The 57,671-nt window shown below is 45.4% G+C and carries 44 protein-coding genes (1 of these 44 running past the window's edge); 15 read left to right on the forward strand and 29 right to left on the reverse strand.

The window, feature by feature from the left end; all coding sequences use genetic code 11:
* Positions 1-500 precede the first annotated feature (500 nt).
* The 7 genes from uvrD to lptM form a co-directional block, all read right to left on the reverse strand.
* The gene (gene uvrD / locus K6Y31_RS14990) at positions 501-2,672 is read right to left on the reverse strand and encodes a DNA helicase II (protein WP_232802594.1); all 2,172 of its coding nucleotides are present in this window, start codon (positions 2,670-2,672) and stop codon (positions 501-503) included.
* An 88-nt stretch (positions 2,673-2,760) separates the two neighbouring features.
* On the reverse strand, positions 2,761-3,471 hold the full coding sequence (locus K6Y31_RS14995) for an HAD-IA family hydrolase (protein ID WP_233053765.1): 711 nt from the start codon (positions 3,469-3,471) through the stop codon (positions 2,761-2,763).
* A complete protein-coding gene (gene xerC, locus K6Y31_RS15000; RefSeq protein WP_345790264.1) occupies positions 3,471-4,370 on the reverse strand; it encodes a tyrosine recombinase XerC in 900 nt (299 codons plus the stop codon). The genes K6Y31_RS14995 and xerC overlap by 1 nt, the downstream gene beginning before the upstream one ends.
* 26 nt (positions 4,371-4,396) lie before the next feature.
* Entirely contained in the window at positions 4,397-5,107 is a 711-nt protein-coding gene (locus K6Y31_RS15005) for a DUF484 family protein (protein ID WP_233053767.1), read from the reverse strand.
* Positions 5,104-5,931: a diaminopimelate epimerase gene (gene dapF, locus K6Y31_RS15010; protein ID WP_233053768.1), complete on the reverse strand. Its 828-nt coding sequence runs from the start codon at positions 5,929-5,931 to the stop codon at positions 5,104-5,106. Before dapF ends, K6Y31_RS15005 begins: the two co-directional genes overlap by 4 nt.
* Before the next feature lie 13 nt (positions 5,932-5,944).
* Positions 5,945-7,198 (reverse strand): diaminopimelate decarboxylase, encoded by a 1,254-nt coding sequence (gene lysA, locus K6Y31_RS15015; protein WP_233053769.1) that lies wholly within the window; start codon positions 7,196-7,198, stop codon positions 5,945-5,947.
* A 10-nt stretch (positions 7,199-7,208) separates the two neighbouring features.
* Complete coding sequence (gene lptM, locus K6Y31_RS15020) at positions 7,209-7,388, reverse strand: LPS translocon maturation chaperone LptM (protein ID WP_233053770.1); 180 nt, start codon at positions 7,386-7,388, stop codon at positions 7,209-7,211.
* 74 nt (positions 7,389-7,462) lie between these two features.
* Between lptM and cyaY the strand changes: the two genes are divergently transcribed.
* Together cyaY and K6Y31_RS15030 are read left to right on the forward strand one after the other, a co-directional pair.
* Entirely contained in the window at positions 7,463-7,783 is a 321-nt protein-coding gene (cyaY, locus tag K6Y31_RS15025) for an iron donor protein CyaY (RefSeq protein ID WP_233053771.1), read from the forward strand.
* Complete coding sequence (locus K6Y31_RS15030; protein ID WP_233053772.1) at positions 7,776-8,444, forward strand: alpha/beta hydrolase; 669 nt, start codon at positions 7,776-7,778, stop codon at positions 8,442-8,444. Before cyaY ends, K6Y31_RS15030 begins: the two co-directional genes overlap by 8 nt.
* A gap of 25 nt (positions 8,445-8,469) precedes the next feature.
* Here K6Y31_RS15030 and K6Y31_RS15035 read toward each other — a convergent pair whose 3' ends face one another.
* A complete protein-coding gene (locus K6Y31_RS15035; RefSeq protein ID WP_233053773.1) occupies positions 8,470-10,986 on the reverse strand; it encodes a class I adenylate cyclase in 2,517 nt (838 codons plus the stop codon).
* Between the two features lie 304 nt (positions 10,987-11,290).
* Here K6Y31_RS15035 and hemC point away from each other — a divergent pair, with 304 nt between their 5' ends.
* Genes hemC through K6Y31_RS15055 form a run of 4 tightly spaced genes read left to right on the forward strand, consistent with a single transcriptional unit; the run spans position 11,291 to position 15,410 of the window.
* Complete coding sequence (gene hemC, locus K6Y31_RS15040; RefSeq protein ID WP_233053774.1) at positions 11,291-12,223, forward strand: hydroxymethylbilane synthase; 933 nt, start codon at positions 11,291-11,293, stop codon at positions 12,221-12,223.
* Positions 12,220-12,972, forward strand: coding sequence for a uroporphyrinogen-III synthase (locus tag K6Y31_RS15045; protein ID WP_233053775.1), 753 nt, complete (start codon positions 12,220-12,222; stop codon positions 12,970-12,972). Before hemC ends, K6Y31_RS15045 begins: the two co-directional genes overlap by 4 nt.
* A gap of 16 nt (positions 12,973-12,988) precedes the next feature.
* The gene (locus K6Y31_RS15050) at positions 12,989-14,239 is read left to right on the forward strand and encodes a uroporphyrinogen-III C-methyltransferase (RefSeq protein ID WP_233053776.1); all 1,251 of its coding nucleotides are present in this window, start codon (positions 12,989-12,991) and stop codon (positions 14,237-14,239) included.
* Complete coding sequence (locus K6Y31_RS15055; protein ID WP_233053777.1) at positions 14,232-15,410, forward strand: heme biosynthesis HemY N-terminal domain-containing protein; 1,179 nt, start codon at positions 14,232-14,234, stop codon at positions 15,408-15,410. The genes K6Y31_RS15050 and K6Y31_RS15055 overlap by 8 nt, the downstream gene beginning before the upstream one ends.
* A gap of 145 nt (positions 15,411-15,555) precedes the next feature.
* Here K6Y31_RS15055 and K6Y31_RS15060 read toward each other — a convergent pair whose 3' ends face one another.
* Positions 15,556-19,308, reverse strand: a complete 3,753-nt coding sequence (locus tag K6Y31_RS15060; protein WP_233053778.1) for a response regulator — start codon at positions 19,306-19,308, stop codon at positions 15,556-15,558.
* Between the two features lie 3 nt (positions 19,309-19,311).
* Positions 19,312-20,235, reverse strand: coding sequence for a diguanylate cyclase (locus tag K6Y31_RS15065; protein ID WP_233053779.1), 924 nt, complete (start codon positions 20,233-20,235; stop codon positions 19,312-19,314).
* 328 nt (positions 20,236-20,563) lie between these two features.
* Between K6Y31_RS15065 and K6Y31_RS15070 the strand changes: the two genes are divergently transcribed.
* Positions 20,564-22,678 (forward strand): bifunctional diguanylate cyclase/phosphodiesterase, encoded by a 2,115-nt coding sequence (locus K6Y31_RS15070; protein WP_233053780.1) that lies wholly within the window; start codon positions 20,564-20,566, stop codon positions 22,676-22,678.
* Positions 22,679-22,730: 52 nt separating this feature from the next.
* Here K6Y31_RS15070 and K6Y31_RS15075 read toward each other — a convergent pair whose 3' ends face one another.
* Both K6Y31_RS15075 and hspQ read right to left on the reverse strand, forming a co-directional pair.
* Positions 22,731-23,327 (reverse strand): hypothetical protein, encoded by a 597-nt coding sequence (locus K6Y31_RS15075; protein ID WP_233053781.1) that lies wholly within the window; start codon positions 23,325-23,327, stop codon positions 22,731-22,733.
* A 202-nt stretch (positions 23,328-23,529) separates the two neighbouring features.
* Positions 23,530-23,841 carry a heat shock protein HspQ gene (gene hspQ / locus K6Y31_RS15080; RefSeq protein ID WP_233053782.1) on the reverse strand — a complete coding sequence of 104 codons (312 nt, stop codon included), beginning with the start codon at positions 23,839-23,841 and terminating at the stop codon, positions 23,530-23,532.
* 135 nt (positions 23,842-23,976) lie between these two features.
* Between hspQ and K6Y31_RS15085 the strand changes: the two genes are divergently transcribed.
* The gene (locus K6Y31_RS15085; protein WP_233053783.1) at positions 23,977-24,747 is read left to right on the forward strand and encodes a phosphatase PAP2 family protein; all 771 of its coding nucleotides are present in this window, start codon (positions 23,977-23,979) and stop codon (positions 24,745-24,747) included.
* 193 nt (positions 24,748-24,940) lie between these two features.
* Positions 24,941-26,047, forward strand: coding sequence for a substrate-binding domain-containing protein (locus tag K6Y31_RS15090; RefSeq protein ID WP_233053784.1), 1,107 nt, complete (start codon positions 24,941-24,943; stop codon positions 26,045-26,047).
* Positions 26,048-26,114: 67 nt separating this feature from the next.
* Here the strand turns inward: K6Y31_RS15090 and K6Y31_RS15095 are convergent, their stop codons facing one another.
* The 3 genes from K6Y31_RS15095 to K6Y31_RS15105 form a co-directional block, all read right to left on the reverse strand.
* Positions 26,115-26,498, reverse strand: coding sequence for a hypothetical protein (locus K6Y31_RS15095; RefSeq protein ID WP_233053785.1), 384 nt, complete (start codon positions 26,496-26,498; stop codon positions 26,115-26,117).
* Between the two features lie 300 nt (positions 26,499-26,798).
* Positions 26,799-27,245, reverse strand: coding sequence for a PA2169 family four-helix-bundle protein (locus K6Y31_RS15100; protein ID WP_233053786.1), 447 nt, complete (start codon positions 27,243-27,245; stop codon positions 26,799-26,801).
* A 261-nt stretch (positions 27,246-27,506) separates the two neighbouring features.
* Positions 27,507-29,138: a diacylglycerol kinase family protein gene (locus K6Y31_RS15105; protein WP_233053787.1), complete on the reverse strand. Its 1,632-nt coding sequence runs from the start codon at positions 29,136-29,138 to the stop codon at positions 27,507-27,509.
* Between the two features lie 452 nt (positions 29,139-29,590).
* Between K6Y31_RS15105 and K6Y31_RS15110 the strand changes: the two genes are divergently transcribed.
* Positions 29,591-30,475, forward strand: coding sequence for a LysR substrate-binding domain-containing protein (locus K6Y31_RS15110; protein ID WP_233053788.1), 885 nt, complete (start codon positions 29,591-29,593; stop codon positions 30,473-30,475).
* 219 nt (positions 30,476-30,694) lie between these two features.
* Here K6Y31_RS15110 and K6Y31_RS15115 read toward each other — a convergent pair whose 3' ends face one another.
* The 10 genes from K6Y31_RS15115 to malQ all read right to left on the reverse strand — a co-directional run bounded on the left by K6Y31_RS15115 (position 30,695) and on the right by malQ (position 48,536).
* Positions 30,695-31,660, reverse strand: a complete 966-nt coding sequence (locus tag K6Y31_RS15115) for a TDT family transporter (protein WP_233053789.1) — start codon at positions 31,658-31,660, stop codon at positions 30,695-30,697.
* 111 nt (positions 31,661-31,771) lie between these two features.
* The gene (radD, locus tag K6Y31_RS15120; protein WP_233053790.1) at positions 31,772-33,520 is read right to left on the reverse strand and encodes a DNA repair helicase RadD; all 1,749 of its coding nucleotides are present in this window, start codon (positions 33,518-33,520) and stop codon (positions 31,772-31,774) included.
* A gap of 397 nt (positions 33,521-33,917) precedes the next feature.
* Positions 33,918-36,380: a glycogen/starch/alpha-glucan phosphorylase gene (locus K6Y31_RS15125; RefSeq protein ID WP_233053791.1), complete on the reverse strand. Its 2,463-nt coding sequence runs from the start codon at positions 36,378-36,380 to the stop codon at positions 33,918-33,920.
* A 26-nt stretch (positions 36,381-36,406) separates the two neighbouring features.
* On the reverse strand, positions 36,407-37,324 hold the full coding sequence (locus tag K6Y31_RS15130; RefSeq protein ID WP_233053792.1) for a MalM family protein: 918 nt from the start codon (positions 37,322-37,324) through the stop codon (positions 36,407-36,409).
* A 124-nt stretch (positions 37,325-37,448) separates the two neighbouring features.
* Positions 37,449-38,729: a maltoporin gene (locus K6Y31_RS15135; RefSeq protein ID WP_233053793.1), complete on the reverse strand. Its 1,281-nt coding sequence runs from the start codon at positions 38,727-38,729 to the stop codon at positions 37,449-37,451.
* Positions 38,730-38,829: 100 nt separating this feature from the next.
* Positions 38,830-39,981 carry a maltose/maltodextrin ABC transporter ATP-binding protein MalK gene (malK, locus tag K6Y31_RS15140; RefSeq protein ID WP_233053794.1) on the reverse strand — a complete coding sequence of 384 codons (1,152 nt, stop codon included), beginning with the start codon at positions 39,979-39,981 and terminating at the stop codon, positions 38,830-38,832.
* Between the two features lie 306 nt (positions 39,982-40,287).
* Positions 40,288-40,770, reverse strand: a complete 483-nt coding sequence (locus K6Y31_RS15145; protein ID WP_233053795.1) for a YegJ family protein — start codon at positions 40,768-40,770, stop codon at positions 40,288-40,290.
* A gap of 227 nt (positions 40,771-40,997) precedes the next feature.
* A complete protein-coding gene (gene malT, locus K6Y31_RS15150) occupies positions 40,998-43,694 on the reverse strand; it encodes an HTH-type transcriptional regulator MalT (protein ID WP_233053796.1) in 2,697 nt (898 codons plus the stop codon).
* Between the two features lie 273 nt (positions 43,695-43,967).
* Positions 43,968-46,286 carry a 1,4-alpha-glucan branching protein GlgB gene (gene glgB / locus K6Y31_RS15155; RefSeq protein WP_233053797.1) on the reverse strand — a complete coding sequence of 773 codons (2,319 nt, stop codon included), beginning with the start codon at positions 46,284-46,286 and terminating at the stop codon, positions 43,968-43,970.
* 60 nt (positions 46,287-46,346) lie between these two features.
* A complete protein-coding gene (gene malQ / locus K6Y31_RS15160) occupies positions 46,347-48,536 on the reverse strand; it encodes a 4-alpha-glucanotransferase (protein ID WP_233053798.1) in 2,190 nt (729 codons plus the stop codon).
* A 196-nt stretch (positions 48,537-48,732) separates the two neighbouring features.
* Between malQ and malE the strand changes: the two genes are divergently transcribed.
* The 3 genes from malE (at position 48,733) to malG (ending at position 52,431) form a co-directional block, all read left to right on the forward strand.
* Positions 48,733-49,917, forward strand: a complete 1,185-nt coding sequence (malE, locus tag K6Y31_RS15165; RefSeq protein ID WP_233053799.1) for a maltose/maltodextrin ABC transporter substrate-binding protein MalE — start codon at positions 48,733-48,735, stop codon at positions 49,915-49,917.
* Positions 49,918-49,983: 66 nt separating this feature from the next.
* A complete protein-coding gene (malF, locus tag K6Y31_RS15170) occupies positions 49,984-51,531 on the forward strand; it encodes a maltose ABC transporter permease MalF (protein ID WP_233053800.1) in 1,548 nt (515 codons plus the stop codon).
* Between the two features lie 9 nt (positions 51,532-51,540).
* Positions 51,541-52,431, forward strand: coding sequence for a maltose ABC transporter permease MalG (malG, locus tag K6Y31_RS15175; protein WP_233053801.1), 891 nt, complete (start codon positions 51,541-51,543; stop codon positions 52,429-52,431).
* 93 nt (positions 52,432-52,524) lie between these two features.
* Here the strand turns inward: malG and K6Y31_RS15180 are convergent, their stop codons facing one another.
* The 4 genes from K6Y31_RS15180 to leuA all read right to left on the reverse strand — a co-directional run bounded on the left by K6Y31_RS15180 (position 52,525) and on the right by leuA (position 56,297).
* Positions 52,525-52,953, reverse strand: coding sequence for a copper resistance protein NlpE (locus K6Y31_RS15180; protein ID WP_233053802.1), 429 nt, complete (start codon positions 52,951-52,953; stop codon positions 52,525-52,527).
* 131 nt (positions 52,954-53,084) lie between these two features.
* Positions 53,085-53,855, reverse strand: a complete 771-nt coding sequence (locus K6Y31_RS15185) for a phosphatase PAP2 family protein (RefSeq protein WP_233053803.1) — start codon at positions 53,853-53,855, stop codon at positions 53,085-53,087.
* A gap of 203 nt (positions 53,856-54,058) precedes the next feature.
* A complete protein-coding gene (locus K6Y31_RS15190) occupies positions 54,059-54,361 on the reverse strand; it encodes a hypothetical protein (RefSeq protein WP_233053804.1) in 303 nt (100 codons plus the stop codon).
* Positions 54,362-54,605: 244 nt separating this feature from the next.
* The gene (leuA, locus tag K6Y31_RS15195) at positions 54,606-56,297 is read right to left on the reverse strand and encodes a 2-isopropylmalate synthase (RefSeq protein ID WP_233053805.1); all 1,692 of its coding nucleotides are present in this window, start codon (positions 56,295-56,297) and stop codon (positions 54,606-54,608) included.
* A gap of 256 nt (positions 56,298-56,553) precedes the next feature.
* Here leuA and K6Y31_RS15200 point away from each other — a divergent pair, with 256 nt between their 5' ends.
* On the forward strand, positions 56,554-57,549 hold the full coding sequence (locus K6Y31_RS15200) for a DUF3369 domain-containing protein (protein ID WP_233053806.1): 996 nt from the start codon (positions 56,554-56,556) through the stop codon (positions 57,547-57,549).
* A 93-nt stretch (positions 57,550-57,642) separates the two neighbouring features.
* Positions 57,643-57,671 carry the 5' portion of a hypothetical protein gene (locus K6Y31_RS15205; protein WP_233053807.1) on the forward strand. It continues 163 nt past the right edge of the window, so only the first 29 of its 192 coding nucleotides appear in the window; the start codon lies at positions 57,643-57,645; the stop codon falls past the right edge of the window.

Genomic DNA, 57,671 nt, shown 5'->3' on the forward strand with positions numbered 1-57,671 from the left:
TTGGTCCGAAGACCTGCTCAATGAATTCTGTTTTGAACATCACCTAAGTGATATTCGATTTGTTCTATATGAACACTCAGAAATAACATTGATAAATAAATCGTTTTGGCGATTCGTTACCATTGCGCTGTCAACCGAAGTTAAACAACATGAGTATTCACACAGATTGCATGATTAAATTGTTAAAGAACATTGACTGGGTTGCTTTCGCTTTACCTCGTCAGGGCTGCGCATTCTACGCCAGCCGGTTTGAAAGTCAATCGTTAATTTGCATTAAATTATCGATTTCTTTTCTGGTTAGAAGGCTAAGCTTCTTAACCACCTGATGTTGCGTTGCGCCTTGCGCTGTGCCGTCTCAGTGATTGCGCATTATAGGGAGATTCGATTTCAGCGCAACCCTTTTATCAAGATAATTTGCAAAAAGATCGCTCTTTTGATGTTTTTACCTCGAAACGCTCAAAAACCACACTAAACTTGATAAAAATGGCGCTTTTATCAGCTTATAGCTTTTCTAGTCGAGCATAAGAAGTGACTAACCACTTGCTACCTTGGTCGTCAAAGTGCACTTGAATGCGGCTGTGCTCACCACTTCCTTCGTAATTGAGCACCGTACCATCGCCGAATTTCACATGATTGACCCGCTGTCCTAAGGCGAAACCTGTGTTTTCAAACGATTCATTAACTGAAGTGTTCGAAAAACGACCAAATTGCGTTGGTCTGCTCACTTGGGTTTTCAATCTCACTTCTGTTACACACTCAGCGGGTAACTCTTTAAGAAAGCGTGACGGGCGATGAAACTTTTCTTGGCCGTATAAACGACGGCTTTCGGCGTAGCACAAATAGAGTTTCTGCATCGCACGGGTCATGCCTACGTAACAAAGACGACGCTCTTCTTCTAATCGTGTTGGATCTTCGGCGGATTGTTGGCTTGGGAACATCCCTTCCTCTACACCCACGACAAAGACCAATGGAAATTCGAGCCCTTTCGCTGAGTGCATGGTCATCATTTGCACCGCATCATCAAATTCATCGGCTTGTTGTTCACCCGCTTCTAGTGCGGCGTGGGTTAAGAAAGCGGTCAAATCTGACATTTCTTCGGCTTCTTCCGGCTTTTCAAATTGCTTGGTGGCCGTGACCAGCTCTTCTAAGTTTTCAATTCGCGCCTTGCCCTTCTCGCCTTTCTCTGCCAAGTACATGGCTTGGAGGCCAGAGTGCAAAATCACAAAATCCACTTGTTCGTGTAATGGCAACTCGGTGGTGTCTTGTTCCATTTGATTTATCAGCTGGACAAACCCTTTTAATGCAGTAGACGCTCGCCCCGCAAAAACACTTTCATCTAATAGTTGAATCAATGTTTGCCACAAGGTTTGGCCGCGATCGCGTGCGGCGATACGTAATATGCCTAAGGTTTTATCGCCAACGCCGCGTGCTGGGGTATTAATGATGCGCTCAAACGCGGCATCGTCTAAGCGCGAATTAATCACCCGCATATAAGCCAGTGCATCTTTAATTTCTTGCCGATCAAAGAAGCGATGACCGCCATAAATTCGATACGGTAGACTGGCCTGCATTAGGGCTTCTTCTATTACTCGTGATTGCGCGTTGTTACGATATAAAATGGCGCAGTCTTTTAAATCGCCTTTTTCATCGCGCCACTCTTTAATTTGCCCAACCACAAAACGCGCTTCATCCACTTCATTAAAACCAGCATATAGCGAGATCGGCTCGCCAGCGTCACCTTCAGTCCAAAGCTCTTTACCCATGCGTTCACTATTATTAGCAATGAGCTTGTTTGAGGCTTTTAGAATAGTGGCGGTTGAGCGATAGTTTTGCTCAAGGCGGATGGTTTCCGCGCCTTTATTGTCATCAAGAAAACGCTGAATATTTTCAATACGGGCACCACGCCAGCCATAAATAGACTGATCATCATCGCCGACAATCATGAGGTTATTGTCGCTACTGGTTAAAAGTCGTAGCCAAGCGTATTGGATATTGTTGGTGTCTTGAAATTCGTCGACCAGCACGTTGCGAAAACGTTTTTGGTAATGCTCGAGAATAAATGGGTTGTTGAGGAATAGCTCATGGGCACGTAATAACAGCTCAGCAAAATCAATCAGACCGGCGCGATCACAAGCTTCTTGGTACGCCTGATAGATCTTAATAAAAGTACCTTCTATAACATCACCAAATGCATCAAGGTGCTTAGGGCGTAAGCCTTCGTCTTTTTTACCATTGATATACCACTGCGCTTGCTTAGGCGGAAAGGTTTTATCATCGAGATTCATACCCTTACATAGGCGTTTCAGTAAGCGTAATTGATCATCGGAATCGAGCACCTGAAAATCTTGCGGCAAGCCGACATCATTATAATGAGCACGTAATAAACGGTGGGCTAAACCGTGGAAAGTACCGATCCACATGCCGCCCGCACCACTGCCTAACAAAGCCTCAACTCGAGCACGCATTTCTTTCGCGGCCTTATTGGTAAAAGTCACCGCCAATACCGAATAAGGTGAACAGTGCTCGACTTGTAACAACCAAGCAATGCGGTGCACCAGCACACGGGTTTTGCCACTGCCCGCGCCCGCTAATACAAGTTTACTGGATTGTGGCGCAGCAACTACGGCGCGCTGTTTGTCGTTAAGACCGTCGAGCAAGAGTTCAGGATTCATAAAAGCACTGTTTATTTATTCAGTAATAAAGGGATTATACCCAAACCAGCCAAAGATGCGAATTTCTCCGCTGGCAGGGAATATATGATTAAAGCAGGTGTAATAACTGGCTAAGGTGTGTCATTTCAATATCAGGCAACATGCGGCTATCTTGATGAGTGCGCAACTGATGCCCTTGATCATTAAACCAGATAGCTTGCGCGCCATTTGCTTTGGCGCCCAATACATCGGTCGTGAGATGATCGCCAACGTGTAAAATATCGGCTATTTCAATATTTAAATGGTTTGCCGCATAAGCAAACATATCGACATGGGGTTTCGCCCTTAAGCCATCACCCGCCTTTAATACCAAGCTAAACGCATGCTCTAAACCTATCTGCGCTAAATTCACATTGCCGTTAGTAATCGCGATCACTGGATAGACTTGGGCCAACTGGTTAAGTACATCAAGGCTTGCGGCGGGCACGGTAAAATCACTGCGCACATGTAAAAAATACTCAAACGCTTGCTGTGCCATTTGCTGCGGGTCGCTCAGTTGCAGTTCAACAAAGATGGCTTGCAACGCCGCCAAACGCCACGCGGTTACATCGCCAATTAAACTGCCATCAACAGCAAGCACTTGTTGCTTGTAATCAAACCATTGTTGCTTGGTCAATCGCGCTAATCTTGGATCTTGCTGACGTAAATAATCAAAGCTTTGTTGCTCGGCTTTTATGATGATCGGACGGTTGTCGTATAAGGTGTCATCGAGGTCAAAACTGATGGCTTTGAAAGGCTTTAAACGGCGGTAACATTTCATTATTCAGACTCTTTATTTCGCTTTGATCTTGGGTGAGCATTATCATAAACCTTCGCTAGATGTTGAAAGTCTAAATGGGTATAAACTTGCGTGGTGGCAATATTGGCGTGGCCAAGTAACTCTTGCACCGCGCGTAGGTCACCACTGGACTCAAGCATATGGGTGGCAAAAGAATGACGCAGCTTATGAGGATGAACATGGCTATTTAAACTTTGCTTTAAGCCCCACTGCTCCATTCTTGCTTGCACACTGCGCACGGAAATACGTTGTTTACGTTTCGACAAAAACAAGGCTGGCTCATCGCTCATGGCATATTCACCGCGCACCACTAACCAAGCCCGAATACTGTCGACCGCTTGGCGACCCACCGGCAAGATACGCTCTTTGTTACCTTTACCGATCACTCGCACCTGGCGCTCATCTAACTTTATTGACGTTAGATCAAGATTAACCAGCTCACTTAAGCGCAAACCAGAAGAATACATTAATTCCATAATGGCTTTATCACGGATAACTAACGGGTCGTTGGTATCTAAATCAAGCAAGCGCAGCATGTCATCAACATCGAGGTTTTTCGGCAGCGGTCGGCCTTGTTTCGGCGGGCTAATCCCTTTACAGGGGTTAATCACCAACCAATCTTGGCGCAATGCAAACTCATAGAAACTGCGTAAAGCAGACAATTTAGTGGCGATACTGGCAGAGCTAATGCCTTTTTTATGCAGCTTAGCAATCAATAAGCGCACCATTTGTGCATCAACTTGCTGCCAAGAGGTTACTTCTCGCTCGGCCAATAAAGCCATAAACTGCACTAAATGCTGCTGGTAGTTCTGGAGGGTATGAGGACTTAACTGACGTTCGGACTTGAGGTGTTGCAAAAACGCATCCATCCACTCTTGCATGACACACCTCATTATTTGGAATGACGTTACGCGCTGTCGGTTTTAACTTTTACCAGCCGCGGCAATAAAATAGCCACGATATGGCAGAGCTGGTCTAACAGCAAGGTATCCATTTCTGGCACAAAGTGATTCGCGTTAGCACTACCGACCGCCAAGATACCCAGACAGCCTTGCTCTCCGAGCTCAATTAAAGCAACGGAGTTAACTAAAGCCTTTTCACCAAAAATGGCATTTTTATCTGCTTGATCAATACGACCAAAATAGTGCTCTTCGTTGCGGATCCGCTGCGCTCGTAAACCGTCTAACGTCGATTTATCTAGGCTATAAATGGCATGCTGCGCTGGCAAATCAAAGTAATCCGTGTCCAATTTGATCGCAAACGCGTTTAACCGTAATTGTTCACGAAAAACCCGACCTAAAATCCGCACTAACTGAACCAAGGATTCTGCTTGTACTAACTCAGGATATAAATCACCATAAGTACGCGAAATTTTCTCATTGTGAGTCGCTATCGACATCAACTGAGTAATTTCTTCTTCAAGCTGGCTGATTTTTTGCCGTTGGCGTTGCATTTGCATTTGCACCAACGACACCGTGCCATGTTCTTCATGAGGCAAGGTTAGCGAGCTTAATAATTCAGGGTGGCGTAAAAAAAACTCGGGTGAGTTCGCTAAAAATTGCGCCACATTTTCTTCATCTAATGCAACCTGATGCGGCGCAATACTACTGTCACTCATATTTGAATTTGTCCGTCAAACACATGCTCTGCCGCGCCAGTCATCATCACTGAGCCGCCCGGTTGCCACTCAAAAGACAACTTGCCACCACGTAACTCTAAAGTACATTTTGGTCCAAGCTTACCTTGCAGTTGACCAATCACCGCGGCAGCACAAGCACCAGAGCCACAAGCTAACGTTTCCCCAGCACCGCGCTCCCATACCCGAAGCTTGCCTAAGCCTTCATTGACCACCTGTAAAAAGCCCACGTTTACCTTTTGCGGAAAACGCTCATGCTTTTCTAACAAGGGACCCAATATCTCTACCGGTGCAGTATCGACATCATCAACTAATACCACACAATGTGGATTGCCCATCGACACCACACCACACATAGTGGCGCCTTCCTCAGTAAGCACTAAGTAAGTTTTTTCTTCTCTTTGCGCTTTAAATGGCACTTTAGCAGGCTCAAATACCGGCTTACCCATGTCTACAGTGATATTGCCATCTGGCTGCACTATCAGCTCAATTCGCCCTTTAGCGGTACTGACGCCAATACGCTTTTTATTAGTCAAACCTTTCATGCGCACAAAACGGGCAAAGCAACGCGCGCCGTTACCACATTGTTCAACTTCACTGCCATCGGCATTGAAAATGCGGTAATGAAAATCTAAATCGGGACTATATGGCGGCTCAACAATTAACAGCTGGTCAAAACCAATACCAAAGTTACGGTCCGCCAAACGGCGGATCGCATCATTAGAAAAGAACACATTTTGGGTTACATTATCAACCACCATAAAGTCGTTGCCCAAGCCGTGCATTTTCGAAAAATTTACTAACATCTAATTTCGTTCCTTAGGAAGGTAAAACGTTTTCACCTTTCCACAGGTCTTCATGAGTTTCACGCGCTCGCACTAGGTAAGCTTGATCCCCATCGACCATAATTTCAGCTGGGCGACAACGGCTATTGTAGTTTGATGCCATGGTCGAGCCATAAGCGCCGGCACTGCGCACCACGACGTAATCACCTTCAGCAATCGCCAAGTCACGATCTTTACCTAAGAAATCACCCGTTTCACAAATCGGACCCACTACATCATAGTTGCGGGTTTCCCGATCGGCATGCAAGTTCATCGGCTCGATACGCTGCCAAGCACTGTAAAGAGCAGGACGAATTAAATCATTCATCGCAGCATCAACAATGGCAAAGTTTTTGTGCTCAGTCAGCTTTAAGAATTCTACTTTAGACACCAAGATGCCTGCATTAGCCATGATCGCACGGCCCGGCTCAAATAATAGCTTCAGCTTGCGGTCGCCTAATCGAGCCTTCAGCGCTTTTGTGTATTCGGCTGGTTGTGGCGGGGTTTCACCGTTATAAGGCACACCCAAACCACCACCAACATCTAAATGGCTAATTTCAATGCCTTTAGATTTTAAGTTATCAATCAATACTAATAGCTTATCGATGGCTTCAATAAAGGGCTCGATTTCTGTTAGCTGAGAGCCAATATGACAATCGACACCTTTTACTTCAATATTCTCTAACGCACTGGCTATTTGATAAATCGCGGACGCCTTTTCAATATCGATACCAAACTTGTTTTCTTTTAAGCCGGTAGAAATATAAGGGTGCGTACCGGCATCTATATTAGGGTTGACGCGAATAGAAACTGGCGCTTTTTTACCCATAAGAGCGGCAACTTCATTAATGCGTAATAATTCGCCTTCAGACTCAACGTTAAAACAGTAGATGCCAGCTTCTAACGCAGTACGAATTTCTAACTCTGTTTTACCGACGCCAGAAAACACCACTTTTTGTGGATCACCACCGGCTTTTAATACTCTTAATAATTCACCGACCGAGACAATATCGAAACCCGAGCCCAATTTAGCCATCAGATTCAATACACCTAAGTTTGAGTTCGCCTTAACAGCGTAACAAATCATATGAGGATGATCGCCCGCCGCTTGGTCAAAAGCATGCCAATGGCGCTCGATAGTGGCACGAGAATAAATGTAAGCAGGCGTACCGCTTTGCTTAATAACGTCTTCTACCGCTAGGTCTTCCGCGAAAAGACGGCCATCTTCCTGATAATTAAAAAAGTCCAAAGCTCTACCCCTACTTAGATTGATCTGTTTCGTTATTATTGGTTACATCTGCTGTCGGCATTGGCGTTGGCTCCAGTGTCGATTCCGGCTGAGGCTCAGGGGTTGGTAAATACAACGGGCCCTTGACACCACATCCGGCAAGCAGTAAAACCAAGCCTAAACCAAAGGCCATTTGGTTTACTCTGGTCATGATAGACTCTATGTTAATTCGGTTATGAACACTATAATCGCATTCACCATGATAAAAGCAATAGGGATTACGCAATGAATGATACTGAATTTCACCGTTTAGCCGATGATTTTTACCAACTACTGACAGAAAAGGTCGACCCATACGAGGACGATATTGAGTGGGAAATCAATGGCAGCGTGCTTGAGCTTGAATTTGCTGACCGCTCTAAAATCATCATCAACCGTCAAGAGCCACTGCATCAGATTTGGGTAGCCACCAAATTTAACGGCCATCATTTTGAATACAAAGACGGCCCTTGGGTTGATAACCGTGAAGGCGGCGAGCTTTTAAGCTTCCTGAGTGCAGCAATTGAAAAGCAATCTGGTATCAAGGTTGACCTAAGTAATGCTTGATGCCATCACGATAGAGCCAGCCAGTGAAGCACAAGCTTGTGTGATTTGGTTACACGGCCTAGGCGACTCAGGCGCAGGGTTTGCTCCTATTGTGCCAGAGCTGAAATTGCCAAAGCAGCATGGGATCCGCTTTATCTTTCCTCATGCCCCAATGCGCGCGGTCACCGTGAACCAAGGGCAAACCATGCGCGCTTGGTATGATATTAAGACCATGGACTTAAATAATCGCGCCGATGAAACAGGTGTGCTCGAATCCATGGCGTTAGTCAGCGAATTAATTGAGCAGCAAATAACGCAAGGCATTAGGCCAGAGAACATCGTGATGGCTGGGTTTTCACAAGGTGGCGTGATCGCACTGCATTTAGCCTGCCGTAGCCAACATCGCTTGGCTGGCGTGATGGCATTATCCACTTATATGTGTAAACCAGAACTGCTGAGTAAAGAGAAAACGTCAGCTAATCAAAACACAGCGTTCTTGATGCATCATGGTGAGTTTGATGAGGTGGTGCCACTACAGACTGCCAAACAAGCAAAACAAACCTTAAGCGAACAAGGCTTTAGCGTAAAATGGCAAACCTACCGTATGGGGCACAGCCTGTGCGCGCAGCAAATTGCTGATATTAGCTACTGGCTAAAGCAACGCTTAGGGTCTGCGATATAAATGTGTTAACGCCATAGGCCTAAAATTAAGAAGCGCTACTAAATTGCTTTATCGGTTCGCTGGTCATGGCTGGCGAGCGATAAGGCAACAACTCCAATTCACCATTGGCATCACTCACAATCTCGTAAAATTGAGGTAAGTTGAAGTTAATCATCGATTTATCATCTTGACGGGAATGGGCAGAGGTGTAAAAACGGTTCACGCCTTGCACCAACTCCTCTTTGTTGCCACTAAAGTGCTGGTAAGTTTCCACTCGATTTATTTCATCAACAATATAGATATTGAAGCCAGTATCGTGGTTTTCAAAAAAGAACTGCACTAGCCCTTCGCTGGAATGAGAAGCGACAATTTCAGGGGTTTTGGTGTGATGGGTTTTATCCAAGCGCAGCGGCATTCGCTCCAGCTTGGTATCGGCAATTTGACTGTAAAAGTCGATGGCATTTTCCAGTTTTTTCACTGACACACCACGGCGCTCGTAAAACACACCAAACTTTTGACTACCCACCACTAAGGTTTTCACCGCTTGGTCTCGTTCAGAATTCAGCCTAGTGCTAATACTCTCCGCCACTAACTGTTGGAATCGATTACGGATCAAACCACGAAAATGCTGCGCATAACAGAACACATCAATGCGATCGGGTGAAGCGGCGTCGTTGTGCATTTTACCTAAAATGGTACTCAACGCATCCACCACACTCTCCTCGCCATTAAAGTGCAAGGTTCTAATTTCATTCCAAGAGTTGCGATAAACCAGATCAACACTGCCCACTAAGCATTCTTTATTGGCACCAAAAGAAAAAACATCACTGGCGTTGACATCAAACTCAATCACCTTGTTAGCCCAATGACAGGTTGGATCGTTTTCTAAATTGAGAAAAATACTCAAATGGCGAATTTCACAAGGACGGCTCAAGGCGAGGTTGGTGGCATTAGAAACTTTTACTTTAAATGTCTGCGCCAAATCTTGGCTAAACTGTAAGAAATTCTCTTGTACTAAGTCTGAGCCTTGGTTGAACAAATGCAACTTAGTGTTCTTTACCAGTAAACCGTTAAAGTAACTCCAAGCAATCAACTTCGATAAATACGGACTATGCTCTAAAGGTGCGCGCCCCAAGATAGCTTTAGACTCTAAGGTGGAGTTATATAAGTACCAACCTTCTGGATTAGAGCGCCCTTCTGGCACTTGCACCACACTCAAATTTGGCTCTGACAAATCAGGTGAAATACTGGGATTAATCAATGCCACTTTACCCGGTAAGCTTTCAAATGCAGCATACAATTTGCGAGACAAAATACCGATATCTTCAGGGTTAATGCATTCACCAATATTGTTGCGGCGGGCAAAGCGGATCAAGTTACGATAACTTACCATAAGTGCTTCGAGTAGCTCGCCATGGGCGCCGCGCACTTCTTGCACTTTCCAGTTTTCACGATTGTCTAAGTGCAGCAATACTTGCTCACTCCATTGCCATTGCGAGACAATTTCTTGCAATGAATTTCGACGCCAAGCAGGTTCGTCTTCTTTAGCTAGTTGAGATAAGCGGTCACAGGTTTTGAGATAAAAACAGCGTCGAGCTAAATCTAAGCGCTTATGATCGTTGGTAGCTTCGAGATACTCCGTGACCTGATTCAGCATCAACCAATAGGCATCTAACTTTTTGTCGTAAAAACTTTGCTGATGGAACGTTTTTTTAGCGCGAACTGAAATCAACTCGGTATTGGGATACGCCCAAGAATAGGCTTCCATCAGCAAGGTTTTAATCACCGCTTTATAAGGGCTATCAATTCCCTTATAGAGCTGCCATAAGCTAGAGCCAAAATACTCTTCGGCAGGGATCCGGCCAAAACCGCCCAGATCAAGCCAATCATCTAAATTAATTTTATTCTGCGCCACCAGCTGGGCTACATATTCGTCGTAATTACCTTCTTGTTCAGCTGGGATCATATACCATAGCAAAGGCTTGCCCGCGATACACAGAGCACTGCGATAAAACTCATCCAGCAGCAATAGGTGAGATGCACTGCCGCAACCTTCTTTACTAAGATGAGCGCTGTTTTGGACACGGAATTTATTGTCTGGAACCAAAAAAAAGTTAACTTCAATGCCGCGGGTTTCGGCCCACTGGGTGATCAATAAACATTTATTCTCAAGCAATAAACGGCGCTCACGACTAAGCTCATGACGATGACAAATCCAAATGTCTAAATCACTGTCACAACACTGACCAATAGATGAGGTGCTGCCCATGGTATATAAACCTAGGATAGTAGTTTCATTTACATCAATATTGGCGTCACAATTAGCGGTTAGGGATAAGTCTTGAACGAAATTACGTTGTTCACAAGAAGGTTCGAAGGCGGCAATACCATGAGGCACTTCGCCACTGACGAAGCCAGGCAAAAGCGGATTATTATAATGCAGTAACACAGGGATAAAGTTAAAAACATAACGACCTTGCGCCGGTAATGCATCCCGCGCATATTGTAAACGCAAAAGATTAAATTCATCTGCACGTTGTTGTAATGCTTCTAGCTGCTGCAAAAAATGACCCTTTCTAAAAAGTATGACCCACTCACCAAGCCCTTACGAGCCACTCATTGAGTCAACTTAAGACCACACAAAAAGTGTGATCATGTTAACAGTATATTAGTGATTGGTAAATACAACCGCTCATAAAACCAGCATCAGTGCTGGTAATATCCGCTTTTACTATCCATAACAAAACATTTTCGCGCTGAAACATATCAAAACAACCCAATGATGAAAATATAAATTCGCAGCTTTAATGAGTTGTTTAAGGGTTTTTGATAACATTCAGAGCCCTACTCAGACCAATGGAATGAACATGGCAACACAAACATTACGTATCGCCACGCGCAAAAGCCCGCTAGCAATGTGGCAAGCACAATTTGTTAAAGACGCTTTAGAAGCTATTCACCCTGACCTTGAAGTGATTTTGCTTCCTTTTGTCACTAAGGGTGACATTATCCTAGATACTCCGTTGGCCAAGGTGGGTGGTAAAGGGCTGTTTGTCAAAGAGCTGGAAAATGCCATGCTGGCTGGCGAAGCAGACATTGCAGTGCATTCAATGAAAGACGTACCAATGGAGTTTCCCGTGGGTTTAGGCTTAACCACCATCTGTGAGCGAGGCGATCCACGCGATGCGTTTGTATCAAACAACTTCCAAAAAATAGAAGACTTACCCGCCGGCTCGGTGGTCGGCACGTCTAGCCTACGACGCCAGTGTCAAATTCGCGCCAGCCGTCCTGATCTTGTAGTGAAAGATTTACGCGGTAATGTAAATACTCGCTTGAGTAAAATGGACGCCGGTGAATACGATGCCATTATTCTGGCCGCAGCTGGCTTACTACGCCTTGAGATGGATGAACGCATTGCTAGTTACATTAGCCCCGAACAAAGTTTACCCGCAGTTGGCCAAGGTGCGGTAGGTATAGAGTGTCGCAGTGACGACCACGCTACTATCGCCTTGCTTGCGTCATTAGATCATCCCGAAACACGTATTCGTGTACTTGCCGAGCGCGCCGTTAACAACACCCTAGAGGGTGGTTGCCAGGTGCCTATTGGCAGTTATGCTGAGCTAGAAGGCGAAGAGATTTACTTACGCGCTTTAGTGGGCAGCCCAGATGGTACCACCATGCTTTTTCGTGAAACCCGTGGCCCCATTGCGCAAGCAGAGCAACTTGGCGTAACGTTAGCCAACAGTCTACTTGACGCGGGCGCCAAAGAAATTCTCGCAGAGGTTTATCAAAACGCATGACACCCTTACGCATTTTAGTCACGCGGCCGCAGCGACACCAGCAGCCGCTGATTGATGCACTAGTGCAACAAGGTTGGTTCGCAATCGGCCAACCTTTGCTCGAAATCAGCGCCAGTCCTGAGATTGAATCGTTGGCTATGTCACAGCATCAGCTAGCGCGCTTTCAATTTATCATCGCCATTAGTGACAATGCGGTGCGCTATGCCAATAACTGGCTAAAGCAGCAACATCTCAGCTGGCCCAATCAAGCACAATACCTAGCGGTCGGCAAAAACACGGCAGATTGCTGGCAGCAATTAGCACAAGTGAATGCGTGTTACCCCGAGTCAGCTGATTCAGAAGGCTTAATCGCCATGCCAGCATTACAAGCCATCGACCAGAGTGAAATTCTGATACTCAAAGGTAACGCAGGCCGCGACTTAATCGCATCAAGCTTACAAAAAGCAGGAGCGAAGGTCACAGAAGTCAGCACTTATCAACGTCTACCGATCCCCTTAAGTCAATCTGAAACCCTAACTAAATGGCAACAAAATCACATAAACAGTGTTATTATCACTAGCGGAGAAATACTTTTCGCCCTGATAAATGTTGTACCAAATCACGAGCGTAACTGGCTGTTTAAACTAAACTTGATTGTAATTAGCCAAAGAATCGCAAAACTGGCCCGAGAAGCTGGGTTTATCAAAGTTTGGATCGCTCAAGGCGCCAGCCAATCAGCCTTGATCCAATGCCTTCATAACATTGAATAACATAGGACAGGTGTCAATGACCGCTAAAGACAGTAATTCAACCAATCCCAAAAGCACGCCGTCAGCGCCTGAAAATAAAGACAAGGCCAAGACAGAGGCTCAGGTCGATAATAAAAAAGCGCCGTCAAAAGCAGCGGCTGCGACGCCTCAATCGGCCAGCGACAAAACTAGCCAAGATCGCAGCAAGCCAAGTAAAGGCGGCCTCTACTTAGGCATTGCCGCAATCATACTCAGCGCCGGGTTAAGTTCGTGGTTATATTGGCATCATCAACAAAGCCTAGCCAATCAACAAGGTCAGTTAGACCAACTTGAAAACCAAATTTTAGACCGCTTACAATTACAAATAACGTCAGCCCTTGATCAACAACAGCGTGATATTGGCGCATTAAAAGCACTCAACCAAGCCACCGCTGAGCGCAATAAAGCCTTAGAGCAAAGCTTGCAGGCTCAAGCTAAACAAGCGACATTAATTGAACAAGACATCGGCAACCTGCAACGCAACATTGCAGAAATGGACGTACGCCGCCCTAGTGACTGGATGTTAGCGGAAGCTGAATACCTCATGCGCATGGCAGGCCGCAAACTCTGGTTAGAGCATGATGTCAAATCAAGCATCGCTTTACTACTGGCGACAGACCAACGGATCACCGAACTGTCTGACCCTAGTTTAAACCCGCTACGCCAAGCCATCATTAACGATATCTCTCAACTTGAAGCGCTTCCTGATCTTGATAAAGACGGTTTAGTGCTGAAGCTAACCAGCTTAGAGCAACAGATCGATGAGCTCAATATTGCTGGAATTAAGCTACCTGACGTCCTAACTGAAACTGACAACACCTTGTCGTCCGACATCAACGATTGGCAAGAAAACTTGAAAAAATCATGGCGCTCATTTGCCGACAGTTTTATCACCATTGAACGCCGTGATGGCAAAGTAGAAGCCTTATTAGCACCTGACCAAGCTTGGTATTTAAAAGAGAATATTAAAAACCAACTAGTCAAAGCCCAGTTAGCGGTCTATCGCGAACATCAAGCCATTTATAGCGAATCACTGGAAAAAGCCGCCAGCTGGATCAATCAGTATTACGATCAAAACAATCCAACCACGCAATACTTAGTGGAAAACCTCACCGAGCTAAGCAAGAAGGCGGTCACCGTGCAGTACCCGGATCAACTGAAATCTAAGCCTATTTTGGAAGACGTCATTGATCACCGCGTCAAGAAGTCTCTTTCTAATTCAATGAAGCAGGAGTTAAGCCATGATTAAAGCGGCGATTCTTGTTGCCATTATTATTGCGGGCCTTATTTTTGGCCCTGAAGTGTCTGGCAGTAAAGGTTATGTGTTAGTGGCAATGGGTGACTACACCATTGAAACTAGCGTCAGCAAAGCCATCATTATTGGTGTTCTATTTTACCTCTTATTATTAGGCATTGAGTGGTTATTGCATAAAACATTGGGCATCAGTAGGCAATCATATAATTGGCTACGTGGTCGCAATGTACGTAAAGCGCGTAAAAATACTTACGCTGGCATGCTCGCATTAGCCGAAGGCGATTATAAAAATGCAGAGCGCCTGACAGCTAACTCCGCCACTCATAGCGATACTCCCCTGTTAAACTATCTTGCTGCTGCAGAAGCGGCGCAAGAGCAAGGTGATAACGCCAAACGTGATACTTATCTAAAACAAGCACAAGAAAACAGCGACAACAGCTTTGCCATCGGCTTAACTCAAGCCAAATTTCATTTACGTCAAGGCCAATATGAAGAAGCCCATGCCGCGTTAAGCCTGCTGCATAATAAACAGCCCAAGCACCAACAAGTATTGAAATTACTTAGTGAAACATACCAACAGCTGGATGAATGGCAAAAACTACTGGATTTGCTACCAAGTTTGCGCAAAGCAGGATTATTAGCCCATGATGACGCGGATCAGTTAGAGCTGACCACCTATGCGGGGATCTTTAAACAGCTGGCGAAACAGGAAGGCAGCCATGGCTTGCAAGTTTATTGGAACAAAATGTCTCGTAAGCTAAAAGCAGAGCCAAGCTTGATCGCTGCAATAGGCGAACAACTCATTACACTGGACGATCATGATGCAGCCAAAATTATCTTACTAAACGGTATCAAAAAGTCTGCACCAAACAGCATATTGGCGGTGATTAATCAGCTAAAGCTACCCGACTACCAAGATCTCATCAATAGCTTAGAAAGTGGTCGCAAGAAGTTCCCAGCCAGCGCAGCCTTAGAATCCGCTTACGCGCAATGCCAACTCAAAGCAGGCAACATTGAGCAGGCCATTAAAGCCTACCAAGCCGCGATCGAGCTAACGCCCAATGCAGACGATTACTATCAACTAGGCTTATTACTAGAACAGCAAGGTGTCATTAGCGAAGCACAGCAGTGCTTTAAGCGGGGGTTGGCATTAAGCCAAGCATAGGCTCAACCCCATAAACAACTAAGCCCAGCAAACGCTGGGCTTATTTTTAACGCTAAAAAGAGGGACGGCTTTACGATGCAGAGTTGAGCGTTTTATCTTCACCGCCAACTTCATTTGAAAGATATCCAGCGCGGCTGACGGCAAGCTACCCCTCAAGCCAGTCAGCTAATATTTGTCCTGCTTCTTCAAATTCATAATCATCAATCAAGTTATCAACTTCCTCTGCCACCTTGGGCGCTTGCTTGACAAGGCTAGGACGCAACTGCTGCCAACGCTGTTGAACCTCGCCACTAGATTGAGCCAATAATTGCTGCAACTCCAGCCAGACACTTTGCTCTTCATCATTACTCGAATTGAAATGGGATGTAAGCTGCTCAGATGCCAGCCAAGTTTTTAGTTTATCTATCGTTAAAGATAAACAATCACTGAATGCTTCAGAGAGCTCAATATTCGTTGCAGTCATTGAATGCCACTGTAGCTCTTGCTGCTCAGTCAACTTATGTAACTGAGCCAGGCCAATGTTGCCCGACGCTCCTTTAAGGCCATGTACAATACTTCTTACTTGCTCAGCATCATTAAACAGTAGGGCTTGCCTAATATTGTCTAAGTCGTTTTGATGCCCTTTCACAAATTCAGCCAACAGCTCCACCAGCAAGTTAGCATTCCCTGCCAAGCGCTTCATGACCGCTTCAATATTGACTTCTGGCGGCGGCTCAGACCAAGGGTAAACACTGTCCTCAGGTGCATTTATTAACTTACCAGCTGCCGCTTTGTTTGGCTTTTCATTAGGTACCTCTTGAATAATATCTCGAGTAACCTCCTGCGCAACATCCTGAGTTAGGTCTTGTTCATCCTTAACAGGCACTGGTAACCATTTAATTAGCACGCGTTTTAGTTCATCAGGATCAATTGGTTTACTGAGATAGTCATCCATCCCTTGTTTCAGGCACTTTTCTTTATCTCCTGCCATGGCATGGGCCGTCATTGCAATAATCGGTATTTGATGGTGTTCACGGATCACCTTAGTCGCTTGGTAGCCATCCATTTCTGGCATTTGAATGTCCATAAAGATCAGGTCAAACTCTTGCTGTTCAACCATAGCTACCGCTTCCACCCCGTTTGAAGCTATCTCGATGGTAATGCCTAATGCCTTGATTAGCTCTCTCGCTACCTGCTGGTTAATCAGATTATCTTCTGCCAATAGCACTCTTCCCTCTAGCCTCGAGGTTGCCAGCGGCTCTGGTTTGTTGTTAGCAGTGCGCTGCCCTAACAGAATATTATGTAAGGTGTTAAACAATACAGATTGATTAATCGGCTTGGTAATTAAGTCAACTACCCCCGCTCCTTTTGCTTGTTCTAATGCATCATCGCGACCAAACGATGTCACCATCACTATGGTGGGTAAGTTAAACTGGGCTTTGGCTTTGACTAAACGCCGGCTAGTTTCAATACCATCTAGACTCGGCATCTTCCAGTCCATCAAAATCAGATCATAGGGGCTAGCACTGGTCTTATTATTTAACAGATGCTCAATAGCTTCTTCACCTGACGCTAGCGTATCCACTTCCATGCCGAACTGGGTCAACATATCAGAAAAGATCAAGCGCGCACTTTCATTGTCATCGACGACTAATACTCGTTTACCATGTAAGGCATTCGCTTGCGCCTTTTTCACTTCACCTTCGCCCACCAGCAAATCAATATAGAAAAAGAACGTACTACCTTTACCTTGCGTACTCGTTACCCAAATATCACCGCCCATTTTCATTACCAACTGCTTGCTAATGGCAAGGCCTAAGCCTGTACCACCATATTTGCGGGTAGTGGAAGTGTCCGCTTGGGTAAAAGATTCAAATAATTGCGAAACCTGCTCTTCTGTTAAACCAATCCCCGTGTCTTTAACAGCAAAAAGTAGTCTGGCTTTTCCTGAACTAGCCGGCTTGGCGCTTATTTTAACCAGCACCTCTCCCGTTTCGGTAAACTTAACCGCATTGCTGGTTAAATTAGTCAGCACTTGAGCCAATCGAAGTGGATCACCAATCAAATGAGAAGGCACATCTGGCTCACAATGCACCAGTAGCTCAATGTCTTTTTCTTCGGCTTTGGTGCTACACAGTGCCGCGATCTCTTCTAAAATTGCGCCCAATTCAAACGGCACCGACTCCAATTCCAGCTTACCGGCTTCAATTTTTGAAAAGTCGAGAATATCGTTAATGATACCGAGTAGATTACGAGAAGAGGCTTGGATTTTATTAACATAATCTTGCTGCGTCTCATCTAAGTTCGTTTTCAGCGCAAGGTGACTCAAACCAATAATGGCATTCATCGGGGTGCGAATTTCATGGCTCATGTTAGCCAAAAAGTCACTCTTATATTGATTCGCCTGCTCGGCGTCTAGCTTAGCGATGTTCAACTCAAGCATGGCTTGCTCGGCACGTTGGCGGGCTTCCTCTAGCTCTAACACGCGCTTCTCTAGTTGTTGCTCAGCGGCTTTACGATCACTGATGTCATACAACCAAAGTAATACGCCCTGTTGATTAGATTGCACCAAGCGTTCCAGTGACAAGATCGCCCAAAAAACATGTCCAGAGCGACCCTTTAACTGCACTTCTCGCGGCCTAACGCGACCCGTCGCTTGGAATTCTGATTGGCAAGCCGCGCGCTGCGCTTCATCGACCCAGCCAAATTGATATTGCCCTGGCGTCAGCAGAAATGATAAGTCTGCGCCTAACAGCTCATATAACTGCGAGTTAGAATAAATTAGCCCACCCCCTTCATGCTGGACAATACCCGCACCGATAGGGCTGAGATCTAACACATTACGTAAACGCGCTTCATTATCCCGCAACGCCAGCTCCATGCTTTTACGTTCGGTAATATCAGATGCCGTGCCACACACACCACTGACGGTGTTAACTTCATCAAATAGGGCAAAACGACTACGTAAGAAAGTAAGCTGCTGACCATTGTTATCCAGCTCAACTTCCATCTCATCGCCTTGATTTTGCGTGAGAATACTTTTATCGCCAATAAAAAATAATCGATGCGCTGCATCGGAAAAGGCTTCATCAGCTGTTTTTCCAATCACTTCTTGGCTCTTAACGCCAAACAGCCGTTCAAAACTACGGTTAACGAATACAAAACGGTTATTGGTGTCTTTCAAATAAAACAGCGCGCTGGCGTTATTCAAAATAGCTTGGGTGCGCACTTCACCTTCACGAATGCGGCGCTCATCTATTTCACGCTGCACTATCATGCGGTTATAAGCCGCGATCACCTGACCCAGCTCATCACGCGACTGCCAGCTAACGGTTTTAATGCCTTGGCCGACAGACATGCCATTAATTGATTCAAGTAAGCGCCGCAAAGGAATCCCCAGCATACGATGAGTACTGAGTAATGACACTCCGGCAATGAGCAAAATAAACACCACCAGCATCACCACATCCGACTTGATGCGCTGATAACTTTTACTGCGGATGGTGTCATCGCGAAACACCACGCGTAATGCTCCCATCACGAGGGAGTCGTTCCCATATTCGTAACGAATATGCTTCATGATACTGATATGGCCTTGGTGCTCTACTTCTTGCTCACCAATTTCTAACAGCACATTATTGAGCTCATCCGTTAGCACCGCCGATACAAAAGCTTCGTCGGAAGCGATATAGCTTAACGCAAGCTCTAACGCCTGATTATCTAAATTCCACATATGAGAACCTAGTGCTTCAGACTGAACGGACACTAGCTGATCGAGATGACTGTGCAGAGATTCTCGTTCATTGACATAATGACGATACTCTAAAATAGCAAACAATAGGGTTAAGCCAACCGCAGCCGTTGCAATAAAAATAGTCAGCATTTTCATTGCAAGGGAGCGGGTCAGTCGCAACATCATAAATTACCTTTCATCCTGAAAATCGGCCAACACAAAACGATTACGCCCTTGATCCTTGGCTTGATATAACGCAGCATCTGCTTGATTAAATAATAACGCCACCGAGCCACCTTGGCTGGGACATACACCCGCACCGCCAATGCTCACTGTCACATTGGGCGCAACGAGTGAATAGCCATGTTTAACCGGATCCGCTTGCAACGCTTGTTGCACACTTAAGGCTACCTTTTCGATGACCGATAACTCAGTCAATGTCAGCACAATAACAAATTCTTCACCGCCATAACGCGCTACTAAATCAACATTTCGTAGCGGCAGAGCGCTCAGTATTTTAGCAACGTGAACTAAGCACTCATCCCCTTGCTGGTGACCATAATGATCATTGAATGCCTTAAAGTAATCAATGTCGAGTAACAACATAGCCAGCATGCCACCAGAACGTTTCAGTTGCTGCCATTGGAAAGCCAGAAACTCATCCAACCGACGCCGATTGGCAATTTCAGTTAAGGGATCAATCGAACTTAACGCTTTAAGCAAATCACCGCGCCGTTTTAACTCTAGGTGATTATGCACGCGAGCACGAATAATGGCGCTGCTAAATGGCTTGGTCACATAATCAATAGCGCCAACATTTAAGCCTTCCTCTTCATCATTTTCCGAATCTTTAGCGGTAATAAAAACAACTGGAATATCAGCGGTTTCAGGATTACGTTTAAGGGCTTTGCAAACTTGAAAGCCGTCCATCCCGGGCATCACTATATCTAATAGAATGAGATCAGGTTTGTGTTCAAGCACGCGCCGCAGTGCTTGCTCACCATTTTTAGCCACCACAGTGTCATACCGGTCTTTAAGCAACTCGACCAAGATACTAATGTTGACCTTCTCATCATCTACGATCAGGATTCGATTACGCGTATCGGTTGACAACTGGGCGTTCCTTTTTCATTCAAGAAGGTTGCAACTCGGTGTAGACATGATTTTCGACATTGTATACACCAATAACAGCGTGTGACCATCATCGCTCTTATTAATAATGCTAATTTTATCAGCCCATTTATCCAGAGTAGAGCGCTAATATCAGCGAGGGCTCACAATTAACAACTTGTATGGGAACTAAATATAGACATAAATATCAAACAGCTAAAAAATATGTCTGTTAAACACGCAAAGGTTGCCAGCGAAACAGAGAATTCACTCTGAAATAGTCATGTTTCGTTATAAAAAATTAACTTACCCCTAACACAAGGACATGGTGTTGTTAAAAAAAGACCTGCCATTACAAGCCAAATATAGCTTAACCTTACTCGGCTTAACAGGTGTTTTACTGTGCTTATTTATCTACATCTTTTCCAATATCAGTAAGGATATTGCCGAGGAATTCAGTAGCAACGCACAAAATCAACTGAGCGATACCCTCGTTAGCAAAGTACGTGAGCAAGGACAAATCACCAGTCAATTGCTAGTGGCTCAGCTCAGCCAGACAAATCAAATAAATCAACTATCTAGCTTACAAAACTTAGCAAAACTTGTTGAAAAAAACCAATTAAGCTACGCATTTATCTATGATCAAAATGGCCACCTAATCGGCCCCTATCAGCAACAAGAAAATTTATGGCCCCATAATCTACCGAAATTACAATACCAGTCAGAGCTGGTCACCAATGGCATCGTCAACCTGTTCAACCCTATTCCGAGTCCCAGTAGTGACAGCCATACCATGCTAGTGATAGGTTTCCCGATAAGTACTGCCAAAGAAACCCGCTTACTGCACAGTAATCTAGAGCGTAGCTTAAGTGATAGTTCGGTCCAGTTCTTAATCCAAGCCATTACTGGCACCCTGATCTTTACTCTACTCGCTCTCGCTGCCAGCTATATGATTACCAGTCACTTTATTCATCCTATTCGATTACTAACCAATCGCTCGCGACGTCTCGGAGAAGGCGATTTAGAGGTAAGCCTGGCGCTTGAGCGCAGCGATGAATTAGGGGAGCTGTCGCGCTCATTACAGCAAATGCGTAACAATCTAGTGGACAGCTACAATGATATGTCACAGCTAGCTTGGTATGACCCACTCACTGGCCTTTATAATCGTGAAGGCTGTTTTCATCATTCACAATTATTGCTCAGTGAAAAAGCAGGAGCACAGGCAAGCCTAACGGTTATCAACTTAGACGGCTTCAAGCGTATCAATGACACCATGGGCTATAAAGAAGGTGATGAAACCTTGCGCACCTTTGCTCAGCGGCTGACGCAGCTAGTGCGCAAATATCAACAAACAGCCTTAATTGCGCGTGTATCAGGAGATGAATTTTTATTAGTCGTCGCTCAAGAGCAAAGTGAAGCAATCAGTACACAAATTGCGAGGGAACTGCTAGCCCTTTCACAACAAGCACTCAATACCAAAAAAAGCGCCCACCAACTCACCATGAGCATAGGCATTTCCTCTCGACCACGAGACGGAAACGACTTTGATAGCTTATTAAAAGCCGCATCGATCGCGATGCATACCGCGAAGTACGAGGGGAAAAACAAATACACTCACTATATCGCTGGCGGTAATCAAAACGAGTGGCAGCCAGAAACATTGAAAAAATCACTGCAATTAGCGATTGATAAGGGCGAACTTTACGTGCTCTACCAAGGGATTTTTGATCCCGACAACAGCATGGTCGGAGTCGAGGCTTTAGTACGCTGGAATCACCATAAGCTCGGCGCTGTCTCACCGGCACAATTTATTCCAATAGCAGAACAATTCCCAGTATTAATTGAAGACCTCACCTTGTATGTATTAGAGCAAAGTTGCGCCGCGTTTGAAGAGTTACTCACCGATGAGCAAGAAGACTTTAAAATATCAATCAATGTCGCCGCGTGCTTATTAAATAATCCCGAGCTGGCTGAACTATTACTGTTTAGCTTGAGTGAATACCACGTTAAAGCCAATCGAATCATTCTGGAAATCACCGAAACACAATTATTAACGGACATCGATTTTTGCTGCCAACAGCTGGCTAAACTCAAAGCGGCAGGCTTTACCTTATGGATTGATGACTTTGGCACTGGCTATTCATCGCTCAGCTATTTGCATAGGCTACCTGTTGATGGCCTCAAAATTGATCGCAGCTTTATTGAACAGCTCGACCAATCAAGTGCCGGCCATGCCTTTATAAAGGCCATTGTCGAACTATCCAAAGCTCTTGCGGTTGAAACATTAGCAGAAGGAGTAGAAACACAGGCGCAGCATGAATTATTAAAATCTTATGGCTGCCATTGGTTTCAGGGGTTTTATCTCCATAAACCAGCCTACCAAACCAATGTTATGGCCTTTCACCAGCACTACAAACCGAAAAAGTTACAGTGCGTGCCGGTTTAACTTTTCGATCTAATCTACACATTAACTGCAAACACGCCCCTACTTTCAGGAGTTATGGACGACGATGTTTCCGCTTATGCCGCCACAAAGACACCTGACACAGTGCTAATAACAATAAACCAATAATTAATAACAATATCGCACTCGTATACAAACTACTGCCAGCATAAAGATAAGCAACACTAGGCTGGTCAGCCTGATAAGCCACCACTAAAGGCTGCCCTGTCGTTTCAGCCAACCCCGTCGCCACATTTAATGCCGGACGACGCGCCTGTTCAGTGCGGTACTCTTCACTCGCGACTTGATAAAGGAACACTACTTTATCGCCTTGGCGTTGCCACTGATCGGCGGTTACTCGAGGCCAATCTTGAATATTCTCTGTTGTTTTATTCACCGCACCTAAATGCAATAAACAATAAATAGCGAGCGCAAACATTGCCAACCCGGCAATTTGCCCCACGCGTAAGCATAAGCGATAAAATCGACCTTTAAGTGTAGTATGACTTATCGATTGCATTGCTCGAACACGAAGTGAAGCATCAACAACTTCTAACTGATACGTGTCGACCAAGTACTTTTGTGCTTGTAACGGTTGCCCTTGCCCTAACAGATCCAAAAAGGCGGGATCTTTTGTAATTTTATCGTCCATCTAATATATCCCTACGGATAGCGCTAGGGTCTGTCGACCTTAGGCTCCTCTTCTTATAATTTGTACATTAGCAGTAGGGTGACACGCCCAGTGCTAATTTGAGCGTGATAGGGTACAACAAAACGCGGCAAGAAACAGGGAAGTGGCTAACAAAACAGCAATTTACATCTAAACCACTGCCCAGCATGGGGATTTAGCGCACTTAATGAATCGACTCATTAAGGAAATAACGCTCACCGTTAAAGTGAGTAAAAACCAATGCGAGCATGGGATGTTCAATATGCTCATGATCGGTGCTCACTAACAAATTCGACTCTGCAATATAAGCGAGCTTATTAGAGCCATCAACCATGACTAAATACCAAGGTTGTAGCATTTCCACCTGCGCATTAATTAAATGTTGATATTGTTGCTCCGCTAAATTAAAAGTGGCATCAACACCGTAAACCACGCCACGATATCCATGCACTTGATGATCGACAAGCTGACCCATATGAAATTTACAATATGTCATTTTGCTTCTCCTTGCAGCTGGGCTTACCACTAATTAGCCGTCCGCTGATGATGTTATTATTCTAATTTGAGTCTCATCGCAACCCCGTTTACACTACCTCTCTTTTGTAAAACCACACCCGAAGTTGGAAACACGATGCGCTTTTCTGTTCTATTTAGTTTTAGTTTGCTTAGCCTCTCTTTGCTGAGCTATCTATTCCAATTCTCTTGGTTTGATTTTATTCCTCAACAGGAACTTATTGGTAATACACTGGTTTCTTTTAGTTTTTTAGGTTCTACCCAAGGGATATTTATCCCTCTCATTTTTTTATCAATTCATTACGCCACCACCGCAAAAGAATGTTGGCGGGTGTTTTATTGTGCTTTTCCGTTGCTTACCATTGCCTTATTACTCGGCTGGGGATTGCAATTTATTGCCGAACAACCTCGCCCTAACGTAGTGGATTTAGTGAATGCAGGTTTATTATCTGCCGAATACTATCAACAGCCGATGGCTGAAAAACACACCTTAATGTCCAATGCATTAGTCCAAGCCCATGGCGTGCCTGAGTACGTTAAATCCGAATGGGTGATCGAGACCAGTTATGCCATGCCTTCTGCGCATGCTATTGGTAGCATGATGATCGCCCTCTATTTTGCGACCTTGTTCTTTGCTCGCCAACAAACCATCACTGGTTTCGTTATTTTAGGCTGGGCTGGCGTGGCTATTTTTAGCCGTTTATTAATGGGGTTACAACGACCGGAAGATATTCTTGTTGGCGCGCTCATTGGCGCGCTCGCGGCGCAGCTGGCCCTGCTCAATCGTCGTCGTAAATTAAATCAAGATCGCGCTATCGCAGAACTCAGAGCAAAGAAACTGGCAGAACAAGAACAAGCACCGGACGAATCAAAATCCGCAAGTATTTAGCTCATACTAAATACTTAATCCTTGATTAAGTCAGCGGCATTTGACTTAATCAAGTAAAGTGTTGCTCAGATCTCACTTATTAATATTTATTTGTCAAATTAAAGTAAAAAATAATGTATCTTAATGTTATTGATAACTTTTTATGGCTAAGAGAATGATGTGCATTTTAACTAAGCTTGCCTGGCGAACATTAGTGAAAAGTATTTTGTGCTCGTTTTTTCTAATTTATAGCTCTTTCCTCCTGGCCAACCCGATCACTTTTACCCCACTTTCAGCTTATTTACAGCAACATCCAGAACAACGCTTTATCAGCCAAAAATTTGCCTCTGTCGTTACCTCTCCCGGTCAAAAAAGCCAGATCGCGCAATCTCGGCCACTGCGTATATTTGTGGTTTATCCTGGTAAACAAATTTCAGATTATTGGCGTCGAAGCATTGCCTCTTTCACTGCTCGCCTTGATGAACTTAATATCCAATACGAAATAAAAACCCACTACACCCGCCCAAGTATGGCGCAAGAGCAGCAAGAACGATTGCTCAACAAGGCCACGCGCTATCGCGCCGATTACATAATTTTTACTTTAGATACAATAAAGCACAGTGAGCTCATCAGCCGCATCCTAAAAGTGGGTATGAGTAAACTTATTTTGCAAAACATCACCACGCCGGTCTTGCAGTGGCAAGATACACCGCCGTTTTTGTACGTCGGATTTGATCATGTCAAAGGCAGTCAAACCCTGAGCCATTACTTTAAGGAAAAAACGCACAAGCAAGGAGAATATGGCGTAGTACTCTGGTCTCCCGGCGTCATTAGCGAAACTCGTGGGCAAAGTTTTATTGACGATATTGAGCACTCCTCATCCCTAAAAATGGTGCAAAGTTACTACACTCAAGCGTCAAGGCAGTCAGCCTATCGCAGCGCAATGAACATACTCAAACAAAACCCTAAGGTGAAGTTTATCTACGCCTGCGCGACCGATTTAGCTCTAGGTGTGTTGGACGCCATCAGAGAAAAAGGTCTCACTCATCAAGTGATGGTGAATGGTTGGGGCGGTGGTGAGAAAGAACTCGCTGCATTACAACAAGGGGAATTAGACGTGACCATTATGCGGATGAATGATGATAACGGCGTGGCAATGGCTGAAGCGATTAAATTGGACCTAGCAGGTAAGTCAGCAATGGTGCCGCAGGTTTACTCAGGTGATTTTGCGCTGGTAACCAAAGAGACCAGTCAAAAAGAATTAGCACACCTCAAAGCCATCGCCTTTCGCTATTCAGGGCTACCATCGAGCACGCCTTAGTGAAGAGACTTGTTTTAAGGGATAACAGCAACACCAGCTATTAAAATGGGTGTTGCTTGTCTAGTACTTAAGCTGGGCGCGCATTCGCTCGCAACCAAGACACCGTCTCCGCGGAAATGTTAAAGGCATTATCGCCAATCGGAATAACTAACTCCGTTTTCGGTGGCAATGTTTGCAATAAATCGCCGCCTTGAACCTTACTAATATGTTGGCTTAGCTCTGCTACATCAGCCGCGAATTGCGAGATAACTAGCGACTTAATGCCCTCATTAACCTGAGAAGGCGCGTACGCTGGCGTGTGGCTCTCACCCTGTGCGGTTTTAATCGCATTTAATGGAATATAAAACACCGTATTTAAAAACACAGGCCAAAGGGTATTTTGATCGGTACTGCCTTGCTCTAGGCCTTCAATCAATTTAACAAATTCGGTTTTTTCTCTGGTTGTCATCATCACATCCTTGTATGACTAAAATTCAGTTTTATATTGCACCATAACACCGCAACAAAGAAGACTTAAAACTTTATAAGCTTCACACCTGAGCAATAAAATACTAAGAAAGGGCAAAAAATTGATGTTATTTGTAGCGAAGCCGACAAGCTAAGTAGCCAAGATAATAAAGCGACCCTAGTGTGAATGTTCAGAATCAAGTTGCCCTTTCGTGATTAGCGCGGGTCGCTTTATTTGAAGGAGCTTAATGCTAAAAATGGGCCAGCCCGAAAAGTCAGGCTGATTGCAATTTGGCAACAACGATTACGCTGTCTCTAACTGAAGCTGCTTCATTTCATCATGGCAGCTTTGCATACGGGCTTGGATCTGTAACAACTGACTTTTACAGTCTGGTGGTAATTGTTGTTTTAAGGCATCATCCACCTTCTCCAATACCTTATCTTCAATTTCTTCTAGCTGTGAGATGTAGGTTTGGTCTTTATCCGCACTCACTAGGGCGATTATCTTGGTGTAGGCCTCTCGTAACTCAACAGAGAGCGCTGAGTGAGTTTCAGCTTGGTCATCATCAAGCAAAATAAAAGTTTGTAAGTCAGAAATCGCCAGGGCTTTTTCTTGAATATTTCGCTCAAAAATACGCACTAAATTACCATTCGACGTTTTTCCTTTTGCCGCACTATAAAATTCTATACCGCCATTTAAAACTTTTACTAACTCTTTAATTGGACCCATTTCAAAATTTAAATTAGACATAATCAATCTCCTTTTCATTTATTGATGGTTTCAAAGCATGTGTAACCAATTAATGGTACAACTTGCGTGCTAGAAAGCTTATTACAAAAAGCCAGCGTCGCTAGCTAACAATAACCAATTGTAAAACAATTGGTTATGAAGTGCAGCTTTGCGTAATGAAATTTATTCATGTCACTGTTACGTACTCAGTATCGCCTAGTCATGCTACGCAAACACAGCTCAGCAACTAACAGAAAAACAACCACCAAAGCTCAACAGACCCTAGCATATAACCCTCAAACTGGCTGGCAGCACTTCAATATCCAGCTGAGTGGCTTGAGCAATTTCACCGTCAATACTGTATTTAAAACCGGCATCACTAAACAACTGGATCTTCTTCGCTTGGCAATGAGAAACTCGATAGTTAGGAGACGCTTCACCGCTAATCGCATTGCTCAGAGAGTTATTAATTAACTCGACTAAGCTCAGTAGTCGATGCACAGCACTTGGATCATGTTCAATTTGCGTAATATCGAGTAACCCATCTTGCCAATCTGGCTCACCGCCGCCTTGCGCTAACACTGTGGTACTTGGAGCCGCGTTAGCAACCGCTAAACTGCAATAAGAAAAATCTTGTTGCTCACCATCATCTATCCGTACCTTTAAATCTTGCGCTTTATTATTAATCACCGCGTTAATAAAGCCTTGAATGTAAGCCAACTGCCCAAGCTGATCTTTTTGAGCGCGATCAGCCTGATCGATCATTTGCTCTTCAAAGCCCACGGCAATCACTAACAACACGGTTTTTTGGTTACACAGCATAGTGTCCATTCGCTTTTCTTGATGCTTAAATAACGCATCACACGCCTGCGTGATAGGATCGATTTTAGTGCCTACTCCAAACAACACATGAGCTAACGCATTCGCCGTTCCCAACGGTAAAATAGCTAACCTATGCTGGCTGTTTTTCACCGCTGTCGCTACTTCGGCCACCGTACCATCACCCCCACAGGCAACAAATGTCATGGCTTGATCTTGCTGCTGCATGGATTTAACCACATCTGTGACATGGGTTTCGGGCTCGGTAAAGAAAAATTCAAGTTCATATTGCCGAGTTAACTGACCCACAATTTGATTCGCATGCTGTTGCCACTTACCAGAGCCAGAAACAGGGTTAACAATCAAATGTAGCTTGGGATTAATCCGTTCAGACATGTCTTTACTTAGGGTTAACAGCGACTTCATTTGTTTCGCGTTCAACCTCGCAGTGGTTCTGACTGTTTGGACTTTTTCAATGGCATCTCTGACCGTTAAATCTGGCTCAGACATCAGCAAATACGCACAGGTCATAAAAAATGAACGGCCTCTGCCTAAGGCGCAGTGAACCACGACCTTTTGCTTTAACTTATGCTGCGCACTGATCCAGCGTACGGCATGTTGTAGCTGTGCTTCGGTCGGTGAAAAGTGATCCAAAATAGGAATGTTTAAATAATACAAGCCCTCGTGCTGCGCCGACCAATTAAAGCCATCAAACTCCGAGGTAACATCTAAAATGGCCGTTACGCCTTCTGCTTTAAGTGCTTCAATATCGCTGGGGAAAAGTCGAGCAGCCAAATATAAGTTGGGGGTAATTTGTTGTATGGCGGGCACTGAATCATGCAAGCGCATAAAAGAGTTATACAGCTGAGCGCCAACCAAGTAAGGCAGTAAGATTAACTTAATCCACCAAGGGATCTGACCTGTAACCGACTTTCTAAATAAAGCCGGATAATTCATGGTGTAAGCAAACGTCACACTCGCAATAGCAGTAAAAATCCACAAACTGGGTATCAGTAGAAACCAATGACCCTGACTAAACCAAACAAAGCAAGCAGCGATCAGTAATAGTAGAACGTAATACTTAGTCATTTTCATTGTAGTGACTCTCCTGATAGTTAGCGGACGCTATTACCTGCATAGCCTTAAAATTTGATGCCGAGATTTAAAACCATAACATAATGAATATTAAAATATTTTTATATTCACACTCGTCTGACCATATCACTAGATAGGTACATATTACAAAATTGATGGGAGATCGATAAACGTTGCCCCCATCATCCAGAGCCTTGCACTTAGCAAAATTAGTATTCGCGATCGTTCATCGGTTAACATTGTCCATGATATACCCAAGATACCTCAAGATGCAGGATTCAGAGCCGCTCCCAAAGGGCGAGTTTTGTAGGCTGTTATGCTTTGTTGCTGATTTTCAACGTAGAATAACTATGTCTCAAATCAGCGTCGCGCCTAACAGCCTACAAATTCTCGCTGAACAAGCATCTTGAGGTAACTTGGGTATAAAGATTGCACTAACGAAAAGGCATTTAATGAATATCACGCTGAAGCAATTGCGCATCTTCACCACCTTGGCAAAAAGCGCCAATATCGGTCAGGCTGCACTGGCCCTCTCACTGACTAAGCCAGCCGTGAGCATGGCCATCAAAGAGCTAGAGCATCAGCTTAATCAAAGCCTATTTGAGCGTTTGCCTAACCGTCTCAAACTCAACAGCCAAGGAGAGCTATTACTGCCTTTAGCCCATGAGTTACTATCGCGCAGTGACGAAATTAGCAGCTTGTTTGATGGCAACCAGCTCAGTGGTGAGTTGCACATAGGTTGCAGTAAAACCATTGGTAATCAACTGATGCCGGCGTTGTTAGCACAATTTCGTCAACTGACTGGCCATCAAAGACAAAGTCTGCAAATTATGAACAGCCGTGATGTGTGCCAGTTAGTGGCCCGCTACGAGCTCGATTTAGGCTTAATTGAAGCTAATGTCTGTTTACCCGGCCAAGTGTTGATCCCTTGGCATCAAGACAGCATGTGTATTATTGCGCCTCCCAACCACCCTTTAGCACAACAGAAACAACTGCCACTGCACGCGCTCGATCAGCAAAATTGGGTATTAAGAGAAGATGGCTCAGGCAGTCGCGCCCTATTTAATCGTGAAGTTGCCCCACATTTAAACCAGTGGCACCTCGCCCTTGAGCTTAATGAAGCTATGGGCATTATTAACTGCGTGTCGAGTAATTTAGGGCTGTCTTGTATCTCCGAATTAACCGCCACCGATGCCCTGCAAAGCGGCAAGGTAGTGGCGCTCGATTTAGCCAAGCCGTTATACCGACCACTGTATTTAGTATTCCAAGAGAACAAACGACAAAGCGTACTATTTCAACGCTTTGTCGAGCATTTAAAGCAGAGTGTTAATGGCTAATTAACCTCAGTTTTGTTTAAGCTTATGACCAACGGATAAAGTATATATTTACTGCGAAATTTCGTTTTCAGGGATGAAAATGCAAAGCGTATAGGGATATATACCCAAACAAGCTTAAGAACTTCTGGTTGATAATTATTTACAGGGTCTTGTTTGGGTCTATTCACCGCGTTTTTGCCGGAAAAACAGACTGTGTTGCTTATCCATAACTCAGGTTAATTAACATTTCATCTGAAAACCGCGCTGGCTTTGCACTTGGTCAACCAGATAATGCAATGCGACATAACTGACCACCACAGTCGCAACCACCAACTCTAATTTAGCCAAGTGCTGTAACACCTCAACCCATGCGGGATTATGGCCCTGCTGTTCGATATAGCCTGCTAGTTTAAATAACGCGGTGGCACCGATCACGGTCGGGAAGGTAAAGGCAGCATAGCCGGGACTGAAAGGCAGTTGCAGTAAACGAAAAAAAGCTAAGTACAAAAAGCCGGTCATCAATATTGCCAGCACTAACAGCACAACCAATAGATGATAATCAGGTTGCGCCACTAAGTTTAAATACCCGGCCAAACCTAAGCTTGCGGGCGCGGCTAAAATAGCCAATGTCGGCTTAGCAGCAGTAGGTAATGAGCCGCAGCAACACAAACGAAACAGCATTAAAGGCAACAATACCGCATAGCATGCTAAGCCAAAGTAGAGCAGCACCGTCGCTAAGCTAGTAAATTGCGTGGCCGGACAAGTTAATGCCGCGACAATAATCCCGACCGGTGGCACAAACCAGCTAGGCACCATATCCGTTAACTTAAACTGACGCGCACGATGGTAAGTAAACATCAGTAAAAAAGTAATGTGCAACGCAATCGCTGCTAACCAGACCAACTTAGCGCCCAATACATGATGACTAGCAAACGTGCTCGCCACCACCATGCTCGCCATGGCGAAAGTAGGCACCACACTGCCCACTACCGGATGAGCCAAATCAGCCAGCAAGCTAGTCGGGTGTAACACAAATTTAATCAGCAACACCAACAGCAGCAGCGCTGCAATTTGCGCACTCAACAACTGAAAGTGACCCGCACCATTGGACACCTGATCCCAACCCCAACCTAAACTCGCAATCGCTAGCGCAAGGCCGGCCATTGGCGTGTGGATCATGCTGGCTCGTTGTCTGATACTTTTCATGGCGGGGTCCTGATTAACTACATACACTGAGTGTAAGCTAACTAAAAAGATAAGAATATTTGAATATTTTTAACCCACCATTAAGTTAAACTTAACACCTAGATCAAAAACCTAGAGTTGGTTAGCTTTGCGATACGCCCCTTCATAATCAAAAATTTTATCGCTGATCTTCCAGAAGTTTTTTTGCTTACGGGCAATCACAAAATCAGGTGCAATTAAGTGCTCGGCCTCATCGAGTACTTGTTGCAGCTGAGTAAACACCTTATGCGCACTGCCTTGATCAACACGCCGACCAAATTGTTGATTAAAAATAAACGCTTGGCCTTTGCTAGCAAGGTTAAAGTATTCCTGCAGCTCTAAGCCCTCTTCATCAAAATAAGTGATTTTCAATTTGCCCTTATGCTCACTGCACACCATACCCGAGCAGCGGATCACTAAGGCATCTTTTAGCTTTAATGCTGCCTTTAACTTATCGTCTGGATCCACCAAGGGCTGCTGACATTCGTGACACACCCGCGCGGCAATGTCATTTTCAGCATTACAATTAGGACAGTTTTTAAAGCGAAAACGAAAATCACACGCTTCAATCGTGCCATCATCTTCTTCGAAAAAGCCCTGACAGCGCCGGCCAAAATGCTCAGTTACCTTGCCTGCACCGTCGGTGCGCCCCCAAAACACATTGGCAAAACCACATGCTGGACATAACACTTGCACCGGCTCAGTGTCGCCAGCAGGCTTCTTTTCTCCCACTTCAGGCGCATATAAATCATATTGATTACCCGCGTAATCAATCACTAAGCAGTCTTCTTTGCCCGGCGCTAAACGCAAACCCCGACCGACAATTTGCTGATACAGACTGACCGACTCGGTCGGGCGTAAAATGGCAATAAAATCGACATGGGGGGCATCAAACCCCGTGGTGAGCACCGACACATTGACTAAGTATTGAATTTGTTTCGCTTTGTAAGCTTGGATCAAAGCATCGCGCTCAGGGGTTGGCGTATCGCCGGTGATCAAGGCACAAGAATAGTCCGCCAGATAACCCGCAATCTCTTTGGCATGCATCACGGTAGCAGCAAAAATCATAATGCCTTGGCGCTGCTGCTCTCGGGCAAGCTGGGTAATATGCTGCACGATACTCAAGGTGGCGCGCTGCTGTTGTTTAAGCAGCAAGTTAACATCATCCGCCTTATATTCCCCATTCGCCGTGGCCGACAAACTGGAAAAGTCATACATGGCAACAGTGGCGTCAATTTGCTTGGGTGGGGTGAGAAACTTATGTTTGATCATATAGCGCAGCGGCAATTCATAAATACAGCGCTCAAACACCCGCGGTTGATGGGATCGCACAATACCGTGATAGTGGTATTGATAAATCCAGCCTGTGCCCATGCGATAAGGCGTGGCGGTGAGCCCTAACACCTTTAATTTAGGGTTAAACTCGCGCAGTTGTTGGATCACTTGTTGGTATTGACTGGTGTCTTGATCCGACACGCGATGGCATTCATCAATGATCAACAACGAAAACTCACTGGCGAACGCTTCGAGGTTACGCGACACCGATTGCACACTGGCAAAAGTGACTTGGTGTTGGGTGTTTTTTTGTTTTAACCCTGCGGAAAATATCCCCGCGGTTAAACCATAGCTTTGATATTTAGCGTGGTTTTGCTCTACCAACTCTTTAACGTGAGCCAGTACCAGCACCCGGCGCCGCGCCAATTTTGCCAGCTCAGCAATCACTAAACTTTTACCCGCCCCCGTTGGCAACACGATCACCGCAGGCGCATCACTGCGACGAAAATGTTGCAACGTGGCATCCACCGACTCTTGCTGATACGGACGTAGGGTAAATTTAGACATAACAATCGGCTCAAAAAACTTCACTTGGGCTGATTATACCTGACTAAAAATCAAGAGCAGCATTAGCATGGGGATAAAGACAGGGGAAAAAATAACCACTAAACTAATATAACTAAGCTTAGTGGCTAGAGCATCACGCTAAGTTGTAAATAAAAGAACGACGGGGACGACTTAACCTCAGTTCAGCCTGGGTCTGTGAACCAGTATGTTTTCCCTGCAAAACGTGGTGAATATATCCCTATACACTTTGCGTTTTCGTCCATGAAAACGAAACTTGCCGGAAAAACATACGCTATCCAGCGATACAGCCTTAAGCAGAACTGATGTTATTTAGCTTATCAAACCCGGGTGACTTAAAGCGCGGCCAATCCTTTGACCACGCGGTTACAAATAAAGGTTATTTCACGCTGACTTTTTTCAAGTGCCAAATATCGCGAACATAATCTTCAATCGAGCGATCTGAGCTGAATTTACCCAATCGCGCCGTATTCAAAATGGTGCTATGGAGCCACGCCGTTCGATTGCGATAAGCCTTATCGAGTTGTGCTTGCGCCTCAACATAAGCGGCAAAATCTGCCAACACTAAATACGGGTCGCCACCTTGAACCAAACTATGGGCAATACTACTCAAACGGCCCGGCTCTTCAGGGGTAAACTTATCGCCACAAAGCCAATCAACCACCGCTTTAAGCTCATCATTTTGCGCAATGTAATCTTGTGGTCGGTAACCACTTGCTTTTAGCGCATTCACTTGGTCCACGGTTAAGCCAAAAATAAAGGCATGCTCATCACCCACTTCTTCGGCAATTTCCACATTGGCGCCATCTAAGGTGCCCAAGGTCAGCGCGCCATTAAGGCCCAGCTTCATGTTACCTGTGCCCGACGCTTCTTTGCCCGCCGTTGAAATTTGCTCCGACACGTCCGCCGCCGGAATAATCAATTCGGCCAAGGTCACTGAGTAGTCAGGTAAAAACACCACTTTGATCTTGCCCTTGATGCGCTCATCGCTATTGATCACCGCCGCTACTTTGTTAATAGCATAGATAATATCTTTGGCTAAGCGATAACCCGGAGCGGCTTTGGCGGCAAAAATAAATACTCGTGAATGCATATCATAATTTGGATCCGCTAATAGACGACGGTACAAGGTTAAAATGTGCAATAGGTTGAGATGCTGGCGCTTATACTCATGTAAACGCTTGATCTGCACATCGAAGATAGCTTCGGTACTGACGTCGATGGCCAAGTTATCTTTAATGTAATTAGCCAGTTTTTGCTTGTTCGCTAATTTAATATCTGCATATTGCTGGACAAATTTCTTATCGGTGGCGTATTTCTCCACGCCCGCCAACAAGCTTAAATCTTTTTGCCACTGCGGCCCGATATTGGCACTGATCAATTGCGCTAACGCGGGGTTACACTGACGCAACCAGCGTCTCGGCGTCACGCCATTGGTCACATTGACTAAACGATCGGGGAATAAGGCATCAAACTCAGGGAACAAATCTGACTTAACTAACTGAGTGTGTAACTTAGCTACGCCATTTACTTTATAGCTACCAATCACACTCAGGTTCGCCATTCTAACTTGGCGTGGATAACCTTCTTCAAAAATAGACAGCTTGATCAGCTTTTCTTGGTCACCCGGCCATTGCTTCTCAACTACTTGGCTTAAAAACAAATAGTTAATTTCATTAATAATTTCAATATGACGCGGCAATACTTTAGCGATCAAATCCACTGGCCAAGTCTCTAACGCCTCTGGCAACAGGGTGTGGTTAGTGTAGGCAAAACAGCGCTGGCTAATCTTCCAAGCCTTGTCCCACTCAATACCTTCTTCATCAAGTAATATGCGCATCAATTCAGGGATAGCAATGGCAGGATGAGTGTCATTTAGCTGCATCACGTTGGTATCACAAAGGTTATCTAAAGAAGCAAAGTGCTCCTTGTGACGGTTTATGATATCGCGCACCGAACAAGCACATAAGAAATACTGCTGAATTAAGCGTAATTCTTTACCCATTTCTGATTCATCGTTGGGGTAAAGCACCTGAGTCACCGATTCCGCTTTTACTTTTTCATGTAGCGCTGACGCAAAACACCCTTGGTTAAATTGGTTAAGGTCAAACTCATTAACGGCGCGACATTCCCACAGCCTTAGAGTGTTCACGTTCTTCACCTCAAAGCCCACCACAGGAATGTCCCAAGGCACACCGCGAAGATATTGGCTTGGCACCCAGCGCTTACGCATGGTGTCGCCCTGATAATAGGTTTCAACATGGCCATATAATGGAATATCCAAAGCAAAGCTCGAACGGCACACTTCAAACGGATAACCATAATCCCGCCAGTTATCGGGATATTCTACTTGCTCACCGTTTTTAATACCTTGGCGGAACAAGCCGTACTGATAATGCAGCCCGTAACCCACCGCGGGGTATTCAAGCGTCACCAATGAATCCATAAAACAAGCCGCTAAGCGGCCTAGACCGCCGTTACCTAATGATGGGTCGCGCTCTTCACCACTAATGGCATTAATGTCTTGGCCTAATTCATTCAGCGCTTGACGCACTTTGTCTTCTAGCCCTAAGTTAATTAGGTTATTGGTGGTGAGACGGCCAATCAAAAACTCAAGAGACAAGTAGTTTACGGTGCGCGCACAATGATCGAGGCGAGTTTGCTTGAAGGTGCTCCAAGCATTTTCAAAAATCTCTTCGTTTAAGGCAAAACACGTGGCTTGCCACCAGGTATTTTGTGAGGCGACGTGTTCATTACTGGCCAGTGTAGTGCGCAAATGACGAACGATAGACAGCTTTAGTTTCTCGACACTCAGTGAGGTCGGTTTTTCCTTGGTTAACATACTAAACTCCAAATAAAAGGGTAATGCTATAGATTTTGTAAAGCTTCAAGATAAGTGGCCCGTGCCGAGGTTGAACCATGCTCGGTGGCTTCTAGCATCAGTTTTAGCGCCAGTTCATGGTCTTTATTGGCAACCGCCTTGTTGATGGCTTGGTTGTACATGGCTTCCGATTCCGCTAGCAATGGCTTAGCTGCAGTGGGCTCAGCACTCAAACTAACCTGATGATTTTGCGCCGCATCACGCGCCGTGGCGGTACTAGTGACTAAAATAGGGGCCGCTGGCTGAGTGTGTGTTTCCATCTTGCTCAGCCTAATCTGCACTTCGCCTGTTGCGACGTGCTGAATAAACAGATTAGGAATATTAGGTGGCTGATTTGATCTGGCCTTGGCTAATTGGCGGGCCGGATGCTCTATCTCTGTGGTGGCCAATAACTGCGCCGCACTGGTGGCAATAATCAGCGCCTGCGCCCCTTGTTGGCTATCCACCACAAAGGTGAGTTGCAACTGATCGGGGCTCATCGCAGTGGCAGGTTTAAGACTAAGCTGCTGTTGGCTATAGGTTTGTAAAATTTGGCCCTGAGCATCTATCACATAGACAGTCGGCGCGAATACCGATTTATAAATATCCGCACGAATATTTACTTGGTATTGGCCTTGGGGTATTTGCACCACTTGATAACGACTCGCGCCCAATGGCAAGGCCATACTGGCAGTGTCGCGGTCAAACACTAAGGTTGCTTGGTCTGAGCCAAGATGAATTGCCCGCTCATTGGCAACTGAATGCAAGGCCATGCGGGCTATGTCACTATCATACTCTAACGTTGCTTGGTCTGAGCCAAGATGAATTGCCTGCTCGTTGGCAACTGAATAGGTCTGCGCAGTGACTATACTGGCGGGCAAACCAAGCAGACCTATTAAGGCTAAACTGAGCATCGATTTCTTCATAGTGGATCCTACCTTTGCTAAATCCTTTGAGCTTTGGATAAGTGGAATAGTATGTCGCTAGGCTTAACCAGAACTCAGGATGAATTGAGCGCGGACTCAAACACTTGAGCCCGCGCAACGGGTGTTACCACCAAGCTTCCATTTGTAGGCCAAATGTCACTTGGTCTTTGCTATCGTTAGCAATTTCAATATCTGAGTTGTTGCCGTAGGTAACGAATGCGCGTAGTGCTGGACGTGACCAAATACTTGGGCCCGCTTGCCATTGCTGCGCTAAGGTCACTTTGGTTAAGCTGTTATCTTGACGGCTTGGATTAGCGATTCTTGCCGATGCATCCCAAGACACATCATCGTAGCCCACTTCCATTAACGTACTCATGGTGTTGCTCCATTTGTACATAGGGCGCACACCAACACTGAACCACTCACGGTTGTCAGTGCCAAAGCCTTTATTATCTAAATCGCTTTTCTCGTACAAACCGACATACAGCATTTCAATGTTGCTGCTTAGCTCAATGGCACCGTGGTTGATTACACGCCACGCATTACCTGAGTTGGTTTTAGAAATAGTGCCAGTGCTGCCAGCTTGATTGCCAAAGCCAGTCAACGAACCAGAGAAACCATTACCCGCCATGGCATCAGAAGCGTACTGCAGCACAAACTTGTTAAAGCCGTTCATGATTGGCAAGGTGTGCTCAGCCGTTAGCATGAACCCATCTTGCGCAAAATCACTGTGTAGCTTGTTAGTATCCGTTTCTGAATACTTAGCGTAGTTAACGCCCAGCTCCAGTGAGCCGGCATTACCTAGTTGAATATCGGAGAAGCGCAAATCTAAGTTATTGCCGGTAAAGCTTGTCGCCTCTGTCCACTCGTTGCCAATTTCACTATTACCACCGGTGTCTTGCGTATTGCGCAGCCAAGCTAATGACATTTTAGCGCCGCCAAGATCAATGTTTTCAATACCGCCGCCCGGCGCTGAAGTATTCCAGTAATAGAAGTCAATAATGTGCGAATCATGACGTTGGTAGAAGCGTTTACCCGCCCAAATTTTCGCGCCAGGGAGCGACTCAATTAAGTTTTCACCAACCACAACCGCTTCACGAAAAGCAGGGTTGGTGCTTTCCCAATCATTTGCTTGATCAACACTAAAAGCCATATTGGTATCAAGGTAGAAACGCTTACCGTCTTCATTGTAAAGCTCTTGACCAAACTTAAACTCACCATAAGTTTCCGTTTCATTGCCTAAACGATACTTAGCGCCGGCACCATCGGCCTTCATTGCGATTTGATCGCCGCCATCGCTACTCGCGCCGATGCCTGAACGTAAGTAACCATGAAAGTCGACAGCCATTGCTTGACTGGCGAGTAGTGCTGCAGAAACTGCGGCCGCAAGAGGTAGTATTTTCATTGTTTTGCTTCCTGTTTTGACATAATTAAACACGATGAGCCCGTACAGTACTTTTGCTGCATTCGTGTCGTGGTTGCTTCGTGAAATGAGAATAAAGGGCCTAAACGCCAACTTCTTTGTAGCTACGCTGGCAGGCCGTGCCGTCCTTGCGAAATACGTGGCAGCGGTGCGCGGGAAAAGCAAAGCGGAACTGCGCGCCTTCTTTCACCTCGACCACATCGGGATAGCGCACAATTAAGTTGCTATCGATATCCTTAGCTTCGATGTAAATTTGGGTTTCATGGCCAAGCTGCTCCACCACCTGCACTTCGCCTTTTAATTCAGGACCAACAATATTTTCACTGGCCGCTAACACTGAGCTCGCTTCACCACTAAACGGTGACGTATCGATATGCTCAGGACGGATGCCGATGGAAACTCTTTCGTCTATTGCTAGGTCACCTTTATGCACTTGCACCGTAATCAGTTGCTGATTACATAGCTTCAATTGCACCTCGTTATCACCTAGCTTCACTACTTTGGCCGGAATAAAGTTCATTTTTGGCGAGCCGATGAATCCGGCGACAAAGCGATCTTTAGGGTAATGGTACAGCTCGAGCGGGGTGCCCACTTGTGCCACACGACCACCTTCCAACACCACAATGCGATCGGCCATGGTCATGGCTTCGACTTGATCATGGGTCACGTAAACCATGGTGGCATTAAGGCGTTTGTGCAGCTTGGAAATCTCAATGCGCATTTGCACCCGCAATGAGGCATCCAAATTCGATAACGGCTCATCAAACAACAACACTTTGGGCCGATTCACTAAAGTTCGACCTATCGCAACACGTTGCTGTTGACCGCCTGATAATTCTTTTGGTTTACGCTCGAGCAAGTGACCGAGTTGCAAAATACTGGAGGCATATTCCACTCGTTTCTCGATCTCTTTTGGATCGGTCTTGGCCAGTTTGAGGCCAAAGATCATATTTTCTTTAACACTCAGGTGCGGATATAAAGCGTAAGACTGAAACACCATGCTAATGTGACGCTTGGCTGGCGGCACATCATTCATGCGCTCATCATCAATCAACAAATCACCCGCGGTAATATCTTCTAAACCTGCAATCATGCGCAATAAGGTGGTTTTTCCACAGCCAGACGGGCCAACAAACGCAATAAATTCACCGTCTTTAATATCTAGGTCGATATCTTTTTGCACCAGATTATCGCCGTAGGCTTTACACACTTTTTTTAACGTGACGCTTGCCATGCTATCCCCTTAATAAAAACCTGTTTGCAATAAACCGCTCTCGGCTTGCTGCAACCTGCCATTGCTATGAATGACCAGTGATGGGATAGAGTTTGCGGGTATTGCAAGGCTGCGACATCCTCCTAACAGGGGGGCGCAGTTGTTAAAACAGGGGGGGATGAGATTTTTATGTGAGACAGATCGCACCTTCATTGCCATAGCAGTGAGTGCTTTTAATGCAGCTCACTATAACAATGAAGGGAATAAAAGGCAGGGATGACCTAGCTGTAGCTAGGGCCTGAGAAGGTTGTTACCCAAAGGCACAGACTAAGATTCACACTCAAAGCCATGATCTTTTTTATACTGCTCAACCACTGCTTTGTCCATGGTGAGAAATAATGCGCAAACAGTGTAGCTACCGACTTGTTTGCCGTTCAATTCATAACCCCAATCCGTAATTTGACTCTCGCTAAAGACGTAAATTTCACCAAATGTCATTGAGCTGACAATGTCAGGTTCATTAACTAACAACCCAGCATACCCGCCCTCAACTTGTTTAAAAGGTGAAAACCAAAGATGTTCAACACCATTGTCATCTGTAACCATGACTTTTAATTTGAAGTTATTAGCACCCGCTGGCGGATTAGCGGCAATGGCAAAAAAATCTTTTAATGTGCTTCTTGCTTTTTTTATTGCCGCATTCATGGCTGGGTTCTGGTCGCTAACCATCACCACCTGATCATCAATCTTCTCTGCCGCCGTGGTCACGGCGGGTATTAGCAGCAACAAACAAAATAGTAATTGCTTCATATTTTCTCCTCGCATCCTCATTTCTCCCAAGATGAAGTGATAAACACGCTGAGCCGCGCTTAACATACAACCAACATACTCACATCGCTTTTCTCTTTAGTAAACAGCCAATTAATAAACTCTTGACCAATAATTGATTTTTTATCAGGTACTGCAATTAATACCCCCCAAAAAAAGTGGCACCTCACTCAGAAGCACCACAGATACAACAAGAGATGGGGCAGGATTTAATAACTCAGCGATAGCAGTTGGTTACTTAAATCAATGGCTTCGTCGCGGCCGGTGAGGCCGAGCTTTTGATAAATATTTCGAATGTGGGATTTAACCGTGGTGGGGGCCACTTTCATGGTTTGTGAAATTTTGTCGTTGGTATAGCCGCTGTAGATAAACCCCAGCACTTGCCACTCTCGACTGGTGAGAGGGATGTTTTTCACCAAAGATGGGACTTTAGGATGCTCTAATATTTTACTCACCTTGATCGCATCAAACGGTGCTTCGATGGGTTGCTCGGGGCTGTATTTTGCCAAGGCAAGCAGCTGACTTATCTTTTCTTTTACTGCTTTGGTCACACTCACTTCTTTTTCTAACTCAAGGAGTAACGGGATCAGTTTTTGCCCATGACGAATAAAACAATTAGACAAGCCCGTGAATAACGACGCATCAAGCGCCATGGCTAGGCTGGCCTTCGCGCTGGCTTTGTTATTTAATTTAAGCTCAATGCTACTCAATAAAATTTGATTACGGTTAATCTCAACTTGTAGCTGACATTGGCGGGCGTCGTTAATCAGCTTTAAACACAGCGTTTTAGCTTGCTCTAACTGACCCAGCTGCACCTGTGCTCGAATACGGTTGCGGCAATGGCACTGATCAAAACGATTAAAAGCTGTTTCTGGCTCAGGTGCGGTTTCTAGCCATTGCCGGATCGCGCAATAATCCCCCGTAAAGCGCCAATATTTAAGGCGGGCATAATTAGCATTTGCCACCCAGTCACTGTGGTATTGCTTGCTGTGCAGCAAGCGTTCGATATTTTCAACCAGCGCCTTACCGCGCGCTTCATCACCTTGTTCTAAGGCGATTTTAGCCTGTAATGAATAGCAAGAAAGCAGCCACTGATCGCCATAAAGAGAAGCAATGGTATACACTTGCTCACTTAGCTCTTGTGCTAAATCAAGATCATCATTTTGGTACGCTAACAACGCGTTAAAGTGCAGTGGAAAAGTGAACAGCGGCAGCTGGTCTAAGTTGTGCTCTTTAATCAAGCCGATCAACACTTGCAATAAACGCTCGGCTTCTTGCTTATTGGCTTGCGCGTAAAGTAACTCAACCTGCTGATACATGGCCCAAGCGGCACTTTGGTATTGCTGGTGTTTAACCGACAGCTGCTTAACGGTCTCTTGCTGCTCAAAGGCTTGATGCAATCGACCTTGGCAATGGTAGGCTTCACCAATAACCGATTGGGCAATGATACTAATGCGCGGCACCTCGCCGGTTAATTGCGCCATGGCACTGTTGGCTTTTAGTAATGCGGTTTCTACTTTGCCCTGGCTGATCGCCACTTGCGCTTCTAGTGCATCAAACTCGGCACTTAGCTCAACCGGAATAGCAATATGATGTTGCTCGAGCCAAGCCCGAGCTTGCTCGAGTAAAGGCTTAACTTGGTCGTTTTGATGACGAATTTGATACATCCAAGCCTTTAATAAAATCAGTTTCGGGTGGTTTAAAAACCCCTGCCCGAGCAGTTCGAAACATAAATCCAGACTAGACAGCTCGCCTTGATGGAAAATAGACCAACCCGATTCCAATAACAGCTCAGTCACCAACTCGATATCTTGGGTATAAAGCACATGAGGCAAGGCATGAATAGGCATGTCGCGCTGTAGCCAGATCTTGGCAATTTTATAGTCATCACCTTGCCGGTCAGGGCTTTTCGCTTTTTTGTGTAATAAAAAACCTTTGAACAAGCTATGAAAGCTAAACCATTGCTTTTGAACGTCTTGAGCGATTAAAAACAGCCCTTCGGCTTCAAATTGTTCGAGTAATTCTTGGCCATCATGACGCCCGGTTAGCTGATTGACCATTTCACCGTCCACCAGCTTAAGTGGCGCAATATCGAGTAACAGCTGCTTTTTTTGCTCACTCAACGGCTCAAATACTTCGTCTTCAAGATAATCCCAAAGATGGGAATGTTGGCTTCTAGCAACTTGATCGGCGCATTGTAAAAAATGCTCAGGATTTTTGGCTGTTAACGCCACCAGCTGTAACGAAGACGGCCAACCTTCTACTCGGTTTTTTAACTGGCTTAGGGTATCGCTATCAATCTCAAAGTTGAGACGCAGATGAAAAAACGCGGTGACTTCTTTTAAATCAAAGGCGAGCATTTCGGTATTCACCTCAATCAGCTCTTGCTTTAAATGTAAGCTTGATAGTGCCAAAGGCGGGCGAATACGACTGCTGATAACCACTTTCCAATTGGCCGGCATATATTTAATAAACAGCTTCATCGCCTGATGAATTTCAGGCTGACTGATGCAGTGGTAGTCATCGAGCACCAGCGTTAACGGCAGCTGAGTTTGATTAATTTCATCAAACAGTTGGGTGAATAAGGTGGTCAAATTTGCAAAGCTACGCTGCTGTACCATCTGCAGGGTTTTTTCGCAGGCCGATTGAATGTTGTTATAGATAGTTTGAATTAAATAGCTGGCAAATCTGTGCTGGTCATCATCAAATTTGTCCAGACCATACCAAGCCACGTTAGGCTGGGTTTTGCTCCATTGCAATATGGTTGAGGTTTTACTGTAACCCGCTGGTGCGCAAACCAAAATGAGTTTAGTTGAGTCGCAGTGTTGTAACACGTCATGTAATCTTGGTCGGTCAATTAAAGACTGGAGAATATCTGGCTGAGATATCTTTGAAGCAATTAACATGTCGGTTCCTGCTTAAATCAAACATTGAAAAGCACGGAGCAATAACGACCAAGATCGATAGAGCTTCCGCTATAGATGACTTAGCAACCTTCAGGCTGAAAAATATAACTCCCTAAATAACGTGTCATGTTGACGACGACAAGATTGCTATTGCGTTTAAGATAAGCATTCTAGTGAATAATCCCCCTATCGTTTTGTGACTTAAGCCACTTTGAAACACTGTGTTACAAAATAGTGGCTTAGTACTCGTGAGCTGTTAGTGGGACAAAACTGCTATTCCTTGCGGCGTAAATACACCGTCGCCAATGGCGGAATATTAAGGGCAATGGAATAGGGCTGACCTTGATAGGCCAGCTCTGTCGCCATGAAATGTGTGCCGACATCATAATTACTGCCCCAGTAATAACGGCTGTCGGTGTTAATCACCACTTCATACTCACCAGCATGGGGCACACCAAGCCGGTAATGATGGCGTGGCACTGGGGTAAAATTAGCCACCACCAACACTTGATGACTTTGGTCGACGCTCTGGCGCATAAAAGCAAAAATGGAGTGCTCATTATCTTGATGGTCCAGCCAAACAAACCCTTGTGGCTGGTAGTCGGCCTCATACATCGCAGGTTCGGCCTGATAAAAATGCCCGAGGTCTTTACATAACCGTTGATGACCATGGTGCTTGTCGAACTGCAGTAAATCCCAACTCAATTGGCTGTCATGGTTCCATTCAATCGGCTGCGCCAACTCATTGCCCATAAAGTTAATTTTTTTACCGGGGTGGGCAAACATAAATCCAGCATAGGCGCGTAAATTCGCCGCCGCTTGCCATTCATCCCCCGGCATTTTAGCCAATAGTGAGCCCTTACCATGCACCACTTCATCATGAGACAAAGGCAGAATAAAGTGCTCGTTGTAGTGATAGACCATGGCAAAAGTCATTTCGTTATGATGAAACTGACGATACATAGGGTCTTTAGACATGTAATTTAAAGAGTCATGCATCCAGCCCATGTTCCATTTAAAGCCAAAGCCTAAGCCGCCTGCAAAAGTGGGCTTTGACACCCCAGCGAACGAAGTGGATTCTTCGGCGATAGTCATGGCATGAGGGTATTGTGCATACACCTCCTCATTGCACCAACGCAGTAAACTAATGGCTTCATAGTTATGATTGCCGCCATCTACATTGGGCACCCACTCGCCGTGATTTCGCGAATAATCCCAGTACAGCATCGAGGCCACGGCATCCACACGTAATCCATCAACGTGAAACTTATCGAGCCAAAACAAGGCGCTTGCGACTAAAAACTGGCGCACACTGTTGTTACCGAAATCGTAAATATAAGAGTTCCAGTCGGGATGCCAGCCACGGCGCGGGTCTTCATATTCATACAAGGGCGTGCCGTCAAAGCGCGCTAAGCCATGAGGATCCGACGGAAAGTGCGCCGGCACCCAATCGATGATCACACCAATGCCTTGCTGATGGCAACTATCAACAAAGCGTTTAAAAGCATCGGGATCGCCAAAGCGACTGGTTGGCGCAAACATGCCCACCGGCTGATAACCCCACGAGCCATCAAATGGAAATTCCGACACTGGCATCACTTCAATATGGGTGTAGCCCATGTCTTTGACATAGCTAACTAACTCATCCGCAAGCTCATCGTAGGTTAAACTGCGCGCGCCCTGTTGGCCGTTAGGTTTGCGCCGCCATGAGCCTAAGTGCACCTCATAAATATTCATCGCACTGAATCGCTTATCCTGTTGTTGCGATTCACGCCACGCCTGATCTTGCCATTGGTATTGCGCATGGTCATAAACAATGGAAGCATGAGACGGATATTGCTCGGCATAAAAACCAACGGGATCGGCTTTATGGGGCAGACGATTACCCATTGCATCTTTCAGCTCGTATTTGTATTTAGCGCCAGCGGTAATGCCGGGGACAAACAGTACCCAGTGACCACATAAACTACGTTGCATAGGATGCTTGCGACCGTCCCACTGATTAAAGTCGGCAATTAAACTAACGCTGCTAGCGCTCGGTGCAAACACCGCAAAGCGAGTACCCACTATCGCCTCGCCTTCAATATTTAGGGTTACATTTTGCGCGCCCAATACTTGGTATAAATGCTCTGGCCGCTCGTTAAGTGAACTTAAGCCCTGATAAGCGGTCTGCTGAAATTGGTAAGGGTCAACAAAGCTGTGCTGTGCACCATTGTCGTAAGTGGCAACCAGGCGATAATGAAATGGCTTGGTTGCTTGCTTAAATGCATATTCAAACAGGCCCGACTCGGCAACTTTTTCTAAGCTCGCTAAAGGGATGACATCCTTTCCTAACGTAAACACCTCGACCTTAACCGCATCTGGCAACCAAGCGCGCAATAGATACCCTGTGCCTTGTGGTTGTAACCCTAAATGTTCAAACGGCTGCGCTAAGCGCGCTTGTGTTAACGAGACTAATAACTCGTGATCAACTAAGCCAAGCTTGGCGTTTGATGGCTGGAGGGTGGCAATGCCTGATTGACTATGCTGTGTATGGCTAGTGATGGCGGGTTTAGTCGTGGCCTTTTTCTTCGGCTTCGAGGGTTTGGTCATATCATGCTCTCGTCTTTAACAAGCAATGAGCAACGTTCAAATAAACGTTGCCCTTGGTGGTTACTCGGCTGCGCGGCTTCTCGCCTCACTGATGTTGTTACAAAGCTGCTGAATGTGTGATTGGCTAAAGATGTCATCCAAATCGCAAACTAACTTGCGCCGCCAGTTAGGGTATTCATCACTGGTGCCCGGTATGTTGACGGGTTTTTCCATCTCTAAAAAATCTTCTAACTGTAAGCTCAGTAATAAGGATTTGGCATGGGCCGCATGCTGCTGAATGCCAAAGCTGAGGTCGCGATCCATGCCAACATAGTCGACACACGCCGAGATGTGGTCAGGCAAGGATTGATGACCAAACAAACTATCAAGCATCAACTGTTTCGACTGATGACGCTCGGCGGTTAATTGCTCAACCAGCTCCTGAGTGGGATACAAACCTAAGGTTTTACCTAAGGTTAAATCATCGCAATGCCAGTACCCTTTAAGGGTTGGCATGTCGTGTGTAGTGACCGTGGCCATGGCTTGCTCAGGGTAATGCGCGGGTGAGATGTAGCCGCCATCAGCCGCCGTTTCAAAACAAAATACCCGATAAGAGTACACCCCGGCATTTTTCAGTAACGCATCCATGCCATCGGGTACCGTGCCTAAGTCTTCACCTATGACCAAACAACGATGACGCTGGCTTTCTAATGCCAAAATGGCCAGCATTATTTCCACGGGGTAATAAACATAAACGCCATTAGCAGCAGATTCACCCGCGGGTACCCACCATAAGCGCAGTAACGCCATCACATGATCAATGCGCAGCGCGCCACAGGCTTGCATATTGGCTCTGAGTAACTTGATATAAGCGGCAAATTGGTTTTCAGCTAATCGACTTGGATGCAGCGGTGGTAGGCCCCAGTTTTGTCCTAACGGCCCCAATACATCCGGGGGGGCGCCCACGGTGGCTTGAGTACAATAGTCATTTTTGTTGGCCCAAATTTCACTGCCGCCCGAAGCAACACCCACCGCTAAGTCACGATAAATGCCTATTTCCATGCCCAGCGCCTTGGCGTGTTGATCAGCCTGCGCCAGCTGCTCATCAGCCAGCCATTGCAAATAAGCCCAAAACAGCACTTCATCTTGATGCGCCTGATGCCACTGAGTTACTTCAGGTGAGTGGTAATCTTGCAGCGCTGGCGGCCAAGCAGGCCAGCCCCAAGCGTTCGGGTCTTGCTTGAGTTGTGCTTCATGTAGTGCATCAAATACTGCTTGCTGCATCAGGGCATCGCCTTTTTCAGTCACAAACTGATTAAACGCGCGCATGCGCTTATTGCTAACTTGCTTAAAGTCGTTGTATGCCAACTTAAGCGCGCTCAGTTTTAGCTCGTGCACTAAAGTATAGTCAACCTCATCGACAGCACGGGCATGACTAAGTTTTTCTTGAAATGCCACGCTACTAAACAAGGCTTGCGCCGCAGCACTGGCGTTAAATTCCGGCACGGCCGCGACATCAATGTAAATAACATTTAACCATTGACGCGATGAAGGACTGTAAGGGCTGGCACTGTTTGGCATTAACGGATACAGCGAGTGGATTGGGTTGAGGCCAACAAAGTCTCCGCCCTGCGCCTTTATTTGCCCCAGTAATTGCTTAAGGTCGGTAAAATCACCAATACCCCAGTTAGCTTGGCTGCGCACCCCATATAACTGCACACTCACGCCCCAAATACGCTTACCTTCAGCGATGGCCGCTGGGGTATAACAGGTGCGAGGCGCAACAATCAGACGACTGCTAGCAAATGCTTTACGCGCCCTTGGCGCAAAAAGTTTTAGGTCGTGATACCCCAGCTCAAGATCAAGATTGAGCACGATCGAATAAGCGTGCAATGCTTGACCACCAAACTGCTCAGTAGCCAATAGCTTGCCATCAGCAGGGATAAATCTCCCTTTAAAGGTTTGACCTGATTCGGTCTTAATTTCATAGCGTAAGGTTTGCGCTGCGCGTTCAACCGGCAACTTTAATTCAAGGGTTACCCCTGCACCATCATAGGCCAAAATAACCGGCGCTAAGCCAGCCAGCCAATTGGCCTTTTTCGCTGAGTTAATCTCAGCGGTCAGTTGCTCCGGCGCGGTGTTGGCTCCCATCGCCGCTAGAATGCGCGCCACCGTTGCTGGGCTCGCTTGGGTTTGATGGCCCCAAGCGTCAGTGTAATGCGGGTCAATTCCTTTGATGCTGGCAAGATGTGCAATTAGATGTTCAGACATACCACTCCCATTTAGTCAGTTACACAGCAGGTGTTTTTAATCTGGCTAGTTTTGCAAAACGAATGACTATCCACATCCTCCTCAGTACTTTCTGATTGGGCTTAGGGGGGCGTAGAAGGGGGGGGATGACGCAATCTGGGGTCTGATTTAGCTTAACGACTGAGTTATTAACCCCCGTTCTTGAAGGATAGATACCATGAAAAAAACTCTATGCACTTTGGCCATTACAGCTGCCACTGCACTTAGCGGAATCAGCCTAGCTCACGCGAAAATGGAAGAAGGTGTTATCAATATTTGGATTAATGGCGACAAGGGCTATAACGGCCTAGCGGAAGTAGGTAAAAAGTTTGAAGCGGACACCGGCATTAAGGTGGTCGTGGCTCACCCGGACAAAATGGAAGAGAAGTACCAACAAGTTGCTTCTACCGGTGATGGTCCAGATATTGTGTTTTGGGCACATGATCGATTCGGCGGCTGGGCACAAGCTGGTTTGCTCGCGCCCATTACGCCATCCGCAGAGTTTAAAGCCAAATTTGAAGACTTTACTTGGGATGCCATGAGTTTTAACGGTCAGTACATCGGCTATCCGGTTGCAGTTGAGTCGCTATCTCTTATCTATAACAAAGACTTATTACCTAATCCTCCGAAAACATGGGAAGAAATTGCTGAGCTTAATAAGAAATTCAAAGCACAGGGTAAGTCTGCCATTATGTGGAACCTGCAAGAACCCTTCTTCTCTTGGCCGCTAATTGCAGCTGATGGCGGTTACGCCTTTAAAGCCAAAGACGGCGGTTATGACATTAAAGATACAGGTGTTAATAACAAGGGCGCACAAGCTGGCCTACAACACATAGTCAATATGGTGAAAGGCAAGGTGATCAGCGCCGACGTAGACTACGCCATTGCAGAATCAGCCTTTAACAAAGGTGAAACCGCCATGACCATTAATGGTCCTTGGTCTTGGGGCAATATCGACAAAAGCGGCGTTAATTATGGCGTTGCCGTACTACCCACGTTTAATGGTCAAACCGCGAAACCTTTTGTTGGCGTGTTAACCGCAGGGATTAACAGTGCCAGCCCCAACAAAGATTTAGCCCAAGAGTTTATTGAAAACTACCTGTTAACTGACCAAGGTTTAGCCCACGTTAATGCCGACAAACCACTAGGCGCGGTTGCACTGAAGTCTTATCAGCAAACTTTAGCGGCCGACCCACGTATTGCTGCCACCATGGAAAATGCACAGTTTGGTGAGGTGATGCCCAACATCCCACAAATGTCAGCCTTCTGGTACGCCGAAAAAGCCGCCATTATCAACGCTGTTCAAGGTCGTCAAAATGTTGCTGACGCAACGAACGATGCCGCCGCACGAATAGTGAAGTAATACTGACTAAGCAGCCTTTGGCCGGATGCCAAAGGCTTTTCTTGTTTCTTGCTTAATGAGGTTATTATGCCCACTAGTGATGCTTCTACTGTTTCAACTCCTTGGCTGAAGTGGTTTATTTTAGCGTTAGTTTCTCTGATTGGTGGTTATGCCGTTGTACTCATGTATGCCAAAGGTGAATCATCTTTTGCGTTGTTAACTCTGATACTGGTCACTGCTGGGGTGATCATTTTTGCGCGCAAAGAAACGTACGCACACAGATACATCTACCCCGGCATGGCTGCCGTGGTGTTATTTATTATTTTCCCTTTGCTTTATACCGTAAGCATTGCGTTTACTAATTACAGTGGTAGCAATCAGCTTTCTTATGAGCGAGTACAACAACAATTTTTACAGCGCACCTTTGCCGATGACCGTTATCAATTTAAATTTCAGATTTACCATACTGATAACGACAAAGTACTGTTATTTTTTAGCCAAGCAGATAAAAAGCTCATCTCTGAGCCGGTAGCGCTAGATCAAAACCTACAACAAGTATCACTGCAAGCAACTGACACCCCACCAACCGGCAACCAAGCCAAACTGATGGTTGTCACCAAAAACCGTAATATCTTAAGTAACTTGGCTGTTTTCACCCCAGACGGCACGCAACTCGCCATGAGTGGCTTACGTCAATTTGCAGCTAAAACGCCGTTGTACACACTCGCGGCAGACGGCGAAAGCTTGGTTAATCAACAAACCAATGAACAAATAAAACCCAATTTCGATATTGGCTTTTATCAAGCGGTTAACCCAACCGGTGAGTTTGTCGGCAAACCAATGGCACCAGGCTTTGTGGTCAGTGCCGGTTGGTTTAACTTTGAGCGCATCTTGACCGACGAGGGCATTCAGGGGCCATTTATTAAAATATTTATTTGGACCGTTATCTTTGCCGGCCTCACCGTCGTATTTACCTTAGCGGTTGGTATGGTGCTGGCATCTGTGGTGCAGTGGGAAGGGTTAAAAGGTAAAGCTGTTTACCGCATGCTACTGATCTTGCCGTATGCGGTGCCCGCGTTTATTTCTATCTTGATCTTTAAAGGCTTATTTAATCAAAGCTTTGGTGAAATAAACCAAGTAATTGAAGGCTTATTTGGTATTCGCATTAATTGGTTTACCGATCCGATTCTGGCAAAAACAATGATCTTAATTGTGAATACTTGGCTCGGTTATCCTTACATCATGATTTTATGTATGGGCTTATTAAAATCCATTCCTGCTGATTTATACGAAGCCTCGGCCATTGATGGCGCCAATCCAATCCAAAACTTTTTCAAGATCACCTTTCCGTTAATGATTAAGCCATTAACGCCACTGCTGATCGCCAGTTTTGCCTTTAACTTTAACAACTTTGTATTAATCCAATTATTAACCAATGGCGCACCAGATATCATCGGCTCTTCTACGCCCGCGGGTCACACCGACTTGCTTGTAAGCTACACCTATCGCATTGCATTTGAAGGCGGCGGTGGCCAAGACTTTGGCTTAGCCAGTGCGATTGCAACCTTAATATTCTTAATGGTTGGTGGGTTAGCGTTGTTAAATCTCAAAGCCAGCAAGAACCAATTGGCTTAAGGAACTCAGATGGCAATTGTAAAATCAAAAAATGAAAAATACCGCGTTTGGCTAGCCCATGGTTTACTTTGGCTATTTTTAGCAATGATCTTGCTGCCCTTATTTATGGTAATTGCAATTTCATTTCGGGATGGGAATTTTTCCTCAGGCTCATTAATTCCTGAAAACCCAACCCTCGACCACTGGCGTTTAGCCTTAGGTATCGCCGTGGAAAACAGCGACGGCTCGGTCACGCAACCACCGTTTCCGGTATTGCTGTGGCTGTGGAACTCGGTAAAAGTTGCCGCGGTCACTTCGGTATTGGTATTAGCCCTTTCCACCACTTGTGCTTATGCTTTTGCTCGCATGGCATTTAAAGGGAAAAAGATCTTGCTGGAAGGCATGCTGATTTTCCAAATGTTCCCAGCAGTACTGGCCTTAGTTGCCTTGTATGCCCTGTTCGACAAAGTGGGACAATATATTCCTTTCTTAGGTTTAAACACCCATGGCGGTTTGATCTTCGCTTACCTCGGCGGTATCGCCTTACACGTTTGGACCATTAAGGGTTATTTTGAAACCATAGATAAGTCCCTAGAAGAAGCGGCCGCGTTAGATGGCGCGAGCCCTTGGCAGACCTTTAGAATGATATTGCTACCGCTTTCGGTGCCGATATTGGCGGTGGTGTTTATCTTGTCGTTTATTGCGGCGATCACCGAAGTGCCTGTGGCGTCGATTCTATTACGTGATGTTAATCAGTACACCCTTGCGGTTGGTATGCAGCAATACCTTTATCCGCAAAACTACCTTTGGGGTGATTTTGCCGCCGCGGCAGTACTATCAGCCATCCCGATCACGCTGGTGTTTATTCTTGCACAAAGATGGTTAGTCGGCGGCTTAACCGCTGGCGGCAACAAAGGTTAAGCGCATACAGCCAATAACAAAAAAGCCAAACATTCCGTTTGGCTTTTTGCTAATAAAGGAGCTGGCATCCGCGGTTAGTTGTTGTCAGCTAAATCACATCTCTTTACGAATGACATTCGCCTCTGCCATCAGGCGCTCACCATTCTCATCAACTAACCACATTTGATTTTCGCCAACAAAAAACTGTGTACCACCTTCAATAGTGATGGTATTACCAGCATCATTCCAGGTAAATGGCGCAGCTTCAACGACCGCAACACCCATTTTGCCGAGAAACTTACGACTAAGCGCATAAGTATTATTGGGTTTGAGCTCGATAAAAATTTCAATGCCATCACAATCATCACAAGGTAAAATCCCACGATACACGCCATTCCAATCCAATGACGAACGGGCGTTGGCAGCATCCACTACTATCATGGTTTCAGGTGCTGTCGTTTTGGTCTCTTGAGCAGCTTGTTTTGATTCACAACCAGCCAGAACGAATGCTGCTAAAAACGATAAAAATAGCGCTTGTTTCATTTGCATACTCCACAATGAATAACTGCTAACTAGGGTAGCATCTAAAGAACAAAATGCATTGGTCATATCGCGCCAATATTATTGCCCCATGCTTAGTCCTAAAATAAACCATGGCAGCACTGTAGCGGTGATTATTTTGGCCGTTGGATTTTCTCAATAACACTGATACTGACAACACTGATCACCGCCGCTAAGCAGGTAGAAGCCAATACATCTTGTGACCAATGCATACCCAGTAACATTCGGCTCAGCCCCATTGCCGCGCCCCAGCACAGCAAAATAATATTCAAACCAAGCGCACCGGATAATAATAAATAATAGCTCGCAGTGAGTACTAATGTGGTGGCAAAAATAGTGTGGCCAGAGGGAAATGCATACCCCACTTCATTGATCCAATGTTGTTGGATCGTCGGCGATATTTGAAGCGGCGGCTGGGTAGTTAATTGGGAGCGATTATCAGGGTGCTGATACTGCTCTAAAGCCTGCGCAACTAACGCACTTCTCTGGCTAGCATGTTGATTATAAAACGAATAAAGATCAACAGGAGAGCCCATTTGGCTAGCAAGAAACGTAATGTTAGGCCGCGCTTCAGCAAAATACGATTTCAACTGATGATTTAACGTAAAGCTGCTCAGTAAGCTAAGGACCACGGCCGCAGTCATTCTTAGCCAGTCAGGTTTGGGAATGCAAAAATAGCTCACCGCTAAAAAGATCACCACAGTAATCACCGCATAAGGCGCTGTGCCGGTTGAGGTTAACAAATAAGTTGCGCCAGCAAACCCACTGGTTAAGTCAAGCCAAGGGAATAGCGCTTGATGCTCAAGCAATAACACACTGGGCGTAGCCAATAATATCAACCAGATAACCAGCCAAGCCACGTACTTCATTTTGTTCCAAACCACAGCAGCCCCTTATTATTTATCGCCTTAAGTTTGAGCCTACAGCATACTAAAACAATCACTTTGGCAACAGTCGGTCAACTTTGCAGATCGCTCGGGTCGCCCCACAATACAGTGATGACTAACTTATTCCAGCTCTGCTTAAGCCTATCGCAACAAGATAAAGTATTTTTTTACGGCAAAATTTCGCAGATCCACGATTTGGGTTAACTTGTAATGTGATTTTTTATTCTACTGAATGCAATGAACACAAAGACAACTGTGCCAGAGAACACTAGCCTTGATACCAGCGCTAGCATAGCAACGAATTCATTAGCCTTACCGCCAGAATACAAAAGCGAATTTTCAAAAGGTACCTTTAAATCCACTATCCATATGGAAACAATAGATGAAATGAACAAGATGACGAAAATCCATTTCACGTGACTGAGGTTGTTAGTTTTTCGCAAATATTTATAAATAGCGTAACCAATCAAAATAGAAACCAAACCGCCTATTAACTCAAACATGCCACCCTCCTAGATCTTCTAGCCGATATAATTGCATATAAACCTAATGCCCACTACATCGAACAACCAGAAAAGAGTCCCCCTAACGTTCAATAAACCATAAGATGATTAAGCATAATTCAATCGGCAGGGACGCCTTTTATTGAGCAACCAAGGATGGCTAGCGCGATTTGCAGAGTGAACCATGCTTAATCTGGGGTTATCACCAAAACTAAACAAGGCTCACTAAAATCTAAAGGTAGGATTAACCCGCTACCGCCACCTCAGCAACTTGCTGTGCAGTGTAAATGTTTAGCGCGGTTAACACAGCGTCCAACGAAGCGGTCATAATATCTTGATGCACCGCAACGCCTAATACGCGCGTGTCTTCTACCTTCACTAATAGATAGGTAATAGCTTCTGCTTCTGCACCCGAGGTCATGGCATGCTCGGCAAAATCAATCACGTCGATGGTCAATCCGGTTTGTTGCTGCAAGCCATTAACAAAGGCATCTAGCGCACCGCGACCAATGCCTTCCACTTCCACCGCAGTGGTCGCCTCTTGACCTTGGTACTCAAGCTTGGCTTTGACGTGATCACTTTGCTTACGCTCAATGTGATAATCACCTAACACATACGGCCCAGAGGTTGAAAGGTAAGTGGTTTTAAACAACTCACTAATCTGGCTAGCGGATACTTCTGCACCGGTGACTTCTGCAGTTTTTTGCACTACCGCGCTAAATTCAATTTGCGCCCAGCGCGGTAATTGCACGCCCAATTCACGCTCTAAAATCCACGCAATGCCGCCTTTACCAGATTGACTGTTAATGCGGATCACCTCTTGGTAATCGCGGCCTAGATCCGTTGGATCAATCGGCAAGTAAGCCACATTCCAAATATCGTCAGGCTGACGCAATGCCAAACACTTTTTAATCGCGTCTTGGTGGCTACCAGAAAATGCGGTAAAGACTAACTCACCAGCATACGGATGACGCGGATGCACAGGTAACTGAGTACAAGCTTTTACCACTTGCACCACTTCATCGATGTTGGAAAAATCTAACTCAGGATCAATACCTTGACTGTAAAGGTTCATCGCCATGGTCACTACGTCCATGTTACCGGTACGTTCGCCATTACCCAACAAGGTACCTTCAATACGATCGGCCCCCGCCATCACACCTAATTCAGCCGCAGCGACGCCACAACCTCGGTCATTGTGAGTGTGTAAGCTAATAATGACATTTTCACGCTGCGCCACATGATTAATAAACCATTCAATTTGATCGGCGTAGACATTCGGCGTCGACATCTCAACCGTGGCGGGTAGGTTCAATATCACTTTGTCTTGCGCAGTAGGCTGCCAAGTCGCAACCACGGCATCACAAATCTCCACCGCAAAATCTAACTCAGTCCCAGTGAAGCTCTCCGGTGAGTATTGAAACGTCCACTGAGTTTCAGGGTTTGCCTGCGCTAATGCTTTCACGCACTGCGTGCCTTTTACCGCAATGTCAATAATTCCAGCACGATCTAGCTTGAATACCTGCTCACGTTGCACCGTCGAAGTGGAGTTATATAAATGCACCACCGCACGCTTGGCACCTTTTAATGCTGCAAAGCTACGCTCAATCAACGCCGGACGCGCTTGAGTCAACACTTGTATGGTCACGTCGTCTGGGATTTGGTTTTCTTCAATCAACCAGCGCACAAAGTCAAAATCGGGCTGTGACGCGGCAGGAAAACCCACTTCAATCTCTTTAAAGCCGACTTTAACTAATAAAGCCCACAGCACTTTCTTTTGTTCTACTGACATTGGCTCAATCAGTGCTTGGTTGCCGTCGCGTAAGTCTACACTGCACCAGAGTGGCGCTTTACTAATCACTTGATCAGGCCATTGCCTATTGACTATTTCAATTGGTTTAAACGATTGATATTTATTGTGATTAAACGACGACATAAAATCCCTTAGCACTAAGCGCGATTCATTTTGTGAGAAACACCAGTATAAATAGCCGCGCACGCAATGACTGCGCTATTTTTGGCTCAATATTATTAATACGAGCAATAGTTCACCCCAATAATTTACATTGTTAGTAAAAATAACCACAATAATTGATGTAGATTAAATAATATCACCCTAGCCTAGCTTTGCTCTACCTAGCAGAATTTTAATCTAAACCTAGACAGCGGCCGACTCGAGGTCTAAAACCTTAATGAACCCGCTTAGATCAGCAATTAAACAAGGCGTTAACATGACCGATGATGACGACATTCTAATTTTTGAGGATGATGACTCCACAGAAGAGAATTTAAATACAAAAGCTGCGGAAGGTCGCTTTTGGAAAGTGATGATTGTTGATGATGAGCACGATATTCATTCGGTGACTCGCATGGTCACCCATCAAATGGAGTTTATGGATTTACCGGTCAAAACCATCAGTGCCTATTCCGGCGCTGAAGCGAAAAAAATGATCAAAGAAAATCCAGACACCGCTCTAATGTTCCTTGATGTGGTCATGGAAACAGATCATGCTGGATTAGATGTGGTTAAATATGTGCGCAATGAATTACAGAATACCCAAACCCGAATTATTCTTCGCACAGGCCAGCCGGGACAAGCACCGGAGCTTAATGTTATTGTCGAATATGATATTAACGACTACAAAGAAAAAGCTGAGCTTACCTCACAAAAACTACGCACAACGATTTATGCTTCCCTGAGAAACTTTCGTGATATTCAAGCCATCGAACTGACCAAGCGCAGCCTTGAGTCGATGATCAAATACTCACACGAACTATTACATGAACAAGCCATTCATGAATTTGCCACTCATGTGCTAACACAATTGACCACCTTACTGCATTTAGGTGATGACGCCCTTTATTACCGCATTGCCGATAATACAGACGAGCGCGAGGTGCTTGTGGGTATTGGTGAATTTTCTGCATATTCAGATTTTAAAATCAATAAACTACCCGAGAGTATCCAAGCGGAGTTAAGCGAAGTGCACCGCACTCAAAATAGCTTGTATTACGGCGATCGCTATATCGCTTATTTCAAAACAGAAGAAGGTTCAGAGCATATTCTCTATTCACGGGGTAAGCCTCGTCATGAATTTTCAGAATACGACCAACACTTAATTGAGGTTTACTGCCACCACGTGGCGACAGCTTTTAGTGTATTTAATCGAGGCGATCACAAAAAATAGCCTCTTACTCAATAAATATATGGGTTATCCCTGATAGTGAGGTAGCCCTATTCTTCATATAGTGTCAGCATCTCAATATCACAGGATGCAATTATGGCTCATATTATTTTCTGCGCTGACTA

The organism is Motilimonas cestriensis (genome assembly GCF_021295315.1).
GTDB classification, from domain to species: Bacteria; Pseudomonadota; Gammaproteobacteria; order Enterobacterales; family CBDFNC01; genus Motilimonas; species Motilimonas cestriensis.

Bases quoted from the DNA above. Each gene is read 5' to 3' on its own strand.
- K6Y31_RS15145 (WP_233053795.1), bottom strand. From the start codon at position 40,770: ATGAAGCAATTACTATTTTGTTTGTTGCTGCTAATACCCGCCGTGACC.
- K6Y31_RS15110 (WP_233053788.1), top strand. From the start codon at position 29,591: ATGAATATCACGCTGAAGCAATTGCGCATCTTCACCACCTTGGCAAAA.
- K6Y31_RS15180 (WP_233053802.1), bottom strand. From the start codon at position 52,953: ATGAAACAAGCGCTATTTTTATCGTTTTTAGCAGCATTCGTTCTGGCT.
- K6Y31_RS15105 (WP_233053787.1), bottom strand. From the start codon at position 29,138: ATGAAAATGACTAAGTATTACGTTCTACTATTACTGATCGCTGCTTGC.
- lptM (WP_233053770.1), bottom strand. From the start codon at position 7,388: ATGACCAGAGTAAACCAAATGGCCTTTGGTTTAGGCTTGGTTTTACTG.
- K6Y31_RS15125 (WP_233053791.1), bottom strand. From the start codon at position 36,380: ATGTTAACCAAGGAAAAACCGACCTCACTGAGTGTCGAGAAACTAAAG.
- K6Y31_RS15045 (WP_233053775.1), top strand. From the start codon at position 12,220: ATGACACCCTTACGCATTTTAGTCACGCGGCCGCAGCGACACCAGCAG.
- K6Y31_RS15060 (WP_233053778.1), bottom strand. From the start codon at position 19,308: ATGATGTTGCGACTGACCCGCTCCCTTGCAATGAAAATGCTGACTATT.
- K6Y31_RS15200 (WP_233053806.1), top strand. From the start codon at position 56,554: ATGAACCCGCTTAGATCAGCAATTAAACAAGGCGTTAACATGACCGAT.
- K6Y31_RS15095 (WP_233053785.1), bottom strand. From the start codon at position 26,498: ATGATGACAACCAGAGAAAAAACCGAATTTGTTAAATTGATTGAAGGC.
- malF (WP_233053800.1), top strand. From the start codon at position 49,984: ATGCCCACTAGTGATGCTTCTACTGTTTCAACTCCTTGGCTGAAGTGG.
- hemC (WP_233053774.1), top strand. From the start codon at position 11,291: ATGGCAACACAAACATTACGTATCGCCACGCGCAAAAGCCCGCTAGCA.
- K6Y31_RS15130 (WP_233053792.1), bottom strand. From the start codon at position 37,324: ATGAAGAAATCGATGCTCAGTTTAGCCTTAATAGGTCTGCTTGGTTTG.
- K6Y31_RS15115 (WP_233053789.1), bottom strand. From the start codon at position 31,660: ATGAAAAGTATCAGACAACGAGCCAGCATGATCCACACGCCAATGGCC.
- K6Y31_RS14995 (WP_233053765.1), bottom strand. From the start codon at position 3,471: ATGAAATGTTACCGCCGTTTAAAGCCTTTCAAAGCCATCAGTTTTGAC.
- K6Y31_RS15055 (WP_233053777.1), top strand. From the start codon at position 14,232: ATGATTAAAGCGGCGATTCTTGTTGCCATTATTATTGCGGGCCTTATT.
- hspQ (WP_233053782.1), bottom strand. From the start codon at position 23,841: ATGACATATTGTAAATTTCATATGGGTCAGCTTGTCGATCATCAAGTG.
- K6Y31_RS15005 (WP_233053767.1), bottom strand. From the start codon at position 5,107: ATGAGTGACAGTAGTATTGCGCCGCATCAGGTTGCATTAGATGAAGAA.
- K6Y31_RS15100 (WP_233053786.1), bottom strand. From the start codon at position 27,245: ATGTCTAATTTAAATTTTGAAATGGGTCCAATTAAAGAGTTAGTAAAA.
- cyaY (WP_233053771.1), top strand. From the start codon at position 7,463: ATGAATGATACTGAATTTCACCGTTTAGCCGATGATTTTTACCAACTA.
- K6Y31_RS15050 (WP_233053776.1), top strand. From the start codon at position 12,989: ATGACCGCTAAAGACAGTAATTCAACCAATCCCAAAAGCACGCCGTCA.
- malE (WP_233053799.1), top strand. From the start codon at position 48,733: ATGAAAAAAACTCTATGCACTTTGGCCATTACAGCTGCCACTGCACTT.
- K6Y31_RS15030 (WP_233053772.1), top strand. From the start codon at position 7,776: ATGCTTGATGCCATCACGATAGAGCCAGCCAGTGAAGCACAAGCTTGT.
- xerC (WP_345790264.1), bottom strand. From the start codon at position 4,370: ATGCAAGAGTGGATGGATGCGTTTTTGCAACACCTCAAGTCCGAACGT.
- K6Y31_RS15135 (WP_233053793.1), bottom strand. From the start codon at position 38,729: ATGAAAATACTACCTCTTGCGGCCGCAGTTTCTGCAGCACTACTCGCC.
- leuA (WP_233053805.1), bottom strand. From the start codon at position 56,297: ATGTCGTCGTTTAATCACAATAAATATCAATCGTTTAAACCAATTGAA.
- malG (WP_233053801.1), top strand. From the start codon at position 51,541: ATGGCAATTGTAAAATCAAAAAATGAAAAATACCGCGTTTGGCTAGCC.
- K6Y31_RS15190 (WP_233053804.1), bottom strand. From the start codon at position 54,361: ATGTTTGAGTTAATAGGCGGTTTGGTTTCTATTTTGATTGGTTACGCT.
- dapF (WP_233053768.1), bottom strand. From the start codon at position 5,931: ATGTTAGTAAATTTTTCGAAAATGCACGGCTTGGGCAACGACTTTATG.
- uvrD (WP_232802594.1), bottom strand. From the start codon at position 2,672: ATGAATCCTGAACTCTTGCTCGACGGTCTTAACGACAAACAGCGCGCC.
- radD (WP_233053790.1), bottom strand. From the start codon at position 33,520: ATGTCTAAATTTACCCTACGTCCGTATCAGCAAGAGTCGGTGGATGCC.
- glgB (WP_233053797.1), bottom strand. From the start codon at position 46,286: ATGACCAAACCCTCGAAGCCGAAGAAAAAGGCCACGACTAAACCCGCC.
- malQ (WP_233053798.1), bottom strand. From the start codon at position 48,536: ATGTCTGAACATCTAATTGCACATCTTGCCAGCATCAAAGGAATTGAC.
- K6Y31_RS15075 (WP_233053781.1), bottom strand. From the start codon at position 23,327: ATGGACGATAAAATTACAAAAGATCCCGCCTTTTTGGATCTGTTAGGG.
- malT (WP_233053796.1), bottom strand. From the start codon at position 43,694: ATGTTAATTGCTTCAAAGATATCTCAGCCAGATATTCTCCAGTCTTTA.
- malK (WP_233053794.1), bottom strand. From the start codon at position 39,981: ATGGCAAGCGTCACGTTAAAAAAAGTGTGTAAAGCCTACGGCGATAAT.
- K6Y31_RS15085 (WP_233053783.1), top strand. From the start codon at position 23,977: ATGCGCTTTTCTGTTCTATTTAGTTTTAGTTTGCTTAGCCTCTCTTTG.